The organism is Bacteroidetes Order II. bacterium, assembly GCA_016788705.1.
In the GTDB taxonomy this organism is placed as follows: domain Bacteria; phylum Bacteroidota; class Rhodothermia; order Rhodothermales; family UBA2364; genus UBA2364.
Map to the genome: position 1 here is coordinate 1 of JAEUSQ010000041.1, position 55,970 is coordinate 55,970.

The window sequence follows — 55,970 nt, forward strand, 5'->3', positions numbered from 1 at the left end:
CAGCAAGCCTGAGTTTTGTCAGTGCGACTACGGCCACTGGCTCTTACGACAATGCCACTGGCCTCTGGACGCTCGGTAATATCGCCCCCGGAACCTATAGCCTGACGATTAATGTAACGGTGAATTAATAACTTCCGCCGCCTCCCTCCGAGCATCACCCCGTAGCCAAGCGTTGCGGGGTGTTTTTAATGGTGTAAACAGATCAGATAAAGGTCATGGTGCGCCTTTCTGTTTGGCAAACTGGGATTGAAGGTATATAATCATGGGCTTGGGGCTACTTGCCCGCGCCGCTAACAGCTCAATGTTATGACCAGCCTTCTGCTTTCCATCTGGTTGTTTTTTTTGCCAGGCCCGCAATCCGTCCAAAACCTCTGCAACCAAAATGAATACAGGCTGTTTGGGCATCTGTTTTTTGAGGATATGGAGTTCGGTTAACCGCATATCCAGTTTTTGATGGCGGTTTTCATGAAAATCAATCCATGCCAGTCCTAAAAGGGCGCGAAAGTATTGTAGCCGAGTATTGGAATTGTTGTTTGCCAGTGGAGTAATTTGTTTAAATTCAATTACTTCCAGTTCGTGTGGTGTCCTTAGTGCTTTACGACGCTCCATTGATGCGCCAGGATATATTGCACCAATTCCTATTAAACCCGTGCCTATAAAGATTGTACCTTAAGGTCCGACATTGTTTCTTTTCTTTATTCCAATCTGAGTTTATGGAAGATCTGAGTTTATTGTTTAAAGTCCCGCCAGATTTCCGGTGCGGCTATGTGGCACTTGTGGGGCGTCCGAACGCGGGTAAAAGCACCCTTATGAATGCCTTATTGGGGCTAAAGTTATCCATCGTTACCGCCAAGGCACAAACCACCCGACATCGGGTTTTGGGCATTCTGACCAATGAACAGGCACAAGTAATCTTTTTAGATACGCCTGGCATCATTAAACCAAACTATAAGTTGCAAGAACGCATGATGTCTTCGGTACAGGGGGCGGTAATGGATGCGGATTTGGTGGTTTTTTTAATAGATGCGCAACACGAGCATATGCATCCGGAAGTGTTGAACTATTTAAAAGACCGACCTGCCATCCTAGCGATCAATAAAATGGATCTCGTTTCCAAAGAAAAAGTATTGCCTTTGGTTAGTCAATGTCTTGAACAACGTGATTTTGAAGCGGTAGTGCCTATTTCGGCTCTGAAAGGAAAGCAGTTAGATGTTTTATTACAAGAGATCACGTCCCGTTTGCCAAATGGCGTCCCTTTTTATCCACCAGATCAGGTGAGCGAGCACCCCGAACGATTTTTTATCGCCGAAACCATCCGCGAGAAAATATTCCAACGGTTTCATCAGGAAGTGCCATACGCCACACAGGTGAATATTGTGGCCTATGAAGCACGCGAAGACCGTGCGGATCTGATTGATGCAGAGATTGTGGTGGAACGTGAAACCCAGAAAGGAATCCTAATTGGGAAAAAAGGAATTGCCTTAAAAGAAGTGGGAAGTGAAGCCCGAAAGGACATTGAAGCATTGATCGGTAAAAAAGTATTTTTGCAGTTACATGTAAAAGTTCGTGATGACTGGCGGAGCAAAGAGCACTTTCTGAATGCTTACGGCTACCGAATTTCTTCCTGATAAGGGCGCTTGATCTTGATTCTAACGCCTGTTTGTAATTTGTTTATCATCATCAATCTTACATCAATCTATGTGTTATCCTTGTCGTCTCTTCTTCTTGCTGATCGTAGCATTTCCGTTTGGACTCGCAGCCCAGCCCTATAAAGACGTGAAAAGTCTGCTAACAGCCGTGACCCAGAAAACGGGTTGGGCTAAGTGGCAAACCGTGAAAAACATTCAGGTGAGCAGTCGGGTGGAGTATTTGAAAAAGGTTAGAACCGAAGTGTGGCAGATGCCGGGACAATATTATAACAAGAGCATCACGACATCTGGGGGAAAGTCCGTGACGGTAACGGAAGTTCAAACACCGGAAAAAACTTGGCGATATGAAGGGGATACCAAGCGGACATTTTCGTCGGCGGGGCTGAAAGGCAAGATTTTTCCCGTTCATGAATTAACGCTCCTATACGATCCTGGAGCAAAATTAGCCCCAAACGAAGTCCTCAAAGGTAAAAGCTGCTATGTAGTTACTCAGCCAACCCGCGATAAAAAATTCCGTCATAAGTTTTATTTTGACCAAACAACGCTGTTGCTGGTGGCGGTTGATTGGAATTACTTCGATGTAAATATAGACCTACAATGGTATGAAGATTATCGCGTAATGAATGGATTTTGGTATCCATTTCGAGAAGTTATCAATAACCGCATGACAAAGGTGGTCAATGAAGTGACGTTTAATGTGGATACAACGGGTCTTTTCACGATGCCACGGTAATAAAAGAAGGGCGATGATCCAGTTGGGTAGTTCCTTGCGTTTTATCCTAATATGGTATTGGTCATGTTGGCAGCCATCTGAAGACGAATCATCAACACATCTATGATGCAACTCACCCACTCCGCGATCAGTAGATTACGTTCTCAGCATGAGTCCATTCCTTTTATACTAAATGGAATGAATGAGCATATGTTACGTTATAGGCCAGATTCCCAAAAATGGAGTATTTCAGAGCATGTGGCCCATTTGGCACGGTACCAAGAATTAATGCCTGAGCGGATCAAAAAGCTTCTCCTTGAAGAAAATCCTCATTTTCAACGCTACGAAGCAGAACAAGACCCTCGGTTTTCTTATTGGTGCAAGATGGAATGGCGGGTGCTGTGGTCGGGTTTGGTGGCTGGGCGGCAAGAATTGATAAAATTGCTTATAGACCTTCGGCCTACAGACATCGAGCGGACGGCTGTTCATCCACTTTATGGGGCAATTCCCATTCCATTTTGGGTGGAATTTTTCCTGATTCACGAAGCACATCATCTGTATGCCATTCTACAACTGGTGGGGAATATGCGGGCGTTACAGCGACAAGGATAGGTGCTCTTTGCCTTCCCATACCGTAACTTGGCCTCTTTAATCTCTTTTGGTGGGCGAGAAAATCGCACAAACGCGCAATGGAAAGCTTGGTGACTACGAAATGCGGTCATGTTTTGCACTTATCAACCAATTCCTGATAGACGCTTTTTTAGAAAAGACCTGTTGCAGCTTAGTGATAGGTGTTTTTCCTTTATGAAGATTTCTGAACGGTGAGATTGGATTTTTAGTATGTTAAACAAAATGGTGTTTCTACATACATTTTGCTCCGGCAACAAATAGATCAAAGCAGTTCTTGTGTGGGCCTTAAGGGAAAATATGACAGTGGGCCTCACAACGCGCATGGTTACAGAATCAATATTTATAAGATGACAATGGCCAATCATGTGATAAAGCAAGGAGCTGTTCTGGACACCTATACAACCACCCAGTATCCAGCTCACGTTGAAATTCCCAAAATCAAGGGTTCTCGCTTTATTGGCGAGGCTCTTCCCCTGGAAGAAATCGGGATGGTTCCGGAAATGTTAAAGGTGATTCAAAAGCGAGAATACAATGCCTCTCATTGGTGTTGGGCGTATCGTTTTGGGGTAGATCCGGTGGAGGTGCGGAGCAATGATGATGGAGAACCGAGCGGGAGTGCGGGTTTACCGATTCTCCGGCAGATCGAACGAAGCGGTTTTACGTCGGTTTTGGTGGTGGTGACACGGTATTTTGGCGGAACCAAGTTGGGAACGGGCGGATTGGTTCGTGCCTATGGCGAGGCGGCGGAAGCGGTCTTGCAAATATGTGCACCTAAAGAAGTGATCCTTCGCAAAGAGGTTCGGTTGGCCTTTGCCTATCCAGATACCTCGGCGGCCATGCACTGCATTCAGCAATTCGATGCGCCGATTATTCAAACCCAATATTCGGACCTAACCGAATTGACCGTTGCAGTACGCAATTCGCAAGTGGAAGCATTGAAAACCAATTTTATAGAGGCATTGCGTGGAAAAGGACACGTTTCCTACCCATAAAAAAGCCTTCAGACAACTTGTCTGAAGGCTTGATAAACGACAACACGTTACGTTAATTCAGATCAGGCAACTACTTTTTTTATCTGTCCAATCAATGCCTTTCTTGCTTCTGGAAGTTGTCCATTATGGCATGTATCACAAGCTTCTTTACTAAGCCAGTTTTTGGGATTCCTTTTAGCGCGAATCAAGTATTGGTTGATTTTTGCTTCGGGGGTTGATCCTTTAAGTCGAAGAATCGCTGGAACCAGTACGGTAGCATCGGGGTGATCATACCGATCCAGTATCGCAACATGTTCTGCAATTGCATGATCAACCTCTTTAGACTGAGGTACACGCGAGTGTACTTTCTCTATGAAGTCAATGGAGCTTGTTTGATCAAATACAAAGATCATCGGATTTTTGGCCGTTTCTAAACTAAGTCTTTCTGCATTAATCATTTTGTGTATCTCGCGCCAGTTTTTATTCTTATGCCAAGCCGCTAAGATCTTACCAGCACTAAGGTTTACTTGGTGATTCCACTTCTGTAATTGAGCCGTTGCATTTTGGTCTTTTCTATTCGATTTAATGGTGTTTATCTGTAAATCTTCCGGGATGTTTGTTGGGCCTATAATGATGTATTCTCTACTTGGCCCAGTTTGTTGGGCTAATTTCTCTTGTAGGTCACCTCTTTTCTTGTTTTCAGTTTTCGGAGTGTCGCATCCGGATACTAAAATGGTGATTAGTAATAAGTACGGGATAAAAAATATAGAAAAGTATTTCATTTTAGTTTGTATTATAATGATTAATGTTGTTATATAGTGTCACGCGCCACCGCAATAACCAAAATTGAGCCAGGCCGTATTACAATTCCCTAACCACGAGCCGTAACCCGCATAGATGTAGTACTTAGCTGATGGTGGGATTGTTTGGTCATTGCAGGTACTGAACCAAAGCCAGAATCCACCATAATCGTTTACGGTTGTAACACATTGTCCTTGGGTGTCACCAACTGAGAAAAAATTGGTCCACGAGCACGTTCTATAACACAGTTCCTCTGCTGCTGTGGCAGTCATGCCCGAAAAAGGAGATCATATAGAAATTGCCGTGACAATGATCATGCTTTTAAAATACTTGAGCATGTTTTCCTCCAAATTTTGATTGTTAAAATTTTACGTTATGAGGTGTTATGGATTTAATGTTTGATGGTTTCCTTGTCAAGAGATACGCCATAAAAAATAAAAAAAAAGCCCTCTGTTACTTGACCAAAGGGCTATATAGCTAACGGAGAAAAAATCTAAACCGCGCCGATGACAGTTCCACTGGGAATAATGGCTTTTTTCTTGATGATCACAATACCATCCACAATGCTGTATCCTTCTTCCTCTTTGTTGGGCAGGCCGGGTGCCCCGCGAATAATGACGGTATTGCCAATACGGGCATTTTTATCTACGATGGCCCGTTCAATGTAACAGCTATGCCCAATCCCCATAGGAATAGAGCCTGAGTGATTGATTTGGTCTAAGGTTTCGTAATAATCATGACCCATGATGATCGAATCTTTGATTACGGTGTCTTTCCCAATTCTTGAGCGAACCCCAACCACCGAATGGACAATCTCTTTGGCGTCAATAATGGTTCCTTCTGCCAAAATGGATTGCCAAATCTGGGTTCCCATCAGTTTAGAGGTAGGAAGGTTTCTTCTGCGGGTATAGACCGGATTTTCCTTATCGTAGAGGTCGAACTGTGAAATCGGATTGGTCATTTCAAGGTTGGCCTCATAAAAAGACTGAATGTTACCGATGTCTGTCCAATAACCATCATATAAATAACTCGAGACCTTGAGTCCGTTTTCAATGGCTATTGGAATAATGTTCTTGCCAAAATCCGTGGCTTCCGGATATCTTTTAAAGAGGTCTTTCAGGGTGCTTCGGTTGAAGATGTAAATTCCCATAGAGGCCAAGTACACCTTTCCCTCACTCCGTTGTTTTTCCGGGACTTCGGAGGCCCAGTCTGCCAAAACATCTGATTTGGGTTTTTCGATAAAACGATTAATGGATTGCGTTTCATCTACCTTCATAATCCCAAAGGAAGTGGCATCTTTGGCATTCACCGGAATCGTGGCAATGGTCAGGTCGGCGCCAGATGCAATGTGAGCCTCGGCCATGTCCTCGAAACTCATTTGGTAGAGTTGGTCTCCGGAAAGAATGAGGATGTAGTCGTAGTCGTGGTTTTCGAGGTGGTGCATGGATTGGCGCACGGCGTCGGCTGTTCCTTGAAACCATTGGTCACTTTTGTAGGTCTGTTCTGCCGCCAAAATATCCACAAAGCCATGCGTGAAGGAATCGAAGTGGTAAGCATTTTTAATATGCTGATTCAGCGAGGCCGAGTTGAATTGCGTAAGGACAAAGATGCGGCGCACCCCCGAATTTAGGCAATTAGAGATCGGAATATCTATTAACCGAAACTTCCCCCCGATGGGAACTGCTGGTTTAGAGCGGTCTTTGGTGAGGGGGTACAGACGGGAGCCTACGCCACCGCCCAGAATGAGGCCGAGCATCTTGATTTTTCGGTCTTGCGTGCCGGCATTTACATACAGTCCGTGTCTCATGGTTCTATGAGGATTAAAGTGGTGAGGATACGCCTTTATAGAGCGCAATATACGCCTCTGCAGATTTTTCCCAAGAAAAATTGAGGTCCATAATGCGCTTCCGAAATCCGGTTAACGTTTGTTCATCGTGATACAATAGCGATGCACGATAGAGGGCATGGAGGGCGTCGTCTGTGGAGAAGTGGTCAAATCGGATGCCGCGTGGGTTTTCCTCGGACCAGTCACGGACGGTGTCGCGAAGACCCCCAACACTCCGGACGATGGGAATGGTGCCATACCTAAATGCATAGAGTTGATTTAGGCCACAAGGTTCAATCCGAGAGGGCATTATCAGAAAATCGGAGCCGGCATAGAGTTGGTGCGCCAGAGACTCGTTGTATTCGATCGAAGCGTCAAAGCGCCAAAAGAAGCGATCTCGAAGTGCATAAAAAGTACGTTTGAGCGCTGGATCGCCCGTTCCGAGTATTAAAAAAGCCATTTTGGCATTGTTTTCCAACGCCCGTTCAATGACTCCCGGCAACAGGTCTGCCCCTTTTTCAGATACCAGCCTTCCAATAAATGTGACCAACGGCAATTCTGGATCTAAGCGGAAACGTTGACAAATCACTGCTTTGTTTTGGGCCTTGAATCGGTTCACATCGCCCTCAAAACGGTGGGCAATCAAAGGGTCGGTTGTCGGATTCCAAACCTGTGCATCAATGCCATTTAAAATCCCAGAAGACTTGTGCCATTCGTTGTTGAGCAACCAGTTTAGATGGCTATCGGGTGCTTTCAATTCATCCAAATAACCCGGCGAAACGGTGTTTACACGCCACGCACACCGAATGGCCGATGCCAAGGGGTGGACGGTATCGGCCCAGTCTAATAAATTCCGTGCATGGGCTTCAAAAAGGGGCATTTTGTCTATATGCTGCCAACTGAAGGCACCTGTATAAGCCCCATTGTGGATGGTTAAAATTGTTGGAAGGTCTTTTAGTGCCCTAAATTCCGGACAATATTTTGCCATAAATGGGATAAGCCCCGTATGATGGTCGTGACAATGTAATATCTTTGGTTTTTCCCAGAATTGTGCCACCCACTGCAAAACCGCTTGTTGAAAACCTAACCACCGGGATACATCATCACCATATCCATGCCCTTCCGGACTGGCGTAAATCCCATCGCGTTCGAATAACTCCGGAATATTGGCAACAAACAACGGGAAGCCAAGTGTATCATCAATTTCCCGTTCTATGGTGAAAGAAAGATGCCGATCGTGCAGACGAATGGTGCCACGATAGTCTTCAATAAACCGATGTTCTTTTACCCACTTGAGTGCATATTTAGGTAGAATAACAGCAGACGACACCCCATGTTCGCAAAGGTATTTAGGAAGTGCACCAACGACATCGCCGAGCCCCCCTGCTTTAGCAACAGGATAACATTCAGCGGAAATGTGTAAAATCTTCATAGACGAGTGGGCTAAAGGTGGAAAGCCATAAGTTTCAAAATTGCTTCATCATGTTTATGTGAGTTTTGTATGGTAGGCTTGTGAAGAAGCAGGTTGAAAAAATGTACAGAACCGTTTTATGGCCCAACAAGTTACGGTGTATGAACCCCGAAAAGGAAGAGGGAAGGGCAAAAAAAGGAAAAAACCGTCTTTTTTGAACATTCCGTAGGGGATTGTTTTTTGAATTAAACCATTAACCTTTATGCCCTATCCAAACCCCGACACCTTAAACCCTTGCTACAACGGTTCCATTTGGTGATATTTTTTTACTATTTTGAAATTATATCACCTCAAATTTTGCCTGTTGTTACGAAATATTATTGTCATGAAGCGAACGCGAAATGTTTGTAATAAAACGATTCTGACCGCCGAAAGAAGTACTGCAACCCTCTTCCGGTATTCATTTTATCAAGACCATCCATCCACCGTTTATAGATCCATGCACATGTTTGAACGTTGTGTAAGCCGCCTTGGGGCAGGCATTTTTAGTTTTGCAGCCTTTACCATGCTGTTGGTTTCTCCACAAGGGCTTTCGGCTCAGGAACAAACACTTCAAGATGCAGGAGGAGATCCTATATCAAAAATGGAGATGGCTAAACCACTTATTTTTGAGGATTTAGTGGTTCCGGAGCCTATGTTTTCAAATGTGAAAGATGGGGTCTCGGAGGTGGCAGACACGCCAAACGCTGTTCAGAATGTGCTATTCACCAATGTGACGGGCTTTGTTTATAATGATTATAACAGCAACGGGGTAAAAGATACCTATGATATCGGGGTGCCTGGTGTCTTGGTCTCGGCCTATGGGAGTAATGGGGCGCTTATTACCTCTACCACCACGAATGCAAGTGGTTCATATTCTTTGTCGGTTTCGAGCGGGACACAAGTTCGGATTGAGTTTACCCAGATACCCACAGGGTCTTATCCTACCAATGCAGGTAGTGGAAATGGAACAACGATACAGTTTGCCACCGCACCTGCTTCGAATGTGAACTTGGGGATTAACTATCCGGCAGATTACTGCGAGAATAATCCAAAGATGGCCACGCCCTTTTACGTAAATGGTAATCCGTTAGGGGGTGGTACTGCGGCAAGCTCAAATGCCTTCTGGACGTATAACTATTCTGATAGTGATTTCAGTTCGCCGACAGCCACAACCACCGCCAACAAAATTGGCGCTACTTGGGGGGTGGCCTATCAACGCGAATCGAAAAAACTTTTTGCGAGCGCCTTTATTAAGCGGCATGCTGGTCTTGGGCCTCTCGGGACGGATGGGATCTACCTGATAGATTATTCTACTTCCACGCCCACTGTTTCTAATTACATTGATTTAGGTACGCTCGGTTTTGGTGCAGGCAATGATCCGCATACTGGCTTGCCAGCCAATAAAATTGATGCCAATTCAGACACAGGTGCTTTTGATGCAGTTGGTAAAGTGGGTTTAGGGGATATTGACCTTTCGGAAGATGGTAGCAAATTATATGTCATGAATTTGTTCACCCGCTCTTTGCTAAAAGTAAATATTGGTAGCCCAGCAAAAGCTGGAAGTGCGGTAACCGCTTCCGATATTTCAAGTTATCCTGTTCCAAACCCTGGTTGCACGGGTGGTGATTACCGTCCATTTGCAACCAAGGCTTATAGAGGGAAAGTTTATATCGGTATTGTGTGCAATGCTCAATCTTCTCAGGATGCCAATAACCTTCGAGCATTGGTTTATGAGTTTAATGAGTCCACCAGTTCCTTCAATACTACCCCAGTCTTTACCTCCGGTTTAAACTTTAACAGGGGCACTGCCATTACCAGTTACTCTGCGAATTGGCGTCCATGGATCACGACTTTCCCCAATATCAACGATACATTTGTTATCGCATATCCGCAGCCCATTCTCAGTGATATTGAATTTGATGTTGATGGTGCGATGATTCTTGGTTTTACCGATAGGTTTGGCCATCAATCGGGTCGGGCAAACATTAATCCTGTAACGAATCAATTATTTAGTGGTGGGCAAGCCGGAGACATGTACCGGGCAGCGAAATCCGGATCTTCTTGGGTACTGGAAAACAACGGTACATCGGGAAGTTTTAGCTCCGGTGGTGCTGGAAATGGACAAGGTCCAGGTGGCGGTGAGTTTTTCTGGGCTGATGATCAGTACGAACATGACCAGCAATTTCAGGGAGGTCTCGCCGTGCGCCCTGGATCGGGTGAAATCATTAGTGTTTCAGAAGACCCGATCAACGGTTCTTATTGGGCGGGTGGTGTTATTTATAGTAGAAACAATACGGGCGCCTTTGTACGTGGAAACGTATTATATAAAGATTCTAATGATGTGAGTGGTTTTGGTAAGGCAGTTGGCCTCGGTGATGTTGAATTGCTTTGCTCGCCTGCCCCACTCGAAATCGGGAACCGCGTGTGGTTAGATACTGACTCAGATGGGATTCAAGACGCAGGTGAAGGGGGCATTTCGGGTGTAACGGTGCGTCTGTTCAAGAGTGGTAGCCAAGTGGCAACCACAACTACCGATACCAAAGGGGAATACTACTTTAATAATGGAAACGTAACAGGCGGGCTTTTGCCAAATATGGCATATGAAATTCGCTTAGACAAAACCCAGACGGCTGTTACATCCTATTCTCTTTCAAATGCGAATGTTGGTACGAACGATGCAATAGACAGCGATGCCACAATGAGTGGCAATAACGCCATAATAGCACTCACGACGGGTGGTTATGGGGTTACCAATCATACCTATGATTTTGGCTTTAATGCTGGCCCACCTCCTCCTGATGGTTGGGCATATGTTTGTACGGACGATAAAAATGTGGGGCTATATGGTAGAGGGGTCAATGGCGCAACCCTTCCACAAACGATTTCGATTCCAAATAGTGGTGCTGTATTTCAGGTGGTGGCCGAGGTGGTGTATAAAGGTTCTAATCCAGGCGCCACCACAACGTTTAAAGATGCTTCCGGAACAGCATATTCTGCAAATCGAATTACTCCTCCAGGTACTAGTTCGGATGTATGGGTTTATCGTGCGGTGCTTCCAGGAACCGCATCAGTTCGCTATGACAACACCAGTGCCCAATCCAGCCTCCAATCTTTTGTCGTATATCCGTTCTATATGGGAACGGGTGATGGTAAATCCACCACAGGTAAATTTACGACCCTAAGTGGCTACAATGATATTCAAACCTTGACCCTCAATATTCCAACCGATGCAGGTAGTCGGGATTTGAAAGTGACCGTTCCAATTTCAGAATTGACAAATGATGGGCGTGCCCTCAAGGTGACGGCAACGGCTGGTGGCGTGAGTAACTCAGTCATTATCCGTGGGCCAGATACCAGTTTGGGGAATTGCTGTTTGGCCATGCCAATGGTGACGCTCACCAATGTTCCGGCAACGGCCACTTCTGTCACAATCACGATAGATACACGCAATGGCCAGGTGGTTTCGGGTGTAGATGGCCAGTCTTATGTGATTGCAGGAGCCTTGGAAGCGGAAGTGAATTGTGCCAAAGCCAAAATAGGGGATTATGTTTGGGAAGACCGTAACCGTAACGGTCAACAGGATACAGGAGAACCTGGTATTCCCAATGTGCAGGTTAAGTTGTTGGATCCTTCAAACAATACCCTCAGCACTACGACGACCGATGGCAGTGGGATGTACATGTTTGGCAACTTACAGGCTGGGACTTATAAAGTGATGTTTACAACTCCTTCTGGATATGTTCCGACCCTTAAAGATCAGGGTTCTGATACCAGTGACAGCGATAACGATCCAACCACAGGTATGACAGGAACTTATACATTGGTAGCTGGCCAAGAAAATAAAACGGTGGATGCTGGATTCTATAAAGTTGCAGATCTTGAGTTAGTAAAAGTAGTGGATAATGCCAATCCTGTAACGGGTGGAACCGTTAACTTTACGATTTCTGTAACGAACAAAGGACCTGCCCAAGCCACAGGCGTAGAGGTGAAAGATTTGTTACCAACGAACTTGGTTTACCAAAGTGCCACTGCCAGCCAAGGCTCTTATACAAATGGAACGGGTATCTGGACGGTTGGAACGCTTAATGTGAACCAGACGGCTACCCTGCAAATCCGTGCAACAGCCAATGGGACGGCTAAGAACTGTGCTGAAGTCACAAAGGCTAATGAGTTTGATTCCGATTCAACGCCAAACAATTACAACAATGGAACCGGGCCGAACGAAGACGACGATGATTGTAAAGACGTTGGCCCTGTAAATAAGATTGACCTTGAACTTACCAAAGCCGTAAGTGCAACCTCTGCAAATATTGGCCAAAATGTTACTTGGACGGTCACGTTGGTTAATAAAGGCCCCAATGCCGCAACGGGTGTTACGGTAAGGGAAAATGTACCTGCCGGAACCACTTTCGTAAGTGCAACCCCTTCTCGAGGTTCTTACAACCAATCAACTGGAATTTGGACGGTGGGCAATGTGGCTGTAAATGAGACACTCACGTTGGCGCTTGTTACCACTATTCAGCAAACGGGTAGTATTATAAATTATGCAGAAGTCAATGCCGCAAATGAAATGGATGTGGATTCTACACCGGGGAATGGTTCTACAAATGAAGATGATGATGACACCAAGTCTTTGAATGGAACCGGAAAGATTGATCTTGAACTGACAAAGACGGTAAATAACTCTACGCCGAATTTTAATGATAATGTCACGTTTACGGTGACCGTTCGGAATGTCGGCCAAATTGCCGCAACAGGGGTTGAGGTAAGTGATGTGTTACCCGCAGGGCTTCAGTATGTGAGTGCGACGGCTTCTCAAGGATCCTATGTTAATGCAAGCGGTATTTGGACGATCGGTGGAATGGCGGTTAATGCAAGCGTAAACCTGCAAATTGTGGCGAAGGTCGTCACGACCAATCAGGTGACCAATTATGCCCAGGTTTCGAAGGCCAACGAGATGGATGTGGATTCTACGCCGGGTAATAATTCCACGAATGAAGATGACGATGACCAAGTTACTCTTGGGCCGAAGTCGCTGATTGATTTGGAATTGACAAAACTGACCAATAAGACCACCGCTAATGTAGGAGATACCGTTGAATTTACAGTGTCGGTAGTGAATAAGGGGCCCAATACTGCCACAGGCGTTGCTTTAGAAGACCTTCTCCCGAATGGTATGTCGTTCAGTGCTGCTACGCCAAGCCAAGGGAGTTATAATAATGCAACAGGTCTTTGGACGGTAGGGACATTGAATGTCAATGCAACTGCTACCTTGCTGATTCGCACCATAGCCAATGCAACCGCAAAGAACTGTGCACAAGTAAAAGCCGCAGATCAGACCGATGTGGACTCGACACCGAACAACTTTAACAGTGTGACCGAGACACCAAACGAAGATGATGACGATTGTAAGAGTGTAACCGTAGCACCCAAGATTGATTTGGAATTGACCAAAACCGTAAATAATGCAAGTCCGGTTGCGGGAAATAACGTCACCTTTACCATTACCGTTACCAACAAAGGGCCGAGTGCTGCTACGGGTGTAAATGTGAAAGACCTACTTCCGAATGGTCTTACCTTTGTATCTGCTACTCCAAGCGTCGGTAATTATAACAGTGCTACGGGTGTTTGGTCTATTGGCAATGTAGCCGTAAATGCAACCCCCACCCTTGCGATCACGGCGACGGCAACCGGAAATCCTTCTATGGCCACCAACTGTGCCGAGGTGAGCAGTGCCACCGAAGTTGATGCCGACTCTACGCCAAACAATGCTTCTGCAACCCATGAAGACGATGATGCCTGTGCCAAAGTCACTACTTCACCGCAGCGCATTGATCTGGAATTAACAAAAACGGTTAACAATGCCAACCCGACAATTGGTGGAACGGTCTCCTTCACCTTGACGGTTATCAATAAAGGACCCCAAAATGCCACGGGTGTTGCGATAGATGACGTGTTGCCAGGTGGGTTCCAATATGTTTCTAATAGCGGTGGATATAACCCAACGACTGGTTTGTGGACGGTAGGGAACTTGAATGTGAATCAAACCGCCACGCTTACGATTACCGGAACCGCAACGGGTACGCCCAATACGGTTCGTAATTGTGCAGAAGTGGGTACCGCTGATCAATTGGATACGGATTCTACGCCGCGAAACAATGTCCAAACCGAGGATGACTATGCCTGTGCGCAATTTACCGTACAACCAAGAATTGATCTGGAAGTAAATAAGGTGGCCAATACCAACAGTGTTCCTGTAGGTGGAGAAGCCAGCTTTACCATTACTGTGGTGAATAAAGGGCCAAGTGAGGCGACGGGGGTTGTGCTTAAAGACTTGTTGCCTGCGACCGCCACGTTTGTGGGCGCCTCGGCGAGCCAAGGAAGTTATGTAAATGCCAGCGGGTTATGGACGGTGGGCAACCTGGCAATAAATGGTTCTGCTACCTTACTGCTCACGGCTAAAATCAACAGTACCACCAATAACTGTGTGGAAGTGAATGCGGCGAATCAAACCGATATAGACTCTACACCCAATAACAACTCTACGACGGAAGATGATGATGCCTGTGCAACCATTTCCACGACGCCCGTTATTGACCTTGAATTAACGAAAACCGCCAGTACTACCACACCTGTAATTGGCCAAAATGTGACGTTTACAATTTCGGTTGTAAACAAAGGGCCGAGCAATGCAACAGGAGTGACTGTCAGTGACCTTTTACCAACTGGCTTACAATTTGTATCGGCAAATCCTGCGGCGGCATATAATGCTGCGACGGGCGCTTGGACCATTGGTAATGTGGCAGTAAATCAGACGGTGACGCTCCAGATTGTGGCAAAGCCAACAACTACAGAACAAGTTCGGAATTATGCGCAAGTAGCAACGGCGAATGAAACCGATATAGACTCGACACCGGGCAATAATTCCAATACCGAAGACGACGACGATGCGGTGGTGCTTTCTACAAGACCACAAATTGATCTGGAACTGACCAAGACAGTAAACACCACCAGTCCGCAATTGGGCGGCACGGTCACCTTCACCCTTTCGGTAGTGAACAAAGGCCCTGCTCCGGCAACAAATGTGACGGTTTCGGATCAGTTGCCAGCCGGACTGACCTTTGTGTCGGCAAGCGGTGTAAATGGATCATACAACAATACGACGGGTATTTGGAGTATTGGCAATATTGCTGTGAATCAAGTGGTAAGCCTGCAAATTACCGCAACCGTAAATAGTACGAATCCGATCACGAACTATGCCCAGGTTAATTTTGCAACCGAAACCGATATAGATTCCACTCCTGGAAACAACTCCACAACAGAAGACGACGACGATCAGGTTACCATACAAGGAGCAGCAAAAATTGACCTTGAACTGACCAAAACAGTCAATACTACTGCGCCCAATATCAACGACAATGTGACCTTCACCGTTACAGTCGTGAACAAAGGGCCGAACAATGGTACTGGTATAGAAGTTCGTGATGCCTTGCCAGCCGGATTGCAGTTTGTCTCTTCTTCTGCAACACAAGGCAGCTATGTGGCTTCTACCGGAATTTGGACTATCGGAAACCTTGCCATCAATCAAACAGTGCAGCTACAAATTGTGGCTAAAGTTACCACAACCAATACGGTTATCAATTATGCGCAGGTGAATAAAGCCAATGAGCAAGATATTGATTCCACGCCGGGCAACAATTCTACGACAGAGGATGATGACGATCAGGTGATCCTTTCTGGAAAGCCGGTGATTGACCTTGAATTGACCAAATCTGTTAATACAACTACACCTGCCATCAATGGTGATGTAACCTATACGATAACGGTTGTCAATAAAGGGCCAAGCAATGCGACAGGTGTGACGGTTTCGGATCTTCTGGCTTTGGGTCAGACCTTTAAATCTGCGACAGCAACACAGGGCGGCTATACAAGCGCAACAGGTTCTTGGAATATTGGAAACCTCGCCGTAGGTCAGTCTGTTCGATTAGATATTGTAACAACGGTCACCACAACGGATCCACTCCGGAACTATGCGCAAGTTGCAACAGCGAATGAAACAGATATTGATTCCACACCGGGCAATAATTCCAATACCGAAGACGACGACGATGCTGTGTTGATTCAGGCCGCAAAGAAGATAGACCTCGAGTTGACAAAATCTGTAAACAACAATGCGCCGATAGTGGGTCAAAATGTGATTTTCACGCTTTCACTTATCAATAAAGGTCCCAGTGGCGCGACAGGTGTGGCAGTAAAAGATGCCTTGCCAGCGGGATTAGCCTTTGTTTCGGCAAGTCCATCTGTTGGTTCATTTGACAATGGAAGTGGTATCTGGACAGTAGGCAACCTTGCGAATGGACAAGCGGTGACTCTTCAGATTACAGCTACGGTAAATACGAGAGACCTCGTGACCAACTACACCCAAGTGAGTGCGGCCAATGAACCTGATGTGGACTCTACGCCGAACAATAATTCCACAACCGAAGATGATGATGATCAGGTTAGTTTACAAGGAACGCCTCGTATAGACCTTGAGTTGACCAAAACGGTGGACAACAATAAGCCAGCAATTAACTCGAATGTCACCTTTACCATAACGGTGGTGAATAAAGGTCCAAATAATGGTACCGGAATAGAAGTTAAAGACGTATTGCCAACAGGTCTTCAATATGTTTCCTCTTCTTCGACACAAGGAGGGTTTAATCCTACATCGGGCATTTGGACGGTCGGTAATTTAGCCGTCAATCAGTCAGTCGAGTTAACTTTGGTGGCGAAAATGACGACTGCAAACACGGTGGTTAATTATGCCCAAATAAACAAAGCCAATGAAACCGATGTGGATTCTACGCCGGGTAATAATTCGACAACAGAGGATGATGACGATCAGGTAACGCTTACTGGCGAGGCGAGAATTGACTTAAGCCTTACGAAAGTCGTAAACAATTCGGCACCTGTTGCGGGTACATCAGTGACCTTTACGGTGACCGTTCGCAATGACGGGCCTTCCCCAGCAACGGGTGTGAACGTAAAAGACCTTTTACCCGCTGGTCTCACCTATCAAAACTTTACAACGGCTTCGGGAAGTTACAACAACGCAACAGGAATCTGGAGTGTGGGTAACTTGGCGGTGAATACCACTGCCAGCCTGCAAATTACTGCGTTGGCTACGGGTACTCCGGCAACGGTTGATAACTGTGCGGAGGTAAGTGCCGCAGGTCAAACGGATGTGGATTCCACACCCGGCAATGCCGCGAACGTAAAAGAAGATGACGATGCGTGTGCAAAGGTAACCACCTCGCCACAACGCATTGACCTTGAACTCACGAAAGTGGTGAACAATGCAACACCTGTTGTTGGAGAAAATGTGACCTTTACTGTAACGGTTCAAAACAAAGGGCCACAAAATGCCACTAATGTTCAGGTTTCGGATTTTCTCCCGAATGGAATGGAGTATGTGTCGTCCAGCAGTTCGGTGGGTGGCTACAATGCTGCGACGGGTTCGTGGGTCATTGGCAACTTGGCGGTAAATCAATCGGTCGCCCTTCAAATAGTGGCGAAAGCCAATGGGACTGCTACCAATTGTGCGGAGGTATCCCGTGCTTCTGAAATGGATGTTGACTCGCAACCGGGTAATAATTCTACAAATGAAGACGACGATGAATGTCGGACAGTAACTGTGCAGCCACGTATTGATTTGGAATTGACCAAGGTGGTGGATAACAATATCCCCAAGGTGGGTGAGAATGTCACCTTTACGATTCGTGTCGTAAATCGTGGCCCAAGCAATGCGACCGGTGTGGCCGTTAAAGACTTGTTGCCTACGGGCTTAATATATGTTTCCAATACGCCGAGTGCCGGTACTTATGTGCCTGCCACTGGCATTTGGACTATCGGTAATATGCCCGTAAATGCAGCGGAAAACCTGTTAATTACTGCTAACGTTGCAGCCGCTGGGCAGATTGTCAACTATGCGCAAGTGAGTGCGGCCAACGAAACCGATATAGATTCCACACCAAATAATAACTCCACAACCGAAGACGACGATGACCAAGTGGTGATTTCAGGACAGCCGATTGTGGATTTGGAATTGCAAAAAACGGCCAGCAAGCAAGAAGTTTTGGTGGGCGAAAATGTGGTCTTTACTATTCGTGTTGCGAATACTAGTGCTTATTCCGCTACCAATGTTAAAGTGGTAGATGTTTTACCTTCTGGCTTTACCTTTGTTAGTGCAAGTGACCCTGCATTTGATGCCGCCACTAAACAATGGACTGTTGGAACTTTGGCAGCAGGTGCTAGCAAAACATTAAATCTAACGGTCACGGCAAATCAGGCCATTGCGATGACGAACTGTGCCGAGATCAGTAACCAAAGTGAAGCTGATCTTGACTCTACGCCTTCAAATGGGGTGAGTACAGAAGATGATTATGGATGTGCCCAAGTGAATGTAAAACCGCGTACCGCAAGCTTAGACATTACCAAGGCGGTGGATAAAGTGGTTGCGAATGTGGGTGAAACCGTGATTTATAGCATTACAGTGCGGAATAACGGCGATCAGACACTCCCCGAATTGACGGTAAATGACACGCAAGCATTGCAACTGAACACCCCCCAATATACCCTATCGGGTGATGCTACCGGAAGTGGGGCATGGACGGGAACGCTCAAAATTACGCCTTTAGGTGGTTTGGCTCCCAATGAAGTTGTGACGGTTCGCATCTCAGGTACGGTCCCAACTTCGTTGTTGGGAAGCAACTTCCGTAATACGGCAACGGTGTCTGCTCCAAATGTGGATCCAAAGACCTCGAACGAAGTTGAGACACGTGTTCCGGTGGCAAACCTGACCATTAATAAGCAAGTGGACAAGACCGCAGCCTCTCCAGGTGACCCACTTTCCTACACCCTTACGGTAACAAATGTAGGGGATGCGCCAGCCACCAGTATTCTGGTTAATGATGGTGCGGCGGTAACAAACCTTACCAACCCAACCTATACGGTAACGGGTGGAACTCCTGCAAGTGGTAATTGGACCGGTTCGTTGACTATTACACCAGGTGGAATAGGCTTGGCGAAAAATCAATCCATTATCATCCGTATTAATGGAACGGTTCCTGCTACTGCTACCCCAGGCACAGTTTTGGTAAATAGCGCTTCGGTTGCTTCACCGCAAGATCCGAATGGAACAACCCCTTCAAATCCTGTGCAGACAGTAATTGGAGGTGCCGATTTGGTGGTTGCGAAAGATGTGGACAAAACCGCTGCCCAGGCGGGAGACCAATTGCTATATCGGATTACGATTACCAACAAAGGAACGGCAACGGCCAGTAATGTGGTACTTCAGGATGCGGTGCCATTAGCTTCTCCAAAATATGCGATTGGTGCGGACTTTTTGTATGCCACAGGTGGTACGGCCTGGCCTTCGAGCAATAGCCTTACGTTGCCTAACTCTATTGCACCGAATACAACCGTAACCGTCTTTATTCGCGGTATCATCCCAACTAATACACCTTCTGGTGCTGTTGTGCAAAATATTGCGCAGGCTTCCTCACCCAATGATCCAGATGGGCCAGCAGTGAGTCCGCCAGTCCAAACGGTGATTAATGCCGCTGATCTTGCAGTGACGAAAACCGTAAACAAAACTGCCGCACAACCCGGAGACTTTATTGCTTACACCATCACCATTACAAACAATGGAAATGGCGATGCAAAAACCATCTTGGTGAGTGACGCAGGCGCAATGGCCTTACAGAATCCGACTTATACCGCAGTCAATGCGGCTCCCACTGGACCTGCTGCGTGGACAGGTCAATTGACCTTTACACCGGTAAATCCTCTTAAGAAAGGGGAAAGTATCACGGTCTATATTTCGGGAACGGTTCCTGCCAGTACCGCTCCGGGAACCATTATCCCCAATACGGCACAAGTAAGCTCGCCGGAAGACCCAACGAGTCCAGTAACATCTACACCTGTTCAAACCGTGATTGGAGCAGCAGATTTGGTGGTCACCAAAGAGGTGAGTCAAACAGCGGCGCAACCGGGCGATCAACTTATGTATAAGATCGTGGTGAAAAATCAAGGAACGGCTACCGCTACCAACGTATCCGTTACCGATGCCGTACCGCTTTCCACACCGAAGTATGCAATTGGTGCAGACTTTAACTATGCTACGGCTGGAACGGCGTGGCCGGGAACGATCACCCTTCCGACAGCATTGGCTCCGAATGCAACGGCTACGATCTATATTCGTGGTTTGGTTCCGGCAGTACCGCCTGGATCAGTTTTGCAAAACATTGCGCAGGCCTCTTCACCCAATGATCCTAATGGTTCCGAAAAGTCTAATCCTGTGCAAACGGTCATTAACGCCGCAGATTTGGTGGTGGATAAAACCGTAAATAAAAATGCAGCGAATGCGGGAGATGTCTTAACCTATACCATTACAATCAGGAATAACGGAAATGCGACAGCCAATACCATTACGCTGAATGATGCTGGAGCACTCGCATTGCAAAATCCAACGTTTACGGTAACGGGTGGCGTCCCAGCGAGTGGTACCTTTACTGGAACCATCAACCTTATTCCAACAGGTGGTCTGGTTCCAAACGAAGTGATGACAGTGTTGATCACTGGAACAATTCCAACAACAACTGCTCCGGGAACGGTTATTCCAAACGTAGCACAAGTAAGCTCGCCCGAAGACCCAACCAGTCCGGTGCAATCCCCAGAAGTCCAAACGGTCATTGGGGCAGCAGACCTTACGGTAAACAAAACCGTTGACAAAGCAAACGCACAGGTTGGTGATCAATTAACCTATACCCTTACCGTCACCAATAATGGTACTGCAAATGCGAAAACGGTTTTGGTGGATGATCCGCAAGTGGTTGCTTCGTTGCAAAACGTAACTTATACCGTAACAGGTGGAACGCCAACTTCTGGAACATGGACGGGCAGCCTGAACATCACCCCAACAGGTGATTTGGTTCCGGGCGAGAGCATGACCATAGTTATCAAAGGAACGATTCCGGCTACGACTACACCAGGTACCGTCATTCCGAATACCGCGCAAGTCTCGTCGCCGCAAGACCCGACCAGTCCAAACCAATCGCCGACTGTTCAAACGGTTGTCGGTGGTGCGAACTTGAGTGTGAATAAGACGGTAAACAAAACCGCCGCTCAAGTAGGAGACCAATTGGTTTATACAATTACGGTGACGAATAACGGAACCTCGTCCGCAAATACGGTGACGCTCGATGATCCGGGTGTATTGGCACTCAGCAATCCAACTTATACTGTTAATGGTGGAACACCTGCTGCGGGTGCATGGCCCACTTCTGGTTCGTTGGTTATCACGCCGACAGGTGGATTGGTGGCTGGCGAAAGCATGACAATTACGATTGTTGGTATTATTCCGGCGACAACAGCGCCTGGAACAAGTATCAAAAACACGGCACAAGTTTCCTCCCCACAAGATCCGGGCGATCCGAAGAAGTCTCCGACGGTGGAGACCATTATTGGTGTCGCGGATTTGGTGATTGATAAGAAGGTGGACAAAGCCGCCGCCCAAGCAGGTGACATCCTAACCTATACGCTCACGATTACCAATAATGGTGTCGCGGCTGCTGCATCGGTGAAAGTGGATGACGCACAAGCGGCTTCCGAATTACAAAACGTGTCTTATACCGTAAATGGTGGAACACCTGCCTCCGGCACTTGGACTGGAAGTCTGACCGTTACACCAACGGGCGGGTTGGTTCCGGGCGAGAGTATGACGGTGGTGATAACCGGAACAATTCCTGCAAATACGACCGCTGGAAAGGTGATATCGAATACGGCGCAAGCCTCGTCGCCGCAAGACCCAACCAGTCCTGTAACCAGCCCGGAGGTCAATACCGTTGTTGGTGGTGCCGATCTTGTCATTGTGAAAGCGGTGAATAAATCGGTTGCACAAGCCGGAGACCAATTGATCTATACGATTACGGTAACAAACAATGGAACCGCTGCCGCAAATTCGGTAAAAGTGGATGATGCTCAAGCAACTTCGGCGCTTCAAAATCCAACCTTTACCCTTACAGGCGGCATACCCGCAAGTGGAGTATGGACGGGAAGTCTGAACATTACGCCAACAGGTGGCCTTGTATCGGGCGAGAGCATGACATTGGTGATTACGGGCAATCTTCCTTCCAACGTTCCTGCTGGGACTTCCATTCCAAACTCGGCACAAGTTTCTTCTCCGCAAGACCCGAAAGGAACCAAAACCTCGCCAACCGTTACGACGGTAATTGGTGCGGCAGACCTTACGGTATTTAAAGAGGTGAGCAAAACCGCCGCTCAAGCCGGAGACGAACTGCTCTACAAGATTACGGTTACGAACAAAGGAACCGCTACCGCAACAGGTATAACCCTGACCGATGCACTACCATTGACTACTGCTAGGTATAATGTGGGAGCAGACTTTGCTTATGCAACGGGTGGAACGGCATGGCCAACTAATAATACGGTTAGCCTCTCGAACTTAGCACCCAATGCGGCTGTTACGGTCTTTGTGCGCGGGCTGATCCCAACGAATACGCCAGCTGGCTCCGTCATCCCGAATACCGCACAGGCTTCCTCGCCTACAGATCCATCGAATCCAAACCCATCCAATACGGTAACAACGGTGATTGGTGCGGCGGACTTGGTGGTGCAAAAATCGGTGGATAAATCGGCGGCACAATCCGGTGACCAATTGCGCTATGTGATTACCGTAACCAATACCGGAACGGCAACTGCTACGAGTGTCCAATTGACCGATAACCTCTCGATTGGTTCTGCACGATACAATGTGGGGGCGGACTTGAGCTACCCAGCAGGTGGCACGGCGTGGCCCACAACCAATACCATAGGTTTGGGGAATTTGGCCGCTGGAGCCAGTACAACGGTTTATGTTCGTGGTCTGATTCCGGCTGTTCCTGCTGGAAGTGTGATTGAAAACATCGCACAAGCGTCATCGCCCAATGATCCGACAGGGCCAGCGCAATCTCCCGTTGTGAAAACGGTGATTAATGCTGCAGACCTTACAGTTACGAAAGCCGTTGATAGATCTGCTGCACAAGCGGGTGATCGGTTAACCTATACGCTGACCATTACCAACAACGGAAATGCCCCAGCAAATACCGTTCGTTTGGAAGACTCGGTACTGCTGACGAACCCAACCTTTACGGTAACGGGTGGAACCCCAGCGAGTGGGAATTATACTGGAATCATCAACCTGATTCCGACAGGTGGCTTGGTGCAGAACGAGAGCATGACTGTCACGATTACAGGACTTATTCCAACGAATACCCCCATCGGAACGGTTATCAATAACGTTGCACAAGTGTCTTCGCCTGAAGACCCAACGGCTCCGGTTAAGTCGCCAAATGTGCAAACGGTTATTGGCGCGGCAGACTTGGTGGTAGCCAAAACGGTAAATAAAACTGCTGCTGCTACTGGGGATATGATCCTTTATGTGGTGACGGTTTCCAACCAAGGTACCGCAACCGCTAATAATGTGGTGGTAAACGATGATGTGCCGTTGACGAATCCGAAATACAATATAGGGGCTGATTTTGCATATGCAACCGCCGGAACCACTTGGCCGAGCAATGCAAGTATTACGTTGCCCACCTCTCTTTCACCGGGCGCTTCGGCTACCATCTATATTCGTGGACGTATTCCGAATGTAGTACCGGGCGCGATTTTAGAGAACATCGCACAAGCATCCTCGCCGAACGATCCGACGAGTCCCGCACAATCGCCCAAGGTCCAAACGGTGGTTAATGCAGCAGACTTGGCCGTGAATAAAACGGTGAATAAAGTGGCAGCCAATGTGGGTGAGGAATTGGTTTATACCCTTACCATCACCAACAATGGAAATGCGACGGCCAATACCATCACCCTGAACGATCCGGTCTCCATTAGTAACCCAACGTTTACGGCAAGTGGTGCAACGCCCGCAAGTGGAAACTGGACAGGTTCAACTGTATTTACGCCAACGGGCGGCTTGGCTTCTGGAGCCTCGATGACGGTTACGATTCGCGGAACGATTGCTGCCAATACGCCTATCGGAACCGTAATCAACAATACCGCTCAGGTGACCTCGCCGCAAGACCCAACAAGCCCTGTCAATTCTCCGACGGTTCAGACGGTCGTTGGTGGTGGAAACTTGCGCATCACGAAGGCGGTGGATAAGACGGCGGCTCAAGCGGGTGATCAGTTGACCTATACGATTAACGTAACCAATAACGGAACAGGTGTTGTTAATACCCTGACGATAGATGATACCAATGCACTTGCCCTAACCAATCCGACCTATGCCCTGATCGGCGGAACGCCAACATCGGGAGCTTGGACAGGTTCTTTGGTGGTGACACCAACGGCTGGTTTGGTATCGAACGAAACCCTGACCTTGACCATCACCGGAACCATTCCTTCAGGTGCAGCGGCTGGAACGATCTTACAAAACATTGCACAGGTGTCCTCGCCACAAGACCCAACAGGGCCAAAACAGTCTGCACCAGTACAAACGGTTGTGGGTGCGGCTCAACTCAGCATTGTGAAAGACGTGGACAAAACAGCGGTACAAGTAGGGGATGAGGTGATGTATCGGGTGACGGTTACGAATAAAGGGACGGCCACGGCCACTTCGGTGACACTTGCAGATGCTGTTCCGTTGACTAATCCGAAGTACAACCTGAATGCGGACTTTAATTATGCAACAACTGGAACGGCTTGGCCAGCGAGCAACATCCTGACCATACCTGCCTTGGCTCCAAATGCTGCTACAACGGTCTTTATTCGCGGCCTTGTGCCCTCGAACATACCGTCGGGTTCGGTTTTGGAAAACGTTGCTACTGTTTCTTCACCACAAGATCCAAATGGTCAGCAGGCCTCGGCGCCAGTTAGATCGGTTGTGAACGCGGCAGATTTGGTGATTACGAAAACAGCAGACAAAGCCACTGCGGCGGCTGGTCAAAGCCTGACCTATACCTTGACCGTTAAGAACAACGGAAATGCAACGGCCAATACCGTAACCGTTGACGATGGGCCAGCCTTGGCGCTCCAAAATCCGACCTATACGGTAAATGGTGGAACGCCTACAAGTGGTGCTTGGACGGGTTCTGTAGTTATCACGCCAACTGCTGGCCTGGTTTCTGGCGAGAGCATGACCATCACCATTACCGGAACGATTCCATCTAATACGACGGCTGGTACCGTGATCAACAACGTAGCACAGGCTTCTTCTCCGCAAGACCCGACGAGCCCGGTTCAGTCGCCAAACGTACAAACCGTTATTGGTGGTGCGAATTTGGTGATTGTGAAAGATGTAAATAAATCTTCTGCACAAGCGGGTGATGAATTACTCTATCGAATAACGGTTACCAATCAAGGCAGTGTAACAGCGACTAATGTGGTGGTGAATGATGCCTTGTTGCTAACAAATGCTCGTTATAATGTTAATTCGGACTTTGTGTATCCGACTGCCGGAACCGCCTGGCCTGCCGGTAATAGCATTAATATCCCTAATCTGGCGGCCAATGGCTCTGTAACCATCTTTATTCGTGGGTTGATTCCAAGCCTGCCTTCGGGATCGGTACTGAACAACGTGGCAACGGTCTCCTCGCCGAACGATCCGACGGGGCCAAAACAATCCAATATCGTGCAAACCATTTTGGGTGGTGCCGACATTGCACTGTCTAAATTGGTTGATAAATCAAGCGCTAAAGTGGGTGACCAACTCAGCTATACCTTGATTGTGCGGAATAATGGTACGTCGCGTGCTAATACAATCAACCTGACCGATAACATCGGGCTGACAAATACATCGTACCGTATTAACAATGGCGCTGTCGTATCGCCTTGGCCAGGAACGTTGAATATGACCTCTGCTTCGGTTAGTGCCATGCCGCTCGATCCGAACCAAGAAATCCGCATTGTAATTTCGGGTATTATTCCAACTGGTCTTGAAAACACGGTATTGAACAATGTAGCAGTGGCCTCTTCTCCAGAAGATCCGACTTCTCCGGTCACTTCAAATACGGTCTCGACAGCTATTGTCTCGGAAAATCCCGCTTTGGCTGTTACCAAAAGGGTGACCAATATCACAACGGCTTCCAATAGCAATAGTGTGACTTTCCAAATTCAGGTAGTGAATACTGGAAATACGGACTTGACCAACTTGAATGTAACCGACGACCTGGTGAATACTTTCATTAACACCGCCAGACCTATCGCGGGTGATTATAGTAGCATTTCAGGTGGAACGGTTCAATTTACGGCAGGTACAGGAACCTTTAATCCATCATATAATGGGAAGAATAGCGGTTCGGTAAATCTACTTGCTCCAGGGGCATCCTTACCAAAAGGGGCTACTGCAACCATTACCTTTACAGTGAACGGAGTGGTTCCTGCTTCGAGCGCGGATTACACGAATACCACGAATGTGGATGGAACAGCACCAACCGGGCAAAAAGTGGTAGGTGTTGCTTCAACAACCTTTGGATTTGGTGTACCGCTGATAAACGTGTTTAAGACTGTGGCAGGCGCACCAATTCAAAAGGCTGATGGCTCGATGGATGTAAAATATCGGATTACGGTAACAAACCCGGGAACTGTTCGGGTGACCAATGTCCGTCTTACCGACCGTCTTATCCCAGATGTTTTCCCAGCTACTTTCACTGTTACGGTACCTGGAAAACCCGCAATCGTTGGATCTGCAGGGACCTTTAACTTGACCCCCAATGTCTTGTATGACGGAAATGTAAATCCAGATGTCTTACTGCAAAATCCAAGCAATTATTTGGATCCAAATGCAAGTGTTACATTTGAGTTTACGACCAATATACAAACCAACGGAAGTACCAATGTTGGGCCTTTTACCAACAAAGCCTGTGCGGAAGCCAGTGGTAGCAGCCTCGGTGCAAATGCCTGTGGTAGTGCTGATCCCGTATCATTGGTCCGTTTCGCGTCCGATATTGCGGTTGAAAAAACCGTAGATAAAGCCGTTGCAAATGTAGGAGACAAAGTAACTTTTACCATTGTTGCCAAAAACCTTGGACCAAACAATGCTACGGGTGTTGTACTGACGGACTTGTTGCCGAGCGGCCTCTCCCTTTCGGCGGCCTCTGCGTCTTCCGGAACCTACAATTCGGGTAATGGGCAATGGGCAATTGGAGACCTCGTGGTTGGAGAAAGTAAGGTGCTGACGATTGTGGCCAATGTGGCTACTTCAGGTAGCTTCGTCAATACGGCAACCCGTACTGCGTCATCTCCAACTGATCCGAACGCATCGAATGATGTTTCTCGTGCAACTGTTTGTGCAGGAACAGGATGTGGTGGTCAATTTGCGGATGTTGGCATTACAAAAGGCGTCTCTGACTTGAGTCCTTCCGTAGGAAGCAAGGTGATTTTTACCATTGACCTGTATAACCGAGGTCCTTTCGATGCGACCAATGTGGTGGTGAGCGATCCATTACCTGCTGGACTGACCTTTGTAAGCGCAACAAAAGGTGCATACAATGCTGGGATTCGTACTTGGTCTTATACTCAGCCATTTATAGGTGCAGGAGAAACCAAGCGTTTCTTCATTGAAGCCCAGGTGGATGCGGCAGGAACCTTAACAAACGTTGTGAACATCACCTCGTTAGATCAAACAGATCCAGTAACCTCTAATAACAGTGACTTCGCCATCGTAAACCCACAAGGTCCGGTTGCAGATATTGAGGTTCTGAAAAGTGCAGACAAAGCAGCGGTTAACCTCGGAGAAAACGTAACCTTCACCATCTTGGTCACCAACAATGGGCCGACTGCCGCAACGAATGTCTCCGTGAGTGATAAGTTGCCTGGTAGCATGACGTTCATATCGGCCAGCCCAAGTGCAGGCACGTACAATGCTGCAACGGGTGTATGGACGATTGGAAACCTCGCGGTGAATCAGACCGTGAACCTGAAAATCGTTGGGAATGCGACACAAAATGGGACTACAACCAATGTTGCTACACGGCTTTCCTCGTCACCGACGGATCCTGTGAACGCAAACGACCAATCAGAAGCGACTGTTTGTGCTGGCCCTTCTTGTTCTGCTCAGGTAGCAGATGTAGCGGTGGATAAAGAAGTGGTCAGTGGAACCATTACACCGGAGGTAGGTGCATCGGTATTGTACAACATTGTGGTTAAAAATAATGGGCCATTTGATGCCACAAATGTGGTGCTGAACGATGTGATTCCCGCTGGCCTGACCTATAAAGCCGCTACGGGCGGTACGTATAACAATGCAAACCGCACATGGGCTATAACAATACCCTTGCTTAAGAATGGTGAAAGTAAGACGTATCGAATTGAAGTTCGCGTAGATCAAGTCGGCGAGATCATTAACTCGGTCCGGGTCATCGGGCTGGATCAAACCGATCCTGTACGTTCCAATAATGAGGATTCGGCAACCATCAACCCCAATACGCCACAAGCGGATATTAAGGTTGAAAAGTATGTAAGCAAGACCGTTGCGAATGTGGGCGAAAATGTGACCTTTACGGTTGCTGTCACCAACAATGGTCCTCAAGCTGCGACCGGAGTGAAAGTGGGTGATACCCTACCAACGGGTCTAACGTTGGTTCAATCCTCGGCGACTCAAGGAACTTATGCAGGTGGTGTTTGGGATGTGGGCGCATTGGCCGTAGGCGAAAGCCGCGTATTGACGGTGGTTGCAAATGTTTCTGCAAATGGCAACTTTACCAACACGGCTATCCGTTCGGCATCCTCTCCTGCGGATCCAAACCCGTCTAACGATAGCTCGTCCGCAAAAGTATGCGCGGGTTCTGGCTGTGCCGTGAACTTTGCAGACGTTGGCGTTCGTAAATCGGTAAATAATCCGATTCCGAATGTGGGCGAAAATGTGACCTTCACGATTGAAGTTTATAATAATGGGCCGTCTGATGCAACCGATGTAAAAGTAAATGATGTTATTCCAACCGGATTAACATACCGCACGGCTACGGGAGGGGCATTCGATAACGCTGGAACACCTAAATGGGCAGTAACCATTCCACTACTTAAAGTGGGCGAACGGGTGTTCTACAATATTGTAATGACGGCAAACAGCACGGCGACCATTTCCAATACAGCCGTGATTGAACGCCTTGATCAAACCGACCCAGTGGGTGGTAATAATGCCTTTACCGTCACCCTCAACCCGGTTGAGGCTGCAGATGTTCGCCTCACCAAATCGGCCAATAAAGTGGTGACCCAGGTTGGTGAACAAGTAACCTTTACGGTTACCGTAACCAATGATGGACCTAATACGGCCACCAATGTCCGTGTTCAGGATTTTGTACCTGCTGGTTTGACAGTTACGGGTGTATCTACGACTAAAGGGACTTGGGCCGCTCCCGAATGGAATGTTGGTTCGCTGACACGAAATGAAAGCGCCACTTTACAAATGGTGGTGACGGTTACAGCCAATGGTCGCTACGAAAACATTGCACAAGTTTCGGCGATGAACCAACGTGATCCAGACTCGACGCCGGGCAACTCAAATCCGGACGAAGATGATCAGGCTTCGGCCACCATTTGTGCTGGAACAGGCTGTGGAACCACCCAATTTACCGATTTGGCTGTGACCAAGGTGGTAGATAAAGTGGCGAATGCCGTTGGGGATGTCGTGACGTTTACGGTAACTGTTCGTAACAATGGCCCTGCTCCTGCTACTGGGGTTGTATTAACCGATCAATTACCTGCAAATTATAATGTTACCTTGGCTACGCCGAGTCGGGGGACGATTACCGGAACAGGTGTTGCCCGTACATGGAGTATTGGCAATATGGCCGTAGGAGAAGCGGTTGTTATGCAGATCGTTGGGATTCCGACAAGTGATGGCATCTTCCCGAACACGGTTACGGTTCGTGGCGATCAATCCGATCTATTGGAATACAACAACGAAGCCCGTGCAACCTTCTGTGCTGGAACTGCTTGTGGTACGGTTCAGAATGCGGATTTGCAAATCTTTAAAGTGGTGGATAAACTGGCTCCGCAAGTGGGTGAAAATGTTCGCTTTACGATAACTGCCTCCAATGATGGCCCAGCTAATGCAACGGGGGTTCGGGTAACGGATATTTTGCCTGCTGGATTACAGTTCGTGTCGGCTTCGAATGTGAGCTATAACCCAGCCAATAACGATAATATCTGGGATGTAGGGAATTTGCAAGCCGGACAAAAAGTCCAGATGGAAATTGTGGCAAAAGTACTGGATCTCACGGGAACCATTACCAACACTGCTTCCATTACAGGTAACCAAACTGATCCGGTTCCTTCAAATAATGAGGCTTCGGCAGTGATCTCCAGTCAGGCGGTTGTGGACCTGCTCTTGGACAAAACCGTGGACCGTGAAACGCCTTCTGTGGGTGAAAATGTTACCTTTACTATTGTTGTTTCAAATGCCAGTACCCGACAAGCAACAGGTGTTAAAGTAACCGACTTATTGCCAACAGGGGTAAGCTATGTCTCGCAATCCCTAACAGCGGGTACATACGACAAAAACACAGGTCTCTGGACGGTTGGTACGTTGAATCCGGGACAATCACAAACCTTGAGTTTGACTGTTAAGGTAGAAAGCGCTCAATCGGTCATTAACTTTGCATTGGTGAGTGGCTTAGACCAAATAGATCCTACACCCGCCAGTGATTTTGCACGGATTACGCCGATTCAGTCGGTTGATATTGCCATTGAAAAGACTGTAGATGTTGCTTCTCCAAAGGTCGGGGATACGGTTAAGTTTACCGTCTCTGCAACCAACCTGAGTGCTGTCACCGCCACCAATGTCCGTGTAAGTGATGCCTTGCCAAATGGCCTTACCCTCACGAATGTATCTTCGACGAAAGGGACTTTCGACCCGGTAACGGGAATTTGGAATGTAGGAACACTCCAGCCTGGTGCAGCCAATAAAGGCCAATTGGTGATTACAGCATTGGTGAATACCTCTGAACGCATTGCCAATATTGCAACCCTCGTTGGGGTAGATCAAACAGATACCAATCCTGCAAATAACCAAGCAATTGCCGTAATTGCTCCTGGAGTCTCGGCAGACTTGCAGATTCAAAAGTCGGTCAGTAAAGACAAGCCTGGACTGAACGAGACCATAACGTTTACGCTAACCGTTCGAAACCTCGGTCCTGGAACTGCGACAAACCTTCTGGTATCGGATGTACTGCCTTCCAGCAGCGACTTACAGTATATCTCATCCAGTCCAGCGGGTGTATATAATAGTGCGACCAATACCGTTACTTGGACCGTTCCGACGTTGGCTGCAAATGCACCGCCACTTACCTACACCATCACCGCGAAAACGCTTTTGGGTGGTTCAAAAACCAACGTAGCGACGGTTCGTGGGGATCAGACGGATCCAAATCCAAACAATAACTCGGATAATGTTTCTATCTGTGTGGATTGTCCGGCGGATCAAGTGGATATTGCTGTAACAAAATCGGCAGATAAATTGGAGCCGAAGTTTGGGGAAGTGGTTCGCTTTACGATTACAGCACGCAACAATAGCACAACTGCAGCAACAGGCGTGGTGTTGGAAGACATCTTGCCAGCAGGCCTAAATCTTGTTCCGGTATCGAACCCGGATGTGACGGCGGTTGGGACGTTGGTAAAATGGAATGTGGGTTCACTTACTGCTAACCAGACGAAATCGTTGACATTAGATGTACAGGTAAATACCTATTCCGTATCTACGAATATTGTTACATTGACCAAAGTAAATCAGCAAGACACAAATCCGGATAACAACACAGCGTATGTTACGGTGGTCCCGAAGGTGGATCCATCTAATGGTGTTGATCTCTTTATGCAGAAGTTTGTCTCAGGTGCAAACCGCGTAAACAAAGGTGACAATGTAACCTTCAAGTTGGTTGTAACGAATGTGGGTTCGGTTGATGCCACCAATGTGACGGTGGATGATGTCCTTCCGGCAACAGGCGTTCAGTTGGTCTCTGCAAATCCAGCATCCAGTTTCAATAGCACAACTGGAATTTGGAATGCAGGAACGCTGAAGGCTGGTGATAGTCAAACGCTCGAAATTACGGTAAAAGCCAATGAAGCGGGATGTTATGCGAATGTTGCTAAGGTATTTGGCTCTACACCCGCAGATAGCAACCTGTCTAATAATGGGGCTGTTGCACAGTTCTGCGCTGGTGCACCTATCCCAGTAGCCGATCTTGAGCTGTCAAAAACCGTGAATAACCCAACGCCAAAAGTAGGAGATACGGTTGAGTTTGAGATTACCCTTTCGAACCGTGGGCCAGCACCTGCTACCGGAATTGAAGTATCTGATGTGCTCCCGGCGAATATTACGTTTATAAGCGCTACACCGGAAACAGGGGCATACAATACGGCTACCCATGTTTGGTCGTTAGGTCAATTACTGAGTGGTCAGGCCAAGAAACTGAAAGTCACTGCTACGGTGACAAACGCTACGCCGGATATCAACTTTGTGGCTGTAACCAAGTTGAACGAACAAGACCCTACGCCAGCCAAGGCCCAAGTAACCGTAACGCCGCTTAGTGGGACCCGTGCTGCCGATGTTCAAATTACCAAGATTGACCAAAATGACCCCGTTAAACCTGGTGACGACTTGGTCTATACGATCTCGGTGGTTAATGCCGGGCCAGATACTGCCGATAACGTGGAAATCTCGGATATCTTGCCGAATGGTCTTACGTTCCAAAGCGTGGACGTGTACCCAACTTCAGGGTGGACAGTGAATACAAGTCAGGCAAATACGGCCGCACGCCGAATTGCTGCGACAACGGCAACCATGCCTGCTGGCTCGGTCGCTACCTTCGTTGTAAGAACCAAAGTGAATTCGAATGTAACCGTTGGAACCGAACTTGAAAACCTTGCTTCGGTAACCACTACTACACCAGATCCAAAGGCAGACAACAACAGCGACAAAACAACAACAACGGTTTCCGACAAACCATTGGAACAAGCCGCCGATCTGCAAATCCAAAAAGTAGATCAGTCGGATCCGGTGAAGCCAGGAAGCATATTGACCTATACGCTGCAACTTACGAATGCAGGTCCGGCAACGGCACAAAATGTCTTGTTGACGGATGTATTACCCAGCAATACCACCTTTGCCTCGGTACAAGTCAATCCGCCAACTGGATGGTCTATCTCGGCTCCGCCTGTAGGTGGAACGGGTAGTGTGGTACTGTCTAACCCAACGTTACAAATGGGCTTTGCCACCGTTACCATCTCGGTCAATGTGGCTTCAAACCTTGCGGATGGGACGCTTTTATACAACACGGCAACCATTAGTGGAAGTTTACCGGATCCGAACAAAGACAATAACACATCAACGGCCACCACTTTGGTGCGCCAAGAGTCTCCAGTCTTTGCTGCAGATCTTCGGGTAACCAAGTTTGATTTGGTTGATCCAGTGAAAGCAGGTGAAACTCTCACTTATACGATAACAGTTACCAATGCTGGACCTGCTACGGCAACCGATGTCGTATTGGTGGATGCGCTACCTGCCTTTATGACCTTCCAAAACCTGAGTGGTGTTCCAAGCAACTGGAATGTAACAACACCCAGCATTGGACAAGGTGGCAATATTCGTCTTACCGCTTCTAACTTCCCGGTAGGTTCATTTACCTTCACCATAGGGACCAAAGTGGATCAAACGGTTCCGGATAATGCGCTTTTGACGAATGTTTCGGCTGTTTCGGCTTCGAGTTTCGACCCGAATCCGGATAACAATACCGATACTGAAACTACCTTGATTAAGAACGGACAAGTATCTGACCTCAGCATTCTGAAGGTGGCTTCGGCGACAAAAGTATCGCCAGGTCAGACACTTAATTATACAATTACGGTTACGAACATTGGCCCGAATCCGGCAGAAAACGTTCGTGTAACGGATATTCTACCTGCTTCGCTAAAGTTTGTATCGGTTGCCAATGTACCTGCTGGCTGGACCGTTCTGGCGCAACCCGCAGCTGGAGCTTCAGGTCAGGTGGTGTTGACTGCGGCAAATGTGCCATTAGGCTCTTATACCTTTAACATCAACACATTGGTGGACAACGCGGCAACCAGTCCTTCCTCCGTGAATAACGTCGCTACGGTGCTCTCTACGACGATAGATCCGAATCCGTCGAATAATTCCAGTGTTGTGGAAACTATGATTGGTGAGCCACAGAATCGGGCCGATATCTCTGTGACGAAGCTTGGTCCAGCGACCGCGCAACCAGGCAATAACATTACCTATTCGATTCTGGTAGCGAACAACAGTGCAACCATTTCTGCCCAAAACGTGGAAGTTTCGGACGTCTTGCCTGCCAATGTTTCCTTTGTTTCTATCACTGGTGTACCGGGTTCGTGGACCGCATCTACGCCGCAAGCGGGTACTTCTGGAAGCATTTTGCTCTCTACAGCAAGTTTTGCTCCGGGTTCGTTCCAAGTACAGATAACGGTGAAGGTGGCAAACAATGCCGTAGCTGGAACTGCCGTGGTCAATACGGTTGTGGCTACTTCCTCCACACCGGATCAGAATACGGTAAATAATACCAGTACCGTAACGACGACCATCGAACAACGTCCGGGTGTGGCCAATCTTTCAATCCAGAAACAAGATGACCGTGACCCTGTACGTGCGGGAGAATCCATTACTTATACCATTACGGTGAACAATGCCGGACCCGATTCTGCACAAAATGTGAAGGTGACGGATACCTTGCCTTCTGGAGTCGTCTTCCGTTCGGTAAGTGGCGTTCCCGTAGGATGTAACGCGAATACACCACAAGTTGGGACAAATGGCTCTCTCTTGCTTGCCTGTGCAACGGTTCAGCCCGGTAACTTTGCCTTCCAAGTGGTTGTGGACGTGAATGCTGCCATTCCGGAAGGTACCCTCTTGGTGAATAATGCCATTGTAACTTCGGAGACCAACGACCCAGATGCTTCTAACAACATCGCAACACAAACCACCCAAGTGGGCGGAAGCGGTGCTGACCTTAGCATTATCAAGTCGGACTTTCCGGACCCAGTAACTCCTGGAAACCAGTTGAAGTACACGCTTACGGTACGTAATGCTGGCCCTTCTACGGCAAGTAATGTGACCATCACCGATGTGTTGCCGGGGAACCTTCGCTTCTCGAGTGTGGTGAATGCACCTGCCGGATGGGCACTCGGTGTACCAACCGTTGGTACAAATGGTATCGTTCGGCTTACTGCGGCTAACTTCCCGGTAGGATCCTTCTCCTTCGATATCATTGGCGAGGTAGATGCAAATACTCCTACGGGTGATGTTATTGCAAACACGGCATTCATCAATAGTATTACACCCGATCCGAATCCGTTGAACAATGCCTCGACCGTAACAACCAATACGCCGGGGACACCGACCGCACAGGCCGATCTGCAAATTGCCAAGACCGATAGCCCCGACCCTGTAGATGCAAATGGAACCATCACTTATACCGTCACTGTGACAAACTTAGGCCCGGATACAGCGCGGAGTGTGGTCATTAATGATCCACTTCCCAATACCCTAAACTTCCAATCGGTCTCTGGATTGCCATCAGGGTGGTCGGTTGTTTCGCAACCTGCAGTAGGTGGGAAAGGAAACCTTCAACTCTCTACGTCGAGTTTTGCACCGGGCTACTTTAGCTTTACGGTTCGGGCAACAGTGGACGGAAACGCGGTTCCGGGAACGGCTGTCTTGAACGGTATCGGCATTGGTGCTGTTACGGGCGATCCGAATCCATTTAATAATAATTCCTCGGCGCAGACTTATATAAAGATTCCGCCGCCAGGAACGACAGACCTTACTATTGACAAGAGTGACGTGAACGATCCGGTCGCTCCGGGTGGAACCATCACCTATATCGTTAAGGTTACGAATAATGGACCGGATGCGGCACAAAACGTGACCATCTCGGACGCGATTCCTGCGAATACCACCTTTGTGGGTCTAAACAACCTTCCGGCTGGATGGACCATTACGAATCTGCCTCCAGTGGGTGGAAGCGGAACGCTTACACTTGCCAACTCCTTTATTCCGGCAGGTGGTGTCTCTAACTTTAATGTTCTGGTTCGGGTGAATGCCGGATTGGCAGATGGAGCCATCATTACCAATACGGCGGTGGTGAACTCTTCCACAACATCCGAAACCAACTTGAACAATAACTCGGACACCGAGACAACGACCATTAAAACGGTAACGGGTCCCGATCTCTCGGTGACAAAGACCACTGGTACACCTACGGTTGAGCCGGGTGGCTTAATTACCTACACCTTGACGATTACCAACTCTGGGCCTTCTGCTGCTTCCAATGTGACGGTAACGGATGCCTTGCCTGGTGAACTGACTTTTGTAAGTGCCTCTAATGCACCACAAGGCTGGAATCTTACGCTACCAGCATTGGGTACGAATGGAACCATAACCATGAGCACGCCAAACTTTGCCCAAGGTACTGTTACCATTAACATTACGGGCCGAGTTGGCGGACAAGTGGCTGATGGAACTATTATCGCAAACACCGCAAGTGTTAGTACAACTGGTGGAAACCCAGATCCAAACCCGAATAACAATAGCTCTACCACCACTACCACGGTACAAGGGCCTAAGTTCTCGGATCTATCTGTGGTGAAAACTGCGCTATCGGGCACGGTTCTTCCGGGAGCAACCCTCACGTATAACCTAACGGTTACCAATGCGGGGCCTGCTGTTGCTCAGAATGTAGTGGTAACAGACGTATTGCCCTCCAATACTGTCTTGGAGAGTTTTACAAACCTGCCCACAAACTGGACCGCAGATACTTCGATCCCAGGCAGTGTTATCTTCAGAACGGCGTCTATGCCAATCGGAACCGTAACCATGTCTCTTATCGTAAAAGTAGCGCCAACCACGCCTGCCAATACGGCACTGATTAATAATGTAACGGCTTCTTCCACTACGCCCGATCCTAATCCGGGAAACAACGGAACCACTACCGTTACCATAGTAACTGGAATACCTACCAGTAGTACGGCAAACTTGACGGTGATCAAAACGGCATCGCCCAATCCGGTGGAAGTGAATGGTATCCAGACGTACCTGATTACTGTGATCAACCAAGGTCCGGATACGGCGGTAAATCCGGTTGTAGCGGATAACCTGCCAGCAAATGCCAACTTCCAAAGCATCAGTAATGTGCCAAGTGGTTGGAGCATCACCACGCCATCGGTTGGTACCAGTGGTCAGATAAAAATGACTGCTCCATCCTTCCCTGTAGGCTCCTTTACGTTTATCGTGACAACCAGAGTATCGGCAAGTACAACCAATGGCCAAGCGGTAATTAATGGTGCAACAGTTGCTTCTACCAGTAACGACCCGAATCCGTCGGATAATACTTCGGTAACGGTAACCGTAGTGAATACACCGCTCCAACTGGCTAATCTCTCGATTACAAAGGTAGCAAATGCCTCACAGGTTGCACCGGGTGGAACGATTGATTATACCCTTTCGGTAACCAATGCCGGACCTTCGGTAGCACAAAATGTGATTGTTCAGGATGTTATCCCAGCCAATACAACCTTTGTAGCGCTTACAGGGGCAATAGGAGGTTGGAGTGTTCAAACACCAGTTGTGGGTACGCGCGGCGTGGTGACGCTTCGGGCGTCGAATGTCCCTGTTGGTACGACGCTCTTTGTGCTGCGGGTTAAAACAAATGAAGGACTCAATGCCGGAACCCAAATTGCTAACGTAGCTTCGGTTCTTTCCGATAATCCGGATACAAACCCGAATGACAATGTGACGCCTCCAGTTGTTGTAGTTATTTCTGGACCGCAAGGACTTGACCTGAGTATTCGAAAGGTTGCAAACAAATATCAACCGCAGAATGGTGACTTGGTAACGTTCAGTATCACTGCTACAAACAATACCATTGGCACCACAGCGACCAATGTGGTGGTCACAGACCTTCTACAAACTGGTCTTTCGTACTTCGGTTCAACGGCAACGCAAGGATCGTATAACCCTGCAACTGGACGGTGGACCATCGGAACTCTGACAGGCGGCCAGAACGTTACCCTTCAATTGCAAGCAACGGTAAACGCTAACGCACCGGCAATTGTAGTGAATACCGCTTCGGTCACGGGTACAGAAATTGATACAAATCCAACCAACAATGTATCAACAGTGTACCTGAATCCGGTTGGATGCTCCAGTGGCCACGATGGAGGGATTGAATCTGAGGGTTCGATGGCCATCGCGCTGGCCAATCGCCTTTACGAACGTCGCTTCCAAGCGGCCCTCCTCGAAGAGAAAGGGGAACTGCCTTCGTTTAATATCTTCACGCATGGTGAAACGATTTTGAACAAGACAGATGCGAATCCGGATGGATTCAAGTTGAACTGGACAAATTCTGCCGCCGCTGCAGGCCGTATCGGAACATTAATCCCAGATATTGGTCCGGAAAATAGCCAAGCAATTGATAACACACCTACCGATCTACCACGCATTACCAATGCCGTCGAAGTGGTAGGGGTGGACTACTTCAAGCAGGAAGATAGCCGCTTTAAGCGACTCGGTGCGATTCTCGCGATGACGACGCTCGGCACAGAACTCTACGAACATACCAAAGCCGTCTGTGACCGTTTTGGTGGTGGGGAACTGCGCAGTGTAGAACACATTGACGTGAACGGGCAGCCATTTGTGATGATTCATACCTATACGCCAGATGGTAAATTAGACTATGGAATCAGTTTTGTGGCTTACAAAAAAGCAGGAACTTGGACCATAGACAGCCGCCATGTTTTGGCTGATTACAAAGTGCAGGCTGGAGCCGAAGAAGTATATAACTTCCAAGTTTGGGGTTCTGTGCCTAACTATGCTGAATTCCTGCTGAAAGACCTGTTAAGCAGAATGGCAGTACAGGGGCCTGTCACGTATCTGAACACGGCGCAAAACAAACCCGAATTGCCGGATGTGTACATCAAGTCTGGACGCTATGAGAGTGGAAAACTGATGCTGAATGTTGTGAACAATGTAGGCGCAACGGAACTGGTACTAACCGGAAAAATTCGGACCAGTGAAACGGTTCCTGCAGCCAATGCCCAAACGGCTAGCATTCGCATTCCGCTACCTGCAGGCACTCACGTAACCGTTGAGGCAAATGTGGACATTAACGGGGATTTTGTGAACGATCCAATTTACGATGTCCCGTTTGTGGTCTCGAACAACAAAACGGCTACCAAAGACCAGCTCTACTTTGCAGATGGTACTTGGGCGTACAATAGTTCGTTGGGGAATGCGAATGTGAGCCTATTTAATACCAGTGCTCAAGCCTCTTATGTGCCAGTGAGTGGATACTACTACCTCAATCGTGCAGCCGAAATTACTGGTACTGTATCCGACTGGGTAAGTATGTATCGCACGTTGCGTCCAGGTGGCTCGCCCGTTGATGTTAGTTCCTACGACTTCATTACATTCAATGCCTCCGGTTCGGGTACCGTAGAAGTACAATTACAAAAAGCGGGGATCAATACCTGGGATCACTTTAGCAAGACGATCTCGCTCAGTCCTACAACGCGGAAATACACCATCAACTTCTCTGAGTTTGCCCGTGCGAATGGCGTGCGTGGCCAGTTCAAAGCAAGTGCTACGGATGTAAACCTGCTGGCGTTGTACATGCGTGGCCGCAGCGCAAATACACCTTTCTCAATGAAGATCACGGATGTGCGCTTCGGAAAGATTGGTGTACCGAACGAAGCATCGGATGAGTTGCCAAGAACAGTAGCGCTGAATGGAAACTATCCGAATCCATTTAATCCTTCCACCAGCATCAGTTTTGAATTGCCGCAAGCCATTGAGGTTCGTCTCGAGGTGTACGACCTGCTTGGTAAGCGTGTATCCACGTTGGTTGATGGGTTCATGAATGCTGGACGCCACGAAGCAACGTTCGATGCTACCAATCTACCAAGTGGTACCTATCTCTACCGCCTGACAGTTGGCAATGCCATTCTTACGAAGAAAATGACGCTACTGAAATAAGTAGTGAAGGGTAATATCGTAACGGGCACTTCTGTAAATGAGGTGCCCGTTTTTTTTAATTACCGCTTATTATTCTATCAAAGCCTCAAAACCAGATTGTTGCTCGCAAAGTTGAGGATACTAAAACAGAAGAAGACACCAAGCGGCTAATGAGAGAGGAAAGGCGGGTGTTGTTATGATAAACGCTGTACGCCCAAGCGGTACATCTAAGGAGAAGAATGTACCGCGAACAGAAAAATATTTTTTAACTACATCGTGTAATGGTTCTGAAAAATCCAATCTTGACGGAATGTTTTGGTAGGCTTAGTCTTTGAGGGTTAAATACTTGTAAAAATAGATAAATTAAATGTGAATAGAGTGATTCTCAGAAACGTTAATGAGCCGCTTACATCAATCGCTAATTAGGAGCGTTATGGGCAATCTACTATCCCAAAAGACATAACCCCTACGTCTGCGTGAGGACAAGGGTTATAAGAAATTGGTGCTTCAAAACTGCGTTGTATTGATGACCGTGGCTAAAAATTCTGGAAGGAGGTGGAATGAAAAAAGTCAAGACCGACGGCGGCTTGTGGGTTTAGCAGAGGCCGTTTCTGGACGAACCAAGGCCAAGTCAATCTTTCTAGAATCTACGTCTGCCTTTGCTACGAGAACACGTATAGGCTCACCAATACGGAACGTTTTACGATGGCGTCGGCCAGTGAGGCAATAGCGCTTCTCATCGTAATCATAGAAATCGTCATCCAGATCGCGAAGTGGAATCATGCCTTCCACCAACAATTCGGTGAGGGTAACATAGATGCCAAAATTGGTTACGCCACTAATCACTCCGTTGTATTCCGATCCAACATGTCGAAGCATATACGCCGCCTGCTTTAAGCGAATAGATTCGCGTTCGGCCTCTTCGGCCTCTTTTTCTTTGGTGGAACAATGTAAACAAGACGCACGGAGTTGGTCTTCATCCGGTAAAGTGGCTTCTGGAATGGCGTAACGTTTTAGTAGTCGGTGGGCAATTAAGTCAGGATAACGCCGAATTGGTGAAGTGAAGTGGCTATAAAAAGGGAATCCAAGTCCATAGTGTCCGATGTTCTCTACCGTGTATTTGGCCTTAGACATGGCCCGCAGGGCTGCATCTTCAATAAGAAGTGCCTGTGGTTTCCCGTGGACTTGTGCCATCATTTCATTCAGGTCTGCTGCTCGAATATTACCGCTTGTATGGGGCATCACATAGCCAAAAAGTTTTAGATACTCCGCCAATTGAACCATCCGTTCTGCATTCGGTACATCATGGGTACGATAGATAAAAGGAGGAACTTGTTTAAAGGCGTGATTAATGTGAATGGCCACTATTTTATTTGCTAATAACATCCATTCTTCGATGAGCCAATTAGCTTCTTTCGTAATTTTTGCATATATTTCTAGTGGAGTACCATCGCCTGCAAGTTTTACTTTAACTTCTGGCCGATTAAAGCGAACAGATCCATTGGCAAACCGATCATGCCGTAAATGTGCCGCAATGTTCCAAGCAAGAGCAAGGTCGGGTGCAAAAGGGTGTGTGGTGTCTGTTCCTTCTAAAATTGCTTGGGCTTCTTCATAGGTAAAACGTTGTTGGGAGTGTATAATGGTTTCAACAATCTGATAGGATTGCACTTCTCCGCGCCCATTTACTTCAAACAGAACAGAGAAGGTAAGTTTGTCTTCATTTGGTCTTAAAGAGCAGACGCCGTTCGAGAGTTTTTCGGGGAGCATGGGAATAACCCTGTCCACCAAATAGACACTGGTTGCACGCAATGATGCTTCCTCGTCAAGGGCAGAGTGGGGCTGAACATAATAGCTTACATCCGCAATATGTACCCCAACCTCAAACCGATCCTCCTCCAGTTGCTCGATGTGTAGTGCGTCGTCAAAGTCTTTGGCATCATAAGGATCAATCGTGAAAACGCGCTTTTGGCGTAGGTCTAGCCTACGAGCTTGTTCGGATGCTGGAATGGAAAGGGGGATGGCTTCTGCGGCGGCTATGACACCCGGCGGAAAATTGGCCCTAATATCACGAGAAAGGGCCAACGAAAGTACCTGCACGTTTGGATCGTCCGATTTGCCAATGCGTTGAAGTACTCTTCCTTCAAAAACGCCTAAATGTTGATTAAAGCGTTCCATTGATATCAATACAACATCTCCATCTTGGGCATCTGTTGGATCTTTCGGGCTGATCAATACGTCTGAAAGTAAGCGTGGATCTTGTGGCCGAACATACCGAAGCCCGTCTTCTTCGTCTTCAATAAGGGTTCCAACGGTTTGCGTCCGCTTTCGGGATACAACTTCTTCTACTCGGCCTTCCTGTCTGCGATTACTCCTGCGATTGGGTGCAAAAAGGCTTATTTTTACGGTATCTCCGTCTATGGCGTACCCCAAAAGCCCTTGTGGAATGTAAATATCTTCTTCAATTCCTTCGGTGGTAACAAAGCCAAAGCCTTGTGGGTGTACCGTAAGGGTGCCTGTCTGAAGGTGGGGCATCTGATCTTGGAACTGGATTTTTCCACCGGAAACTTTTGCAAGATGACCTTCCGCAACCAATTCGGACAGTTGCTTCTGGAAAATTAAATAGGCTTTTTGGTCTCGGATGTTGAGTCTTTTGGCTAAATCTTTTGGGCGAAAGGATTGGTTTTTGTTCTTAGAAAGAACGGTTAAAATTAAATTGCGAATAATATGGGGTTCTGGTTTCATGTTAAAGTCAGGATAAAAGTTTTAATGCCCATCAGTGGGTGGTGCCCATCAGTGGGTGGTGCCCATCAGTGGGTGGGACGAGCAATTGCTGCAAAGGCGCTATCTGGGAGTTCTGTAATCGTTCTGCGCTTTTTCCGCTTAAACATCTTGTTCCAGTTAGAAAAAGTACGTTGTAAGTTAAAACCAATCCCTACGGACTCCCCAGAAACCACATCATTTGTTCCTAAAAGGCGGTCGTTTTTGCGGTAAAAAGCCTCTATAGAGACGTATGGCGAGATTTTATATTCAAAAACAACTTCGCCGCTGAACTGATTTTGAAGGGCGCCGTCTGCATTGTCAAAATTAGGCACGATGCCTTCTCCACGGATTACAATGCGTTCATCAAACAAGCGCAGGGCAATACCCGCCTGAAGCCCCAGCTCGTTTAAGCGGGTGATGTCTTTTCCTTGATAAATGCCAAGATTGATGTCGGCATTGGGAATCACTTGGTTTACCACACGGTTTAGATAGGCCGATACCAATTGGGCCAAACTGGTAAATACCACTTGTTGCCCAGCCTCCGAGACGGTGGCGTTGGGATTGTTCGGGTTGATAATTGCAGAGGCCAGAGAAAATGAGTTAGTTAGTAGTACACTAAAGGCATACGAGGTTGCACGATCTTCTCGATTAAATTCCGTTTCAAGGCCTGCATAGTTGCCAAATTCTCCAGCACGTTGATCACGATCAATTGCTAAACGCAGATCAACGATAGGTGAATTAACGTCTCCGTTAATGTCCATCCCCACTTTTATCGGAATACGGGAAACATTCTGGGTATCTAATCCAGGCAAAATGCCTTCGAGGCCATCCGTTCGGGCATTTGTTTTGTAAGAAGCTGGAATGGCCAAGTGGGCATTAATTGGATCTCCGGACCACGTCATGCGTCCACCGCGTTCAAGTTTAAATGGTTTTCGGAAAATGTCGAAGGCAGTAAAAAGATAATCCCCAGATTCTACATTAAAATCTCCAAACATCTTAAAACTGGCATCAACGTATTGCATCTGTAATTCCCCAAATCCAACTGCATGGATGACATCGTTCAGGAGAGGATCAAAGACCAGATGAATCGTAGAACCAGAAGGTGCTCGGATATTGGCATTCATTTCTAATCCATCAAGGAAAGTCCGTTCTCCTGTCCCACGTCCGGAAAGTAGGTTCTGCCGTTTAACAGGCTTGGGTACTTGTCCCAACGAGTCGGTGAAGGTGATAAAAACTTCATCATTACTTAAGCCACTTCCTGTGATCGGAATAAACAATTGGCTATTGGGCGTGGTCGTAAGGTCTGGCGCATCAATAAATGCTTTGTACAATGGGCCTTTTATCGAAGCAGGGCCTGAAGCCCAAATGTATCCGTACCAATATAAGTCTTTAGAGTCTCCCACATTAATGAGTTGCAATTTGTCTAAGTTAAAGGCCATATCCAACGAAAAGAAATCGTAATTATTAAACAAAATGCTGCCATTAACACCAGATCTTCCCCCTGTTTTATCTGCAATCGTCATGCTGTTCAGGTGTATCCCACGTTCATCCACCGAAACAGGGCCAGAAAGCCCATATTCTAAATTAAAATAGGGTACTAAAAAATTACTTTCTACTAAGAATAAATCTGCAGCAAAAAGAGGCTTTTCAAAATTACCATGTATGGTTCCGGAACCATATCCCCAACCTGTCACCCGGTCAATTTCGTTCGGAAATAAGGTTTTGAAGAAGAATAAGTCCAAACGCCGTAGGTCTAAGGCCACGTCAATAAACCCCGGATTCCGATTTCCTTTCTCTTTGCTACCCGTGGGTAGCCCGATTCTTCCAGAGGCGTCTATGTCGGTGTTCCGTACCCAAAAATTAGTTTGCAGGGGTTGTCGGGCCTGTAAATTAAAAGATAGAACGTTTTTCGAAGGTTCAAAACTCCCCCACAAACGCAATGTTCCAAAATCGGTGCCGTTCAATACACTGTTTTCGACCGTGATGGCGCCGTTCAGGTCTGGAGATTGAAAGAGTTTGCGCACGGAGAATTCACCTTGTACCGTACCATCAAATTTATCACGCCCTTTCATGTTACGGGTCAAGTCGCCGATATCAATGTGTTCAACATAGACTTTTACCTCATCTTCGGGTAAAGCGGATACAATGCCATTTGCGCGAATGGTGTGGTTGGGCATCTTAGGATTGTTGTCGAGCCTTTCCACCATCAAGTTATTCAGGATGATGGCATCTGCATATAAATCAATGACTTGATCTTTTGGAATTCGCCATTCATAGGCTGTTGAAGACAAAGAAAGTTCCACAAACGTAAGGCGATTTTTGTCTTGTAGTAAGTCAAGATTGGCCCATGTCCGTAATGCGCCTAATGTTGCTAGATTAGACGAGGTGAGGTATAATTGCCCACCCCCATATTGATAACTGAATTCAAGGTTGGTCTTGCCAAAATGTTGACCTGCTACCACGATACTGTCCAATCGCCCGATGACGGAAGCTTGAAGGTTATTCGTCAGGTTGTAGGCATATTTGCTATCAGCAGAAAAAGTAAGGTCAAAGTTTTTTAAACGGGCAGTACCGGCAGATAAGGAGTCTCCCCGGATGTTGAGTTCGACAGAACTGGTGTTCGGGCTTCCGAGGGAGCGCCACGTCAATTCCACAGAATCATCAAAATAAGGGAAGTTGGGTATCAGGTTGGTGAGAAAAGCACCACGTTTAATTTTCACGTAGGCTTCGGTAAGTTTTGGTAGCCGATCAAGGGGGTGTGGGCCCATTTTTTGGGCCATTTTGTTGCGCTCTGAATCTATGGCGGCCCAATTCATCACAGGTAGCGCCTGAGAGGAGTCTGGCCGAAATCGCTTTGCTTTTTCAGCGGTAATGGTTCTATTAATGGCATCAAGCCAATACTGACCCATTTCCAAAAAGACATCTAATTTGTAACCACTTTCTAAAGAAACCGTAGCCAAATCTCCAGACATTTCCAGATTGATTCCTTTTTGGGCATTTTCACGGACGTTGAGGGTGGTGAATAGTTCGGTAGTACGGGTTTCTTTCCCGTTAACTACGAAAAGAGAAGGTTTTAAGTCCAGAATGGCGCTACCCTGAAAGTCGGAAAGTTTGCTGCCAGAACCAGTTAGCTCAATTCTTCCAGTTAACCGGGTAGTGATGTTGGCCTTGGGGTCAACCCATCCAATATTAAACCGTTCTGTTTCGGCACGGACATTAAAACTGGGTTTTGAACGCTGCAAATTGATCTTCCCTGTTGTTTGTACATACCCCCCTTCTTTTGCCAGCATGGCCAATCCATCAAATTGACGGTTTTTAATACGGCCATCCAATCGTAAAGAATCTGCTTTATACCGATCAAAGGCAACATCACGGAGGCGCAGGAAAAGTTGGGCATCAAAATCTTCTAAACGAGTCCCAGAGCCTTCAATTCGTGATAGTCCGGTAATACGTGAAGTTAATTTGGGATTTTGAAGAACAAATCCCAAATTAAGGCGATCTGTATTAAGGTCTAATTTATAAAATAAGGGTGTATTGCCTGAGCTTCTCAAATGGGCAAATCCATTAATCTCTCCCGTCTTCGGGTGTTGAATGCGGAGGTTGCTCTTAAAGGAAAAGTCTGGATTGGTGAGACCAATGTGTCCGCCACCGTCTAATGAAATACTTACCTTTCTAAGGTGTCGGAAAGAGGCCAAACCAGCCTTGGGCAACCACCGTTCTAGATCGGGGAGGGAAAGGAGGTTATCCGTAATACCCAACCGGAAGGACACAGAATCTCGGTATGTGGTGGTTTCACCTCTTCCAGAGAAGATGGTCTCGCCTTGACGAAAAGCAATATTCTCAAGGGTGTAAGTTGGGTTTTGTCCACGAACTTTTAGGGCAAGTGTCAAATCCTGTAAAGGGAGTTTCGGAAAAAGCGTCTTCCAGTCATCGGCACGAATATCGGCCTGTTGAAGATTTATTTGGAAAGGCGCATTTTTAAACAAGGTCAGATTAAACGGTTTCGCAGCAAAAGAATTTCCACGCGCAGAAGCCCTTAGTCGGATCGAAGACCCTCCGGCCTGAAGGAAAAAATGGTTTAAAATGGCTTGGTTTTCATCAAATAACAATTGCCCTTCTAGTTTTCGAAGGGTGAAACCTTGTTTCGGGAGTTGAAAGGAAAGCCCCGTTAGGTCTATTAATTTATAAGGCTTACGCCAATCTAAAGACGCACTCAGGTTTAGATCAGAAACCTTGGTGTGGGTAAAATCAAAGACCTGACCTTCTTGTACGAGTTTAGGGGGTGAGGCATCGCTTGATGTTTGGAGGATACCTTGTCGAAGGTTGATCTCGGCAGAGGCAAAATTCCATTCAATCCGATTGGGATTGGGGGCGCGTTTGTTTCGTGGCTCAAAAACCGAAAGAATGTCCCAAGTGCCTGAAGGCTGCTGGTGTATGGTGATATTTGGTCGGAATAAGGTGATCCGTCTGATCGAAATTGTCTGTTCGAGCATACTCCACCAATCGGGTGACGCAACAAGCGAGTCAATCGTGGCCACTACCTTACCCGTAGGTGTTTTTAGGACTACTTTTGTAGCAAAAAGTTCATTTAGGAGGTTGCCTTGTAATTTTCCAATCTCGATACTGCCTTTGAATTCTTGATTAAAAACCTGTATTATTTGTTCTCGGAGGGCGTTTCTACCAACGCGGGTTCGGGTTAGCCCCCAATAAAGCAACAAACAAACTGTCGCCAGAAAAAGTACAAGGCGCAATAATCGAAAGGGGGCACGGTATATGTGTCTAAGCGGCAACGGTGGGTCTTAGGATGATAAAGTGACTTTACGTCTGGTTATAGATGACATTGACGGAAGACCGTAAATAAGGATTCACAGGTGTATGTTGGCGTTTTAAACCAATTGCCGTATTTGGTTTCCCTTCCGTTAAAAATGCTCAAAAGGAAGACAAGGCAAACTTCCACGCTGCTTGTATGGCTTGTTGTTCAACGTCTTGGGTAACATATGCCGCACCAATTTTGGAAAGCAGCACAAATCGTATGTTCCCAGATTGTGCTTTTTTGTCAGCTTTCATGGCCTCTATAAGCGCTGCAATCTCTAAGTCTTTTATGGCAGCCGATATGGGTAATGCTTTTACTAAACTCAAGGCCTTTTCAAATGGAAATTCCGGATTTTGGTACTTACTTACATGTAATGCAGCCGCTATGCCAATCGTTACCGCCTCGCCATGTAAAAACGTTTTATAAGCGGTTACTTGTTCTAAGGCATGTGCAAAGGTATGCCCAAAGTTAAGATGGGCGCGTATGCCTTGCTCCGTTTCGTCTTTGGACACGATTTTCGCCTTTATTTCAACAGACCGACGGATCAGGGGTGCTATTACTTCAGGTGTTCGGTTTAAAACCGCTTCCCATTCCAAAACCAAGTTGTCAAAAAGGGCTTCATCGGTAATAAGGGCATGTTTAACTACTTCTGCCAGTCCACTATGCCATTCTCGGATAGGCAACGATTGGACAGTATCCACGTCGCACAACACAAAACGGGGTTGGTGAAATGCACCAATTAGATTTTTTCCCACCACATGGTTAATACCGGTTTTTCCACCAATAGAGCTATCTACTTGTGCCATAAGGGTGGTTGGGACCTGAATAAAAGGTACACCCCGTAAAATAGAAGCCGCTGCAAATCCCGTAAGGTCTCCAATAACGCCGCCGCCTAAGGCTATCAACGGAGTCTTTCGGTCTGCATAACCCAAAAAGTGATCATATATTGCCGATAAATAGGTGAGCGACTTAGTGGTCTCGCCCGCAGGAAAGACAATCCACTTTGGTTGATAACCATTTGCTACCAAGGCCGCTTGCACCTTCGGACGATATATTTTTTCAACATGCTCGTCGGTTATAATGCCCAGTTGAGGGTTTTTCAGCCCGTGCGCTTGCATTAAGTGTGGCAAGTCGGTTAAGTGCTGAAAATAGATGGAATAACTCCTGTCTATGGTCGTGGGTAAGGGAAGAAAAAGAGGAGGGAACATTTTCATAAATTTGGAAGGTGGATCAGGTCGTTTTCACTACATTAAGCAAAAAAACAGGTTGTTAAGCTATGCAAGAAGCCGAGCAAGTATTGCCAAGAATTTTAGACTTTACCAAAAGCCTGATGGCCCAAACACTGAAAGAAGGCGATGTGACCATTGATGCAACACTGGGGAATGGATATGATGCCCTTTTTCTTCGGCGGCAAGTGGGAAGCACTGGCTTTGTCTGGGGCTTCGACATACAAGAGACGGCGCTTAAAGCAGCCACCATACATTTTAACCACCATTTTCCAGGTTCTACAAACCATTCCTTTGTCTTGAAAAGTCATGCGAATATGCGCGAAGTCTTGGGAGAAGGAGCCGTTGGGAGCATAGGCGGGGTGATGTTTAATTTAGGGTATTTGCCGGGAAGCGACAAAACAGTGGTTACCCAATCAGACACAACCCTTTCTGCTTTGGAACAAGCAATAAAATTGTTACGCATCGGCGGACTGTTGACGGTGGTTGCTTATCCAGGGCATGTGGGTGGCGCAAAGGAGGCTATAGAAGTATTACGATTTTTTATGGACATACCTGCAAAAACAGGAGAGGTGGTACAATATCAATTCTTAAACAAACAAAATCCTGCTCCGTTTTTGTTGGCGATGACAAAAAAATGATTATTTGGTCTATAATAAAGATCAAACTTTATAATTAATTCTATTTAATCTGGGAAAATAAAAAAATATTATCAATAATGATCATTCAATTATTTTAGATCTGATCATTCAATATAATTACGCTACAGCATGTTGTGAAATGGTCTGTCCATTTTCTTATTCTATTGTATTTCCAAGCCAAAACCTCTAAGTGGTTTGTTGTATTGTCCAAAGATGTTCGTAAGAAAAAAATCAGGTCTTGTGGAGTAAGGAAAATAGCAACGGTTACTTCTGGGGACTCAACTGATTGTTCCTTTTTATGGTTTTGTTGTTGGGAACATTTTGTGAAGCGTGGTAGGGTAGGGGTATTTCCCAAAGAATATGCAAAATCATCCAACTTATTTTTGTAGTTTACAAAGATTAATCAGCATTCAAAAATCCTTGTGCCTTGTGGAAATTGTCAGTCATGCTATGTTGCTGGATTTGTCTGAAGCGGCTTTGGATCGGGTCATAGAAGCCTTGGTCTTTGCCTCAGATACGCCCCTGACATTTGCCGTTTTTGCGGAAGTACTTGCTCGCGCAACGGGTATGCAAACAGTACCTGATGAAGCAGCATTAATAGCTGCCGTGGAAAGAATTAATATCCGTTATGCGAATACAGGAAATGCGTTGCGGATTGAAAAATGGGCGGGTGGATACCGTATGGCCACCATTCCCGAAGTAGCTCCGTTTCTTCGCACGCTTTTTGCAACCCGGACAATCCAAAAACTCTCACGATCGGTCATGGAGACCCTTTCGGTAGTAGCCTATAAACAACCCGTCACCAAGCCAGAAATTGATTTTATCCGAGGGGTAAACTCGGATTATGCCCTCCGACGATTATTGGAAACCGGATTTATTGAAGTGGCTGGTCGAAGCGATGCCGTAGGACATCCTTTACTTTATGCTACAACAACTTTTTTTCTCGAACAATTTGGTCTTGCGGATATTTCTGGTTTGCCTCAGTTACGTGAGGTCGAAGAGTTGTTAAAAGATCCTGCATTCGAGATGGAGAGAGAGGAATTGATCAAATTAGAGAAAATGGAAGCCCACGAAGCCAAACAACCCCAATTACATGCCATCCAAGACCCCCCGACCTACTGATTTTTCTTCCACAAATCGCCCTAAAAAAAAATCGGGTAGGATGGAAGTGGCCGATACGACTAAGCCTCGTGCTGCGCGTCCGATGAAGCGGGTGCCTAAGAAAGGGGATAAATCCGGTCAAAAACCGTTGGGCGAGGCGATTACAGTCCCCATGCGCCTAAATCGCTATCTTGCGGCGTCAGGTGTTGCCTCACGAAGAAAGGCCGACGAATTAATTGCATCGGGACAAGTTTCTGTGAATGATCAGGTCGTAACCGAAATGGGCGTGGTGGTAGCGCCCGGCGATCGGGTGGTGATGAATGGCAAAACCCTAACCCCTCAAGATTATCTTTATATCCTGCTTAATAAACCGGAAAATACCATTACAACGGTGGAAGACGATCGGGGACGAAAAACGGTAATGGACTTGGTGGCGCTTCCCGAAAAACACATGGCCCGTATTTATCCGGTCGGGCGGCTGGACCGCGACACGGTGGGCGTTTTGTTATTGACCAATGACGGCGAACTGGCAAACCGATTAATGCACCCGCAATTCGAAATAGAAAAGTACTACCTCGCCGAGACTGCCAAAAGTGTAAAACCTTCTACGCTGGAGATATTGATGGATGGGGTTGAATTGGGAGAAGATGGCTGGGCGAAAATGGACGAAGCTGATTATATCGCTCTCCCTGAACGTACCAAAATAGGGATTAAACTTCATGAAGGTAAAAACCGACAAATCCGACGTATGCTCGAAGCGGTAGGCCACGAAGTGAAATTCTTGGAACGGGTGCGCTATGCGGGATTAACCGTCGAAGGGTTGCGACGGGGGAAATGGCGACATCTTACGCCCGCAGAGGTGCGACAACTACGAAAAATGGTCAAACTCCGGTAACCAGATTGATGGCCGCGCAGATATATAAATACTGTTGGAAATGGGTAATCTTGCTTTTTGCCCTTGCTGCGATCGCATGGTGGTTTGTGCAAAAACAATGCTCTGTTAGCGATATAGAAGAGATGCTTTCGCAATACGTCTTGAAGCGTCGGCTTGGTGCTTCTGCCTATTATAAAGATCGGGTAACCTTTTTTAACTTGCAAACAAAACCTTGCCGGGTGGCTTTGTTGGGGGATTCGTTAATCGACATTGGTGATTGGGCCGAGTTGGGGCAGGACTTCGGCGTGGTGAATCGTGGAATCTCTGGTGATACCATTATTGGTTTAACGGCTCGTCTTCGAGAAAGCCTTGCTTGTAACCCACAGAAAGTAGTGGTACTCATCGGGATCAATGACCTGATTGCCGGAGCGTCGCCCGAAACGATAGAAAACGGTCTCAAAAATCTCTTACTTGTCTTAAAAAAAGAACAAAAAGCCCTGATCTGGCATTCGCTTTTGCCCATAAACGGTGCAAAGTTTTTGCATAGTTTGCACCATGGCGAAATGTTTAATCGAAAAATCCAGCAAATCAACCACAACCTTCGCGCCTTTTGTTCCATCCATCACATAGAAACAGTGGATGTTTTTATGAAACTCGTTGATACAACCGGACAGTTACGGCCAGAATGGACACACGACGGACTACATCTAAACGGTCTTGGGTATCTTGCATGGTACAAACAACTTCAACCTTTTTTAAAAGTATAACTATTTCACGAACATAAATCCATAAAACCGTGTCATCCAAAATTATCCGTGAAGGTCTTACCTACGATGATGTGTTGTTGCTTCCAGGGCGCTCTAATGTGTTGCCTCGTGATGCCAATTTGAAAACACGTCTAACGAAAAAAATCTACCTAAATATTCCTTTCCTCTCGGCTGCAATGGATACCGTCACCGAGTCTCAAATGGCCATTGCAATGGCACGGGAAGGCGGTGTAGGGGTTTTGCACAAAAATATGACGATTGAACGTCAGGCAGGAGAAGTACGTCGTGTTAAACGGTCTGAAAGTGGGATGATTTTAGATCCGATTACCTTGCGGCCGGAAAATACCGTAAAAGACGCAAAAGAACTGATGGCCAAATTTTCCATTGGTGGAATTCCAGTGGTGGATGAAAACCGGACTCTATTGGGTATTGTTACCAACCGAGATCTTCGGTTTGAGCCGACTGCCTCAACCAAATTGGCACAAATTATGACGCGTACTCCGCTCAGAACGGCTTCCGTTGGTACGTCATTGGCTATCGCCGAGGACCTACTCAAACAATACAAAATTGAAAAATTACCCGTAGTGGACGAACACGGGATGTTAAAAGGCTTAATTACCTTTAAGGATATTAAGAAAAAACAAGCACATCCATATGCGTCTAAAGACGATCATGGGCGGTTGCGGGTGGGTGCAGCAGTGGGGGTTACGCCCGATACCTTGGAACGTGTAGCGGCTCTTGTGGAAGCCGGAGTGGATTTTGTGGTGGTGGATACTGCTCATGGCCATTCGGAAGGAGTACTGAATATGGTTTCGGCAATCAAGACGATTTATGGAGATTTAGAAGTGCTCGCTGGTAATGTCGCAACGGCTTCTGGCGCCCGCGATCTGATAGAATCGGGAGCAGATGCCGTGAAGGTGGGCATTGGTCCAGGTTCCATTTGCACAACCCGCGTTATTGCGGGGGTAGGGGTGCCACAATTCACGGCTGTGTTGGATTGTGCAGAGGTGGCGGCCTTATATGATGTGCCCGTTATTGCAGATGGTGGGATCAAGTTAACAGGAGATGTCCCCAAAGCTATTGCAGCAGGTGCAGATACCGTCATGATTGGCTCTTTGTTTGCAGGTGTAGATGAAAGCCCCGGACATACAGTGTTATACGAAGGGCGTAAATTTAAAGCATATCGCGGAATGGGATCATTGGGGGCCATGAAAGCAGGAAGTAAAGACCGCTATTTTCAAGATGCCGAAGACGATATCAAAAAATTGGTGCCAGAAGGCATTGAAGGCCGGGTTCCTTATAAAGGCACCCTAAGCGAGGTGATCTTTCAAATGAAGGGCGGCCTTCAAGCAGCAATGGGGTATTGCGGCTGTCCCACCATCCCAGACCTCCGAGAAAAGGCTCGTTTTGTCCGTATTACTGCATCTGGTATCCGAGAAAGCCATCCGCACGACATTATACTCACGGAAGAAGCGCCTAATTATAGTTCCAGAAGATAGGGATTTTTCCTTGTGTTGACCTTGTAATAATTCCTACCTTTAGCCCGTGTTCAAACCCTCACCACCTCCTTCACGACCAATATGATTCCGGAAACGCCTCACCTGCGCGTCTTGGTCATTGCCTACTATTTCCCCCCTATGGGTGGAAGTGGTGTGCAGCGCATTACCAAGTTCGTCAAGTACCTTACCCAATTTGGGTGGGAACCCGAAGTACTAACTGTAGAACCCCAAGGGTATTTTGCCTACGATGAAAGCTTGTTGGAAGAAATTCCTGATGTCCCCATTCATCGGGTGGCCTCAAAAGATTTAAATCGCTTGTTCAAAAAGGGGACAACCATTGCCATGCCGGCGTCTTCTGTTCAGAAAAAATGGTCGTGGCTCAGTGGCTGGACGATGGTCCCAGATTCCAAAATCGGTTGGAAAGCGGATGCGGTTGAGGCAGGGAAAAAGATTCTGGAGAACAAGCGCTTTGATATGATTCTTTCAACAGCACCACCTTTTACCGCGCATCTGGTGGCGATGGAGCTGAGCCAAGTCAGTGGTGTACCGTTTATCGCCGATTTTCGCGAACCGTGGTTAGATAATTCGCGGCTGAAAATGCCTACCCAACGCCACAAACGGAAACACTTGGAACTCGAAACCAAAGTTGTAAGACATGCCTCACGGCTGGTAACCATCAATAGAGGTATCAAAGAAGGTCTTATTCAACGCCACACAGGTGCAGGTGGATACAATACCATCCAAATCATTTCACATGGATTCGATCCAGAGGACTTTCCGGTACACGGAACTTATATGGACGGCATCATGCGTTTTGTGTATTCGGGTATGTTTTATGATGCACAAAAGCCGGATACGTTCTTGCATGCTTTTCATGATTTTATCAACCGACGTCCGGATGCCGCGTCTCACGTGTTGGCCGAATTTGTAGGGTTGACACCTGAAGACGGTCCGGAATTGGTTCAAAAACTAAAACTCGAAGACCATGTTGTCTTTGAAGGATATATCCCACACCGATTGGCAGTGCAAAAAATCTGGTTGGCAGATGTGTTGTGGATGACCTTGGGAGACCAGCCCCATGTGGAAAAAATGTCCACGAGTAAATTATACGAATATTTTGGTACACAAAAACCTATTCTTGGACTGGTACCAGAAGGCGAAGAAGCCCAGCAAATTCGCGCTTATGGCGCAGGGGTTGTTGTGGAACCGCAGGACATTCGTGCAACCTCAAGGGCTATTGAGCAATATTACGATTTATGGCGAAAGCGGTCCTTGCCTCGTCCTGATGTTGGATTTGTGGGACGCTTCGATCGCCGTTTACTCACCAGAGAACTGGCTAAGGTAATGTCGGGTGTCTTGATGCAAATGAATGAATACTATACCACGCTCTAAGGCTGATCCTGCACATGTAAAAGTAGCATTGGTGCATTTGTTATTGGCCAGTATTGCGGAACATGCTTCGGTGATTTTGGCCATGCTTCAGGCTTGTGCGTTGGATTTTGAGTGGCCGCCCGAATTGTCCGAACGCGTTTATCAGGCCGGGACAGAAGGCTTTATTAATGGAATGGAGCATGGGAATGGTTACCAGCCTGAAAAAAAAATAGCTTTTACCCTAATAGATACACCAAGCAGGGTGGAATTGGTTATCCAAGACCAAGGAAGGGGGTTTAACCCAAAAACATTACCAGATCCGCTTGTGCCAGAAAATTTATTAAAAGCTTCTGGACGCGGCATTTTTTTGATTAGACATTGGGCAGATGAGGTCCAATTTGAAGACGAGGGCAGAAGGCTTGTCCTTCAATTCTTTAAAACGGCTTAGGATGTTTTTGCCTCAGTAGAAAATCCTAAGCAAGGGATTCATTTCCGTCAAGGCTTTCACTCCCTATTCCATCGTTAGTCAACAAATTTTACAAGTCATTAATTTCATTATCATTCAGTCCTGTCAATTCTGCAATTTCTGACGTTGACATTCCCTTTTCTTTCATTTTTTTTGCGATCTCAAGATTTCTTGTCTCGATTCCTTTCTCGATTCCTTTCTCGATTCCTTTCTCGAATCCCTCTTGAACGCCTTCTTCGCGAGATGTATCTACCACATTTTTCAAATCGCGGTAGTATTTCAGGCTGTCTTCATATGCAACTCTTTCCTGTGGTGAGAACTTGGCTATTTCTGCCGCCTCGAATAATTTTTGAAATATCCTGTCCTGTAGTTTTGGTGGACGGTCTCGGAGGTT

General features: G+C 47.1%; 20 protein-coding genes. 12 read left to right on the forward strand and 8 right to left on the reverse strand.

Annotation, left to right across the window (positions count from 1 at the left end; genetic code table 11):
- Nucleotides 1–213 precede the first annotated feature (213 nt).
- Nucleotides 214–609 (reverse strand): hypothetical protein, encoded by a 396-nt coding sequence (locus JNN12_11325; protein ID MBL7978920.1) that lies wholly within the window; start codon nt 607–609, stop codon nt 214–216.
- Nucleotides 610–713: 104 nt separating this feature from the next.
- Here JNN12_11325 and era point away from each other — a divergent pair, with 104 nt between their 5' ends.
- From era to JNN12_11345, 4 genes are all read left to right on the forward strand, one after another.
- Nucleotides 714–1,628, forward strand: a complete 915-nt coding sequence (gene era, locus JNN12_11330; GenBank protein ID MBL7978921.1) for a GTPase Era — start codon at nt 714–716, stop codon at nt 1,626–1,628.
- 70 nt (nt 1,629–1,698) lie between these two features.
- A complete protein-coding gene (locus JNN12_11335; protein ID MBL7978922.1) occupies nt 1,699–2,382 on the forward strand; it encodes a hypothetical protein in 684 nt (227 codons plus the stop codon).
- A gap of 102 nt (nt 2,383–2,484) precedes the next feature.
- A complete protein-coding gene (locus JNN12_11340) occupies nt 2,485–2,973 on the forward strand; it encodes a DinB family protein (GenBank protein ID MBL7978923.1) in 489 nt (162 codons plus the stop codon).
- A 371-nt stretch (nt 2,974–3,344) separates the two neighbouring features.
- The gene (locus JNN12_11345; protein MBL7978924.1) at nt 3,345–3,983 is read left to right on the forward strand and encodes a YigZ family protein; all 639 of its coding nucleotides are present in this window, start codon (nt 3,345–3,347) and stop codon (nt 3,981–3,983) included.
- A gap of 62 nt (nt 3,984–4,045) precedes the next feature.
- On the opposite strand, the gene JNN12_11350 is transcribed toward JNN12_11345, so the two are convergent.
- The 3 genes from JNN12_11350 to JNN12_11360 all read right to left on the reverse strand — a co-directional run bounded on the left by JNN12_11350 (nt 4,046) and on the right by JNN12_11360 (nt 8,020).
- The gene (locus JNN12_11350) at nt 4,046–4,744 is read right to left on the reverse strand and encodes a hypothetical protein (protein ID MBL7978925.1); all 699 of its coding nucleotides are present in this window, start codon (nt 4,742–4,744) and stop codon (nt 4,046–4,048) included.
- Nucleotides 4,745–5,256: 512 nt separating this feature from the next.
- The gene (locus JNN12_11355) at nt 5,257–6,570 is read right to left on the reverse strand and encodes a glucose-1-phosphate adenylyltransferase (protein ID MBL7978926.1); all 1,314 of its coding nucleotides are present in this window, start codon (nt 6,568–6,570) and stop codon (nt 5,257–5,259) included.
- A 13-nt stretch (nt 6,571–6,583) separates the two neighbouring features.
- Entirely contained in the window at nt 6,584–8,020 is a 1,437-nt protein-coding gene (locus JNN12_11360; protein ID MBL7978927.1) for a glycogen synthase, read from the reverse strand.
- Nucleotides 8,021–8,384: 364 nt separating this feature from the next.
- Here JNN12_11360 and JNN12_11365 point away from each other — a divergent pair, with 364 nt between their 5' ends.
- Nucleotides 8,385–40,079 (forward strand): DUF11 domain-containing protein, encoded by a 31,695-nt coding sequence (locus JNN12_11365; GenBank protein ID MBL7978928.1) that lies wholly within the window; start codon nt 8,385–8,387, stop codon nt 40,077–40,079.
- A 549-nt stretch (nt 40,080–40,628) separates the two neighbouring features.
- Here the strand turns inward: JNN12_11365 and rnr are convergent.
- From rnr to aroB, 3 genes are all read right to left on the reverse strand, one after another.
- Entirely contained in the window at nt 40,629–42,800 is a 2,172-nt protein-coding gene (gene rnr, locus JNN12_11370; protein MBL7978929.1) for a ribonuclease R, read from the reverse strand.
- Nucleotides 42,801–42,865: 65 nt separating this feature from the next.
- Nucleotides 42,866–47,536, reverse strand: a complete 4,671-nt coding sequence (locus tag JNN12_11375; GenBank protein ID MBL7978930.1) for a translocation/assembly module TamB domain-containing protein — start codon at nt 47,534–47,536, stop codon at nt 42,866–42,868.
- A 211-nt stretch (nt 47,537–47,747) separates the two neighbouring features.
- Complete coding sequence (gene aroB / locus JNN12_11380; protein ID MBL7978931.1) at nt 47,748–48,845, reverse strand: 3-dehydroquinate synthase; 1,098 nt, start codon at nt 48,843–48,845, stop codon at nt 47,748–47,750.
- Nucleotides 48,846–48,907: 62 nt separating this feature from the next.
- Here aroB and JNN12_11385 point away from each other — a divergent pair, with 62 nt between their 5' ends.
- The 7 genes from JNN12_11385 to JNN12_11415 all read left to right on the forward strand — a co-directional run bounded on the left by JNN12_11385 (nt 48,908) and on the right by JNN12_11415 (nt 55,558).
- Nucleotides 48,908–49,498, forward strand: coding sequence for a methyltransferase domain-containing protein (locus JNN12_11385; protein ID MBL7978932.1), 591 nt, complete (start codon nt 48,908–48,910; stop codon nt 49,496–49,498).
- A 429-nt stretch (nt 49,499–49,927) separates the two neighbouring features.
- Nucleotides 49,928–50,620: an SMC-Scp complex subunit ScpB gene (gene scpB, locus JNN12_11390; GenBank protein MBL7978933.1), complete on the forward strand. Its 693-nt coding sequence runs from the start codon at nt 49,928–49,930 to the stop codon at nt 50,618–50,620.
- Nucleotides 50,621–50,771: 151 nt separating this feature from the next.
- The gene (locus tag JNN12_11395; protein MBL7978934.1) at nt 50,772–51,494 is read left to right on the forward strand and encodes an rRNA pseudouridine synthase; all 723 of its coding nucleotides are present in this window, start codon (nt 50,772–50,774) and stop codon (nt 51,492–51,494) included.
- 50 nt (nt 51,495–51,544) lie between these two features.
- Nucleotides 51,545–52,240 (forward strand): hypothetical protein, encoded by a 696-nt coding sequence (locus tag JNN12_11400; GenBank protein MBL7978935.1) that lies wholly within the window; start codon nt 51,545–51,547, stop codon nt 52,238–52,240.
- Between the two features lie 29 nt (nt 52,241–52,269).
- Nucleotides 52,270–53,739 (forward strand): IMP dehydrogenase, encoded by a 1,470-nt coding sequence (gene guaB / locus JNN12_11405; protein MBL7978936.1) that lies wholly within the window; start codon nt 52,270–52,272, stop codon nt 53,737–53,739.
- An 81-nt stretch (nt 53,740–53,820) separates the two neighbouring features.
- A complete protein-coding gene (locus JNN12_11410; GenBank protein MBL7978937.1) occupies nt 53,821–55,131 on the forward strand; it encodes a glycosyl transferase family 1 in 1,311 nt (436 codons plus the stop codon).
- Nucleotides 55,109–55,558: an ATP-binding protein gene (locus tag JNN12_11415; GenBank protein MBL7978938.1), complete on the forward strand. Its 450-nt coding sequence runs from the start codon at nt 55,109–55,111 to the stop codon at nt 55,556–55,558. Before JNN12_11410 ends, JNN12_11415 begins: the two co-directional genes overlap by 23 nt.
- Nucleotides 55,559–55,646: 88 nt before the next feature.
- Here the strand turns inward: JNN12_11415 and JNN12_11420 are convergent.
- A partial coding sequence (locus tag JNN12_11420; GenBank protein MBL7978939.1) for a PD-(D/E)XK nuclease family transposase occupies nt 55,647–55,970 on the reverse strand: 324 nt, incomplete at its 5' end.

Coding starts and splice junctions, on each gene's coding strand:
- JNN12_11325 (MBL7978920.1), bottom strand. CDS start 609: ATGGAGCGTCGTAAAGCACTAAGGACACCACACGAACTGGAAGTAATT.
- era (MBL7978921.1), top strand. CDS start 714: ATGGAAGATCTGAGTTTATTGTTTAAAGTCCCGCCAGATTTCCGGTGC.
- JNN12_11335 (MBL7978922.1), top strand. CDS start 1,699: ATGTGTTATCCTTGTCGTCTCTTCTTCTTGCTGATCGTAGCATTTCCG.
- JNN12_11340 (MBL7978923.1), top strand. CDS start 2,485: ATGATGCAACTCACCCACTCCGCGATCAGTAGATTACGTTCTCAGCAT.
- JNN12_11345 (MBL7978924.1), top strand. CDS start 3,345: ATGGCCAATCATGTGATAAAGCAAGGAGCTGTTCTGGACACCTATACA.
- JNN12_11350 (MBL7978925.1), bottom strand. CDS start 4,744: ATGAAATACTTTTCTATATTTTTTATCCCGTACTTATTACTAATCACC.
- JNN12_11355 (MBL7978926.1), bottom strand. CDS start 6,570: ATGAGACACGGACTGTATGTAAATGCCGGCACGCAAGACCGAAAAATC.
- JNN12_11360 (MBL7978927.1), bottom strand. CDS start 8,020: ATGAAGATTTTACACATTTCCGCTGAATGTTATCCTGTTGCTAAAGCA.
- JNN12_11365 (MBL7978928.1), top strand. CDS start 8,385: ATGAAGCGAACGCGAAATGTTTGTAATAAAACGATTCTGACCGCCGAA.
- rnr (MBL7978929.1), bottom strand. CDS start 42,800: ATGAAACCAGAACCCCATATTATTCGCAATTTAATTTTAACCGTTCTT.
- aroB (MBL7978931.1), bottom strand. CDS start 48,845: ATGAAAATGTTCCCTCCTCTTTTTCTTCCCTTACCCACGACCATAGAC.
- JNN12_11385 (MBL7978932.1), top strand. CDS start 48,908: ATGCAAGAAGCCGAGCAAGTATTGCCAAGAATTTTAGACTTTACCAAA.
- JNN12_11395 (MBL7978934.1), top strand. CDS start 50,772: ATGCGCCTAAATCGCTATCTTGCGGCGTCAGGTGTTGCCTCACGAAGA.
- JNN12_11410 (MBL7978937.1), top strand. CDS start 53,821: ATGATTCCGGAAACGCCTCACCTGCGCGTCTTGGTCATTGCCTACTAT.
- JNN12_11415 (MBL7978938.1), top strand. CDS start 55,109: ATGAATACTATACCACGCTCTAAGGCTGATCCTGCACATGTAAAAGTA.